General features: G+C 67.5%; 45 protein-coding genes and 8 tRNA genes. 31 read left to right on the top strand and 22 right to left on the bottom strand.

Features of this window, described 5'->3' with window-relative positions; all coding sequences use genetic code 11:
• Window positions 1-69: 69 nt before the first annotated feature.
• The 3 genes from BDI24065_RS28425 to BDI24065_RS28415 are packed head-to-tail and all read right to left on the bottom strand — an operon-like array spanning window position 70 to window position 5,861.
• Window positions 70-1,485: an efflux transporter outer membrane subunit gene (locus BDI24065_RS28425; protein WP_175034053.1), complete on the bottom strand. Its 1,416-nt coding sequence runs from the start codon at window positions 1,483-1,485 to the stop codon at window positions 70-72.
• Window positions 1,478-2,653: an efflux RND transporter periplasmic adaptor subunit gene (locus BDI24065_RS28420; protein ID WP_175034052.1), complete on the bottom strand. Its 1,176-nt coding sequence runs from the start codon at window positions 2,651-2,653 to the stop codon at window positions 1,478-1,480. The genes BDI24065_RS28425 and BDI24065_RS28420 overlap by 8 nt, the downstream gene beginning before the upstream one ends.
• Window positions 2,643-5,861: an efflux RND transporter permease subunit gene (locus BDI24065_RS28415; RefSeq protein WP_175034051.1), complete on the bottom strand. Its 3,219-nt coding sequence runs from the start codon at window positions 5,859-5,861 to the stop codon at window positions 2,643-2,645. The genes BDI24065_RS28420 and BDI24065_RS28415 overlap by 11 nt, the downstream gene beginning before the upstream one ends.
• A 297-nt stretch (window positions 5,862-6,158) precedes the next feature.
• Here BDI24065_RS28415 and BDI24065_RS28410 point away from each other — a divergent pair, with 297 nt between their 5' ends.
• Window positions 6,159-6,527 (top strand): hypothetical protein, encoded by a 369-nt coding sequence (locus BDI24065_RS28410; protein WP_175034088.1) that lies wholly within the window; start codon window positions 6,159-6,161, stop codon window positions 6,525-6,527.
• A gap of 334 nt (window positions 6,528-6,861) precedes the next feature.
• Here the strand turns inward: BDI24065_RS28410 and BDI24065_RS28405 are convergent, their stop codons facing one another.
• Both BDI24065_RS28405 and BDI24065_RS28400 read right to left on the bottom strand, forming a co-directional pair.
• Window positions 6,862-7,350, bottom strand: coding sequence for a hypothetical protein (locus tag BDI24065_RS28405; protein ID WP_175034050.1), 489 nt, complete (start codon window positions 7,348-7,350; stop codon window positions 6,862-6,864).
• Window positions 7,351-7,668: 318 nt separating this feature from the next.
• Window positions 7,669-7,795 (bottom strand) — tRNA-Arg (locus tag BDI24065_RS28400).
• A 9-nt stretch (window positions 7,796-7,804) separates the two neighbouring features.
• On the opposite strand from BDI24065_RS28400, the gene BDI24065_RS28395 reads away from it, so the two are divergent.
• The 5 genes from BDI24065_RS28395 (at window position 7,805) to BDI24065_RS28375 (ending at window position 13,221) form a co-directional block, all read left to right on the top strand.
• A complete protein-coding gene (locus tag BDI24065_RS28395) occupies window positions 7,805-8,554 on the top strand; it encodes an ABC transporter substrate-binding protein (protein WP_175034049.1) in 750 nt (249 codons plus the stop codon).
• 52 nt (window positions 8,555-8,606) lie between these two features.
• Window positions 8,607-9,650: a microcin C ABC transporter permease YejB gene (locus BDI24065_RS28390; protein ID WP_175034048.1), complete on the top strand. Its 1,044-nt coding sequence runs from the start codon at window positions 8,607-8,609 to the stop codon at window positions 9,648-9,650.
• Window positions 9,651-9,698: 48 nt separating this feature from the next.
• Complete coding sequence (locus BDI24065_RS28385; protein ID WP_175034047.1) at window positions 9,699-10,796, top strand: ABC transporter permease; 1,098 nt, start codon at window positions 9,699-9,701, stop codon at window positions 10,794-10,796.
• Complete coding sequence (locus BDI24065_RS28380; RefSeq protein ID WP_175034046.1) at window positions 10,793-12,415, top strand: ABC transporter ATP-binding protein; 1,623 nt, start codon at window positions 10,793-10,795, stop codon at window positions 12,413-12,415. The genes BDI24065_RS28385 and BDI24065_RS28380 overlap by 4 nt, the downstream gene beginning before the upstream one ends.
• A gap of 128 nt (window positions 12,416-12,543) precedes the next feature.
• A complete protein-coding gene (locus BDI24065_RS28375; protein ID WP_175015991.1) occupies window positions 12,544-13,221 on the top strand; it encodes a C40 family peptidase in 678 nt (225 codons plus the stop codon).
• A gap of 154 nt (window positions 13,222-13,375) precedes the next feature.
• Here the strand turns inward: BDI24065_RS28375 and BDI24065_RS28370 are convergent, their stop codons facing one another.
• A complete protein-coding gene (locus BDI24065_RS28370; protein ID WP_174954682.1) occupies window positions 13,376-14,302 on the bottom strand; it encodes a patatin-like phospholipase family protein in 927 nt (308 codons plus the stop codon).
• A 280-nt stretch (window positions 14,303-14,582) separates the two neighbouring features.
• Here BDI24065_RS28370 and gltX point away from each other — a divergent pair, with 280 nt between their 5' ends.
• The 9 genes from gltX (at window position 14,583) to BDI24065_RS28325 (ending at window position 17,972) form a co-directional block, all read left to right on the top strand.
• Window positions 14,583-15,992, top strand: coding sequence for a glutamate--tRNA ligase (gene gltX / locus BDI24065_RS28365; protein WP_175034045.1), 1,410 nt, complete (start codon window positions 14,583-14,585; stop codon window positions 15,990-15,992).
• A gap of 128 nt (window positions 15,993-16,120) precedes the next feature.
• Window positions 16,121-16,196 (top strand) — tRNA-Ala (locus tag BDI24065_RS28360).
• Window positions 16,197-16,334: 138 nt separating this feature from the next.
• Window positions 16,335-16,410: transfer RNA gene (locus tag BDI24065_RS28355), tRNA-Glu, on the top strand.
• Between the two features lie 79 nt (window positions 16,411-16,489).
• Window positions 16,490-16,566: transfer RNA gene (locus BDI24065_RS28350), tRNA-Asp, on the top strand.
• 63 nt (window positions 16,567-16,629) lie between these two features.
• Window positions 16,630-16,705: transfer RNA gene (locus BDI24065_RS28345), tRNA-Glu, on the top strand.
• A 78-nt stretch (window positions 16,706-16,783) separates the two neighbouring features.
• Window positions 16,784-16,860, top strand: a tRNA-Asp gene (locus BDI24065_RS28340).
• A 66-nt stretch (window positions 16,861-16,926) separates the two neighbouring features.
• Window positions 16,927-17,002, top strand: a tRNA-Glu gene (locus tag BDI24065_RS28335).
• A gap of 73 nt (window positions 17,003-17,075) precedes the next feature.
• Window positions 17,076-17,152: transfer RNA gene (locus BDI24065_RS28330), tRNA-Asp, on the top strand.
• 355 nt (window positions 17,153-17,507) lie between these two features.
• Window positions 17,508-17,972 carry a GNAT family N-acetyltransferase gene (locus BDI24065_RS28325; RefSeq protein ID WP_021159069.1) on the top strand — a complete coding sequence of 155 codons (465 nt, stop codon included), beginning with the start codon at window positions 17,508-17,510 and terminating at the stop codon, window positions 17,970-17,972.
• Window positions 17,973-17,998: 26 nt separating this feature from the next.
• Here BDI24065_RS28325 and BDI24065_RS28320 read toward each other — a convergent pair whose 3' ends face one another.
• Window positions 17,999-18,874, bottom strand: a complete 876-nt coding sequence (locus BDI24065_RS28320; protein ID WP_175034044.1) for an AraC family transcriptional regulator — start codon at window positions 18,872-18,874, stop codon at window positions 17,999-18,001.
• 257 nt (window positions 18,875-19,131) lie between these two features.
• On the opposite strand from BDI24065_RS28320, the gene BDI24065_RS28315 reads away from it, so the two are divergent.
• On the top strand, window positions 19,132-19,545 hold the full coding sequence (locus BDI24065_RS28315) for a gamma-glutamylcyclotransferase family protein (RefSeq protein ID WP_175034043.1): 414 nt from the start codon (window positions 19,132-19,134) through the stop codon (window positions 19,543-19,545).
• Between the two features lie 135 nt (window positions 19,546-19,680).
• Here BDI24065_RS28315 and aceB read toward each other — a convergent pair whose 3' ends face one another.
• Both aceB and BDI24065_RS28305 read right to left on the bottom strand, forming a co-directional pair.
• On the bottom strand, window positions 19,681-21,273 hold the full coding sequence (gene aceB, locus BDI24065_RS28310; protein WP_175034042.1) for a malate synthase A: 1,593 nt from the start codon (window positions 21,271-21,273) through the stop codon (window positions 19,681-19,683).
• Between the two features lie 67 nt (window positions 21,274-21,340).
• Window positions 21,341-22,102, bottom strand: coding sequence for a haloacid dehalogenase type II (locus tag BDI24065_RS28305; protein ID WP_039342629.1), 762 nt, complete (start codon window positions 22,100-22,102; stop codon window positions 21,341-21,343).
• A gap of 154 nt (window positions 22,103-22,256) precedes the next feature.
• On the opposite strand from BDI24065_RS28305, the gene BDI24065_RS28300 reads away from it, so the two are divergent.
• Both BDI24065_RS28300 and BDI24065_RS28295 read left to right on the top strand, forming a co-directional pair.
• Entirely contained in the window at window positions 22,257-23,162 is a 906-nt protein-coding gene (locus BDI24065_RS28300) for a LysR family transcriptional regulator (protein WP_175014308.1), read from the top strand.
• A 159-nt stretch (window positions 23,163-23,321) separates the two neighbouring features.
• Window positions 23,322-23,756: a universal stress protein gene (locus BDI24065_RS28295; RefSeq protein WP_031399397.1), complete on the top strand. Its 435-nt coding sequence runs from the start codon at window positions 23,322-23,324 to the stop codon at window positions 23,754-23,756.
• A gap of 196 nt (window positions 23,757-23,952) precedes the next feature.
• Here the strand turns inward: BDI24065_RS28295 and aceA are convergent, their stop codons facing one another.
• The 3 genes from aceA to BDI24065_RS28280 form a co-directional block, all read right to left on the bottom strand.
• Window positions 23,953-25,260, bottom strand: a complete 1,308-nt coding sequence (gene aceA / locus BDI24065_RS28290) for an isocitrate lyase (protein WP_175034041.1) — start codon at window positions 25,258-25,260, stop codon at window positions 23,953-23,955.
• Window positions 25,261-25,671: 411 nt separating this feature from the next.
• Window positions 25,672-27,222: a DEAD/DEAH box helicase gene (locus BDI24065_RS28285; RefSeq protein ID WP_175034040.1), complete on the bottom strand. Its 1,551-nt coding sequence runs from the start codon at window positions 27,220-27,222 to the stop codon at window positions 25,672-25,674.
• A 363-nt stretch (window positions 27,223-27,585) separates the two neighbouring features.
• Window positions 27,586-27,855, bottom strand: coding sequence for an acyl-CoA-binding protein (locus BDI24065_RS28280; RefSeq protein ID WP_011352486.1), 270 nt, complete (start codon window positions 27,853-27,855; stop codon window positions 27,586-27,588).
• A 148-nt stretch (window positions 27,856-28,003) separates the two neighbouring features.
• Here BDI24065_RS28280 and tsaB point away from each other — a divergent pair, with 148 nt between their 5' ends.
• From tsaB to BDI24065_RS28260, 4 genes are read left to right on the top strand one after another with little or no spacing between them, the layout of a single operon-like run.
• Entirely contained in the window at window positions 28,004-28,771 is a 768-nt protein-coding gene (tsaB, locus tag BDI24065_RS28275; protein ID WP_175034039.1) for a tRNA (adenosine(37)-N6)-threonylcarbamoyltransferase complex dimerization subunit type 1 TsaB, read from the top strand.
• Window positions 28,768-29,268: a ribosomal protein S18-alanine N-acetyltransferase gene (rimI, locus tag BDI24065_RS28270; RefSeq protein ID WP_175034038.1), complete on the top strand. Its 501-nt coding sequence runs from the start codon at window positions 28,768-28,770 to the stop codon at window positions 29,266-29,268. Before tsaB ends, rimI begins: the two co-directional genes overlap by 4 nt.
• Window positions 29,255-30,268, top strand: a complete 1,014-nt coding sequence (locus BDI24065_RS28265; protein WP_175034037.1) for a uracil-DNA glycosylase — start codon at window positions 29,255-29,257, stop codon at window positions 30,266-30,268. Before rimI ends, BDI24065_RS28265 begins: the two co-directional genes overlap by 14 nt.
• Window positions 30,265-31,230, top strand: a complete 966-nt coding sequence (locus BDI24065_RS28260; protein ID WP_175034036.1) for a DUF1853 family protein — start codon at window positions 30,265-30,267, stop codon at window positions 31,228-31,230. The genes BDI24065_RS28265 and BDI24065_RS28260 overlap by 4 nt, the downstream gene beginning before the upstream one ends.
• An 18-nt stretch (window positions 31,231-31,248) precedes the next feature.
• Here BDI24065_RS28260 and thiD read toward each other — a convergent pair whose 3' ends face one another.
• Both thiD and lplT read right to left on the bottom strand, forming a co-directional pair.
• Complete coding sequence (thiD, locus tag BDI24065_RS28255) at window positions 31,249-32,058, bottom strand: bifunctional hydroxymethylpyrimidine kinase/phosphomethylpyrimidine kinase (RefSeq protein ID WP_175034035.1); 810 nt, start codon at window positions 32,056-32,058, stop codon at window positions 31,249-31,251.
• Between the two features lie 58 nt (window positions 32,059-32,116).
• Window positions 32,117-33,424, bottom strand: a complete 1,308-nt coding sequence (lplT, locus tag BDI24065_RS28250) for a lysophospholipid transporter LplT (protein ID WP_089425701.1) — start codon at window positions 33,422-33,424, stop codon at window positions 32,117-32,119.
• Between the two features lie 218 nt (window positions 33,425-33,642).
• On the opposite strand from lplT, the gene alr reads away from it, so the two are divergent.
• From alr to BDI24065_RS28235, 3 genes are all read left to right on the top strand, one after another.
• A complete protein-coding gene (gene alr, locus BDI24065_RS28245; protein WP_175034034.1) occupies window positions 33,643-34,713 on the top strand; it encodes an alanine racemase in 1,071 nt (356 codons plus the stop codon).
• An 11-nt stretch (window positions 34,714-34,724) separates the two neighbouring features.
• A complete protein-coding gene (gene radA, locus BDI24065_RS28240) occupies window positions 34,725-36,101 on the top strand; it encodes a DNA repair protein RadA (protein ID WP_059233837.1) in 1,377 nt (458 codons plus the stop codon).
• Window positions 36,102-36,247: 146 nt separating this feature from the next.
• Window positions 36,248-36,514 (top strand): DUF2866 domain-containing protein, encoded by a 267-nt coding sequence (locus BDI24065_RS28235; protein WP_039342663.1) that lies wholly within the window; start codon window positions 36,248-36,250, stop codon window positions 36,512-36,514.
• 194 nt (window positions 36,515-36,708) lie between these two features.
• Here the strand turns inward: BDI24065_RS28235 and BDI24065_RS28230 are convergent, their stop codons facing one another.
• A complete protein-coding gene (locus BDI24065_RS28230; protein WP_175034033.1) occupies window positions 36,709-38,640 on the bottom strand; it encodes an ATP-binding cassette domain-containing protein in 1,932 nt (643 codons plus the stop codon).
• Between the two features lie 136 nt (window positions 38,641-38,776).
• Between BDI24065_RS28230 and BDI24065_RS28225 the strand changes: the two genes are divergently transcribed.
• A complete protein-coding gene (locus BDI24065_RS28225; RefSeq protein WP_089425699.1) occupies window positions 38,777-39,256 on the top strand; it encodes a glutathione peroxidase in 480 nt (159 codons plus the stop codon).
• A 60-nt stretch (window positions 39,257-39,316) separates the two neighbouring features.
• Here the strand turns inward: BDI24065_RS28225 and cls are convergent, their stop codons facing one another.
• The 6 genes from cls to dapC all read right to left on the bottom strand — a co-directional run bounded on the left by cls (window position 39,317) and on the right by dapC (window position 45,486).
• Window positions 39,317-40,756 (bottom strand): cardiolipin synthase, encoded by a 1,440-nt coding sequence (gene cls / locus BDI24065_RS28220; RefSeq protein WP_175014297.1) that lies wholly within the window; start codon window positions 40,754-40,756, stop codon window positions 39,317-39,319.
• Between the two features lie 108 nt (window positions 40,757-40,864).
• Window positions 40,865-41,773 (bottom strand): 50S ribosomal protein L3 N(5)-glutamine methyltransferase, encoded by a 909-nt coding sequence (prmB, locus tag BDI24065_RS28215; RefSeq protein WP_175034032.1) that lies wholly within the window; start codon window positions 41,771-41,773, stop codon window positions 40,865-40,867.
• A gap of 11 nt (window positions 41,774-41,784) precedes the next feature.
• Window positions 41,785-42,924: a succinyl-diaminopimelate desuccinylase gene (gene dapE, locus BDI24065_RS28210; protein ID WP_175034031.1), complete on the bottom strand. Its 1,140-nt coding sequence runs from the start codon at window positions 42,922-42,924 to the stop codon at window positions 41,785-41,787.
• A 90-nt stretch (window positions 42,925-43,014) separates the two neighbouring features.
• Window positions 43,015-43,383, bottom strand: a complete 369-nt coding sequence (locus tag BDI24065_RS28205; RefSeq protein WP_011352471.1) for an ArsC family reductase — start codon at window positions 43,381-43,383, stop codon at window positions 43,015-43,017.
• Complete coding sequence (gene dapD, locus BDI24065_RS28200; RefSeq protein WP_006478479.1) at window positions 43,383-44,210, bottom strand: 2,3,4,5-tetrahydropyridine-2,6-dicarboxylate N-succinyltransferase; 828 nt, start codon at window positions 44,208-44,210, stop codon at window positions 43,383-43,385. Before dapD ends, BDI24065_RS28205 begins: the two co-directional genes overlap by 1 nt.
• Before the next feature lie 43 nt (window positions 44,211-44,253).
• Entirely contained in the window at window positions 44,254-45,486 is a 1,233-nt protein-coding gene (gene dapC, locus BDI24065_RS28195; protein WP_175034030.1) for a succinyldiaminopimelate transaminase, read from the bottom strand.
• Between the two features lie 159 nt (window positions 45,487-45,645).
• On the opposite strand from dapC, the gene BDI24065_RS28190 reads away from it, so the two are divergent.
• From BDI24065_RS28190 to def, 5 genes are all read left to right on the top strand, one after another.
• Window positions 45,646-46,587: a DMT family transporter gene (locus BDI24065_RS28190; RefSeq protein ID WP_175034087.1), complete on the top strand. Its 942-nt coding sequence runs from the start codon at window positions 45,646-45,648 to the stop codon at window positions 46,585-46,587.
• Between the two features lie 139 nt (window positions 46,588-46,726).
• Window positions 46,727-50,239 carry a chromosome segregation protein SMC gene (smc, locus tag BDI24065_RS28185; RefSeq protein ID WP_175034029.1) on the top strand — a complete coding sequence of 1,171 codons (3,513 nt, stop codon included), beginning with the start codon at window positions 46,727-46,729 and terminating at the stop codon, window positions 50,237-50,239.
• A gap of 85 nt (window positions 50,240-50,324) precedes the next feature.
• Complete coding sequence (locus BDI24065_RS28180) at window positions 50,325-51,608, top strand: cell division protein ZipA C-terminal FtsZ-binding domain-containing protein (RefSeq protein WP_175034028.1); 1,284 nt, start codon at window positions 50,325-50,327, stop codon at window positions 51,606-51,608.
• A gap of 166 nt (window positions 51,609-51,774) precedes the next feature.
• On the top strand, window positions 51,775-53,850 hold the full coding sequence (gene ligA / locus BDI24065_RS28175; RefSeq protein WP_175034027.1) for an NAD-dependent DNA ligase LigA: 2,076 nt from the start codon (window positions 51,775-51,777) through the stop codon (window positions 53,848-53,850).
• Entirely contained in the window at window positions 53,847-54,380 is a 534-nt protein-coding gene (def, locus tag BDI24065_RS28170) for a peptide deformylase (RefSeq protein ID WP_175034026.1), read from the top strand. Before ligA ends, def begins: the two co-directional genes overlap by 4 nt.
• Before the next feature lie 89 nt (window positions 54,381-54,469).
• Here def and BDI24065_RS28165 read toward each other — a convergent pair.
• A partial coding sequence (locus BDI24065_RS28165; RefSeq protein ID WP_175034025.1) for a pseudouridine synthase occupies window positions 54,470-56,249 on the bottom strand: 1,780 nt, incomplete at its 5' end.

Genomic DNA, 56,249 nt, shown 5'->3' with positions numbered 1-56,249 from the left:
GCGATACCGGCCTGAAACACGTTATCGGGTGCGCCCGTGCGGGCGCCCGGCATGCCGATGAAGAAACGTTCATGAACGCGCGCCGTGCCAACCGCCGCCGAGCGCGCGCACGAGCCCGACGGATGCCTGCAGGCGGCGGGCGTCGACGTCGAGCGATGCGATCTGCGTATCGAGCTCGGTCGTCTGCGCGGTGACCACGTCGAGATAGCTGACCGCGCCGTCGCGATAGCGCGACATCGCCAGCGCAAGCGAATGCCGTGCCGCGACGAGCGCCGCGTCGTCCTCGCCCGATTCGTCGCCGAGGCGGTGCAACTGCGCAAGATCGTCCTCGACTTCGCGGAACGCCTGCAGCACGACGGCGCGATAGTGCGCGCCCTGTTCGTCGAACTGTGCACGCGCGTGGCGGATGCCGGCGGCGCGCCGGCCCCCGTCGAACAGCGTCATTGCGAGACGCGGCCCGATCGACCAGATCTCGTTCGGCGCGGCGAGCCACGGCGAAAACGTATCGCTCTGGAACCCGGCGTCGAGGCCGAGCGACAGGTCGGGAAAATACGCGGCGCGTGCGACGCCGATCCGCGCGTTCGCGGCCGCGACACGGCGTTCGGCGGCGGCGACGTCCGGCCGGCGTTCGAGCAGCGTCGACGCGAGCCCGGTCGGAATCGACGGCACGCCCGGTAGCGCGGCAATGGGCGGCAGCGAGAACGTCGACGCGGATGCGCCGACGAGTGCCGCGATCGCATGCTCGTCGAGCGCGCGACGAGCGGCGATGTCGGACGCGCGCGCTTGGGCGAGCGCAAGCTGCGTTTGCGCACGCGCTACGTCGAGCCCCGACGCGAGACCGCCGCGATGGCGGCTGACCGTGAGTTGCCACGCGCGGCGGTACGTGTCGATCGTTTGCGCGAGCGTGTCCGCTTCACGGTCGAGTCCCGCGAGGTCGAAGTAGGTGCTGGCGACGCCGGCCTGCAGGCTGAGCCGGACCGACGCGAGGTCGTCGTCGGCCGCCTGCGCGTTGTCGCGGCCGGCCGCGACCGCGTTGCGGACCTTGCCCCACAGATCGACGTCGTAGCCGAATCCCGCTTCGAGCGTGTTCGATTCATAGATGTCGGGCTGGCCGCTGCCGCGCAGCGGGCGGCGCGCGGACTGACGGTCGCGGTCGGTCTCGGCATCGATACCCACGGTCGGCAGTAATGCCGCATGCGCGTCGTCGAACAGCGCGGCCGCTTCGTCGTGCCGCGCGACGGCGGCGGCGAGATCGGGATTCGCGCGCGCGACGAGCGGTTCGAGCCGGTCGAGCGTCGCGTCGCCGTACACCCGCCACCAGCCGTCGCGTGGCAGGCGATCGGCCGGTGCGGCGTCGATCCATGCGCCCGTCTCGCGAAACGCGGCCGGCACGGGAACGGCCGGCGCGCGATAGGTCGGCGCGAACGAGCAGCCGGCGAGCAGCGCGACGCTGCCCAGCCACACAGCGAGCAGACGGTCAGCCATGCGCACGCTCCGTCGTCGCGGTGCCGGCGATACGCACGGGGTCGCCGTCCGCGAGCGAATCGGGCGGATTGTCGATCACGCGGTCGCCAGCCGCGAGCCCCGACGCGATCGCGACGCGCGTGCCGAGATCGGTCGCGATCGATACGTTGCGCAGCCGCGCATGCCCGGTTGCATCGAGCACGGCGACTTGCAGCCCGTCGTGGCGGAAGATCAGCGTGCTTGCCGGAATCGTCAGCGCATGCGCGGCGCCGGGCATCCTGATCCGCACCTGCGCGTATTCACCGGGGAACAGCGTGCGTGCCGGGTTGGCGATCGAGAACTGCGCGAGCAACGTGCCGGAAGCCGGGTCGATCGATTGCGCGGAATCCGCGAGCGTGGCGTCGAACGTCATGCCGGGCCGCTCGGGGACGGTCAGCGCGACACGCATGCCTGCGCGGATCGCGGCCGCGTCGTCTTGCGGGACATGGACGTACAGCCGCAGTCGCCGCGCGTCCGAAACGGTGAAGAGTTCGGCGCCGTTGCCGCTGCCCGCGTCGATCAGCGCGCCGATATCGGTCTTGCGGGCCGTGACGATGCCGTCGAACGGCGCGGTGAGCCGCTTGAACGATTCGAGCGCTTCGAGCCGCCGTACGTTGGCGGTGCTTGCCGCGACGGCCGCGCGTTTCGCGTCGAGGTCGCTGCGTTTTTCGTCGGCCTCCTGTTGCGAGACCGAATCCTGCGCGAGCATCTCGGCCCAGCGAGCGGCCGTGACGGCCGCAAGCCGTTCGTTCGCGCTCGCGCTCTGAAGGTCGGCGCGTGCCTGCTGCAACTGCTGGTCGAGATCGGGCGTGTCGATCGACGCGAGCAACTGGCTGGCCTTCACGTGCGTGCCGATGTCGGCGTACCACGCGTGCAGGTAGCCGGGTACACGTGCATAGATCGGTGCGTCGACGTACGCGTCGAGCCGACCGGGCAGCACCAGCGCATCGGCCGCGGCCGGTTGCGGCGCAACCGTCGCGACGGTCGGGATCGCCTGTTGCGCGGTCCAGGCGGCGACCGCGCGCGCATCGTGCATGCGGGCGACGAGGCCGGCTGCCGCGACGGCGAGCGCGGCGACGGCACCCGCGATCGCGAGCGGTTTCAGGTAGCGCGGCGTGCCAGGAGGGCGGACTTCGAATTCAGTGGACATGCTGTTCTCCCGGAGTGAGGGGCAGGGATTCGGAACGGGGCGCGCGATCGCGCCGGTGGACGAGACTGAACACGACGGGCACGAACACGAGCGTCGCGACGGTCGCGCACAGCAGGCCGCCGATGACCGCGCGGCCGAGCGGTGCGTTCTGCTCGCCGCCGTCGCCAAGGCCGAGGGCCATCGGCGCCATGCCGATGATCATCGCGAGCGCGGTCATCATCACGGGCCGAAAGCGCGTGAAGCCGGCCTCGAGCGCGGCGACGGCCGCGTCGGCGGTATGCGCGAGCCGCTCGCGTGCGAAGGTCACGACGAGGATGCTGTTCGCGGTCGCGACCCCCATGCACAGGATCGCGCCCGTCAAGGCGGGCACCGACAGCGGCGTGCGCGTGACGAACAGCATCCAGACGATGCCCGCGAGCGCCGCGGGCAGCCCGCTTACGATCACGAATGCGTCGCGCCACGAATGGAAGTTGACGACGATCAGCAGGTAGATCAGCAGGATCGCGCCGGCGAGGCCCGCGAGCAGCCCGCCGAATGCGCTGTTCATCGTCTGTACCTGGCCTCGCACTGTCACGCGCGATCCCTTGGGCAAGCCGGGCGCGCTTGCGCGCAGCACGCGTTCGATGTCGGCGCTGACCGCGCCGAGATCGCGCTCCTGCGTCGTCGCGAAGATGTCGTACAGCGGTGCGATGTCATAGTGCGACACGACCGCGTCGGTCTGTCCGCGCACGATCGTCGCGAGTCCGCCGAGCAGTTGCGGCGCGCCCGAGTGGCCCGTGACGGGCAGCGCGCGCAGGTCCGACAGCGACGTCATCCGGTACTGGGGCGTCTGTGCGACGATCGGATACGACACGCCGTTGTGCGGATCGAGCCAGTAGGTGGGCGATACCTGGCTCGTGCCGGACAGGCTCGCGACCACGGCATTGGTGACATCCTGCTCGGTGATGCCGAGTTGCGCGGCACGCGTGCGGTCGACCGATACCGTGAACTGCGGATAGGTCGACGCCTGCTGCACGCGTGCGTCGGCAACGCCCGGCACGCCGCGGATGCGCCGCAGCAGATCGGTGGCATAGGCGCGGTTGGCGGCACGGTCGGGGCCTGTCACCTGCACGTCGATCGGGGCGGGCGCGCCGAAGTTGAGGATCTGGCTCACGATGTCGGCGGGCAGGAACGAGAACGTCACGCCCGGAAACGCTCGCGGCAGCAGCGAACGCAGTTGCTTGACGTAGTCGGCCGTCGGCGCGTGGTCGCCCGTGAGCGACACGAGGATGTCGCCGTCCTGCGGACCGATCGTGCCGCTGTTGCTGTATGTGAGGTTGATCCCGCTGTTCGGCAGCCCCATGTTGTCGACGATGCTCGCGACCGCGCGTGGCGGCACGACGCCGCGCACCGTCTGCTCGACGTGGTCGAACAGCGCGGCCGTTTCCTCGATGCGCGTGCCGATCGGTGCGCGCACGTGGATCGCGATTTCGCCTGCGTCGACCGACGGGAAGAAGTTGCGGCCGAGCCACGGCACCAGCACGAACGACACCGCGACCGCGGCGAGGAACAGCGCGACGAAGCGCGCGCGGTGGACGAGTGCGAGACCGAGCACGACGCGGTAGCCGGCGCGCAATGCCGCGAAGCGGCGCTCGAATCCCTGCTGGAACGCGACGAGCGGATTGCGTGCGCGTGGCGGCGGGAACGGCGCACCGTGCGGCGCGAGCGCGGCCGCCGGGTGCGCGGCATGCGGTTTCAACAGGTAGCGGGCCATCATCGGCACGAACGTGCGCGACAGCACGAACGACGCGATCATCGCGAAGATCACGGCTTCGGCCATCGGCACGAACAGGAAGCGGGCCACGCCGTCGAGCAGCAGCATCGGCACGAACACGATGCAGATGCACAGCAGCGACACGAAGGCCGGCGCGACGATCTGCGACGCGCCGTCGAGGATCGCCTCGCGCACGTTCTTGCCCTGCTCGAGGTGCCAGTTGACGTTCTCGATCGTGACGGTGGCATCGTCGACGAGAATGCCGACCGCGAGCGCGAGCCCGCCGAGCGTCATCACGTTGAGCGTCTCGCCCGCGGCCGCGAGCGCCGCGATCGCGGCCAGCACCGCGAGCGGAATGGATGCGGCGATGATCAGCGTCGAGCGCCAGCTGCCGAGGAACAGCAGGATCATCGCGGACGTGAGCGCGGCGGCGATCAGGCCTTCGCGGGCTACGCCGCTCACGGCGCCCTTGACGAACACGGACTGGTCGCCCATCACGACGAGCCTGAGCGACGGCGGCAGGGTCGCCTCGATGCGCGGCAACTGCGCCTTGACGCCCGAGATGATGTCGAGCGTCGACGCCGAGCCGCTTTTCAACACGCTCATCAGCACCGCGCGACGGCCGTCGACGCGCACGATGTTGCCCTGCGGCGGATAACCGTCGCGCACGTGCGCGACGTCGCGCATGAAGATCACCGCACCGTTCACGGAGCGGATCGGCAACGCGTTGAGCTGGTCGATGGTCAGCGGGCTGTCGTTGAGCCGGATGTTGTATTCGAAGCCGCCGATCTTCTGCGTGCCGGCCGGGATGATCTGGTTCTGCTGCGCCAGCGCGGTCGCGACGTCCTGCGCGGACAGCCCCTTGGCCTGCAGCGCTTGCGGATCGAGGTCGATCTGCACCTGGCGCACCTTGCCGCCGTACGGCGACGGAATCGCGACCCCCGCGACGGACAGCAGCTGAGGCCGGATCACGTTGGTCGCGTAGTCGCCGAGCTGCTGTTCGTTCAGTGTGTCGCTCGTCAGCGCCAGCTGCAGCACGGGCACGGTCGACGCGTTGTAGTTGAGGATCTGAGGCGGCGTGGTGCCCGGCGGCATCTGCTTGAGCACGGTTTGCGAGATCGACGTGACCTGTGCGGTCGCGGTGCGGATGTCGACGCTCGGCTGGAAGAAGATCTTGACGATCCCGAAGCTGCGGAACGATTGCGACTCGATGTGCGCAACGTCGTTGACCGTCGTGCCGAGCGTGCGCTCGTAGTAGGTTACGATGCGTCCGGCCATGTCGGCCGGCTGCAGGCCAGCGTAGTTCCACACCACGCTGATGACCGGAATCCGGATGTCGGGGAAGATGTCGGTCGGCGTGCGCAGTGCCGCGAGCGGCCCCGCGATCAGGATCAGCAGCGCGAGGACGATGAACGTGTAGGGGCGCGCGAGCGCGAGTCGGACGAGTTTCAGCATCGGCGAGGTCTCCGCCGGCGCGGAGCGCCGGCCTGTCAGCGAAGTGCCGAAGCGCGGCGGGAGCCCGGTTCGGCTCGCGCAGTGTGCGTGGCGCCGCTTAACGCGGGGCGCGGGGCAGGATGAAAGATGTTTTAGGAACGGGGCGCGAGAGGGCGGGGCGGGCGTCGATTGTTACAAGACGTTAGCGCAGGCTTCCCGTTGCGATGCGGCGCATCAGTTCTTACAAAGTGGAAATATGCGGAGACGGCGCTTGCCGTTATAGTCGAATCACACATGAAACAACCAGAAGAGGAATCCATGAAGACCTTGCGTGTTGCCTCGCTCTTGACCGGTATGACGGCCTTGCTCGTGTCGGGCGCAGCAATGGCGGGAGTCAATGTCGGGATCAATCTCGGCGTTCCGGCGCCGGTCTACGTCGCGCCCGCACCCGTGTATGCGCCGCCGCCTCCGCCGCCGGTCGTCTATCAGCCTGCGCCGGTCTACGCGCCGGCACCTGTTTATGTTCCGGGGCCGACCATCGTGATCGGTTGGCACGGCGACCGCTACTGGGACGGCCGTCGCTACTGGGGCCGCGACGAGTGGTACCGCCATCACGGCCGCGGCTGGGGCGGCGATCGTGGCGATCGCGGCCACTGGGATAACGGCCGCCACAACGGCTGGCACTGATCGGCAGGGCGCGCACGCTCGATGCGTGCGCCCGCGATCCGCTCGTGAAGAAACCGCCCGCGGGGCGGTTTTCTTTTGGCTCGCCGGCTCGAATGGGTAGAATCGTCCCTCGTTACTACCCTCATTCGACCGACAGGGCCTCTATGACGAAGGGTTCGCCCCGGGCCGGCGGTGCGCGCGTCCGTTTCGGCGCGATGCGTGCCGTACGGGCCGCCGGCCGCACGGCAGCGATGTTCGCGCTGCAGGCGGTGCTGGCCGCGACCGCTGCGCACGCGGCCTATGCCATTGCGCAGTACGGCGAGCCGAAGTATCCGCCGGGCTTCAAGCATTTCGACTACGTCAACCCCGACGCGCCGAAGGGCGGCACGCTCGTGCTCGCGAACCCGAACCGGCTGACGTCGTTCGACAAGTTCAACCCGTTCACGATGCGTGGCAACCCCGCGCCGGGCATCGACATGCTGTTCGAGAGCCTCGCGACCGGCAGCTCGGACGAGCCGGCGTCCGCGTACGGGTTGCTCGCCGACGACATCGACATCGCGCCGGATCGCCGTTCGGTCACGTTCCACCTGAATCCCCGTGCGCGCTTCTCGAATGGCGATCGCGTCACCGCCGACGACGTCAAGTTCTCGTTCGACACGCTGAAGAGCAAGCTGGCAGCGCCGCAGTTCGGCGCGTATTTCGCGGAGATCGCGAAGGCCGTGGTCGTCGATCCGGCCACCGTGCGCTTCGAATTCCGCAGCGCGAACCGCGAGCTGCCGCTGATCGCCGGCGGCGTGCCGGTGTTCTCGCGCAAGTGGGGGTTGCGCGCGGACGGCTCGCGCATCCCGTTCGACCAGCTCGCGTTCGAGCAGCCGATCGGCAGCGGCCCGTACCTGATCGAGCATTACGACAACGGCCGGACGATCACTTACCGGCGCAACCCGGCGTACTGGGGCGCCGACCTGCCGGTGCGAGTGGGCACCAACAACTTCGCGCGGATCGTCTACAAGCTGTACGGCGACGGGGTGGCGCGGCTCGAGGCGTTCAAGGCGGGCGAATACGACGTGCTCGTCGAGTACATCGCGCGCAACTGGACGCGCCGCGACGTCGGCAAGCGTTTCGACAGCGGCGAGCTCGTCAAGCGCGAATTTCGCCAGCACAACGGCGCCGGCATGCAGGGCTTCTTCATGAACCTGCGCCGGCCGCTGTTTCGCGACGTGCGCGTGCGCCAGGCGCTCGACCTTGCGTTCGACTTCGAATGGCTGAACCGCCAGCTGTTCTACAGCGCCTACACGCGTATGGACAGCTACTTCGCCGACACCGACCTGCAGGCGACCGGCACGCCCGGCCCCGGCGAGCTGAAGCTGCTGGAGCCGCTGCGCGCGCAGCTCGATCCGGCCGTGTTCGGCCCGATGGTCACGCAGCCGAACACGAACCCGCCGGGCTCGCTGCGCGCGAACCTGCTGAAGGCGCGCGCGCTGCTCGCGCAGGCCGGCTGGACCTATCGCGACGGCGCGCTGCGCAACGCGAAGGGCGAGCCGTTCACGTTCGAGATCCTCGACGATTCGGGCGCGTCGATGGAAGGGATCGTGGCGGCATACCAGCGCAACCTGGCGAAGCTCGGCATCGACGCACGTTTTCGCACGGCCGATTTCGCGCTGCTGCAAAAGCGTCTCGACGCGTTCGACTACGACATGACGACGATCCGCTTGCCGGGCGTGCAGGTGCCGGGCGCCGAGCAATACTCGCGTTACGCGAGCAAGTTCGCCGACGAGCCGGGCTCCGACAACTTCATCGGGCTGAAGTCGCCGGCCGTCGACACGCTGCTGCATGCGCTCGGCACTGCGCAGACGCGCGACGATCTGCTCGACGCAACGCATGCGCTCGACCGCGTGCTGATGCATGGCTACTACGCAGTCCCGCAGTGGTACAGCACGACGCACCGGGTCGCGTACAAGCGCACGCTTGCCTATCCGCAGACACTGCCGCTGTACTATTCGGCCGAGGGCTGGGTCGTGTCGACCTGGTGGGCGAAGCCCGATCACTGAACCACGCCGCCCTAACGTCCAACCCCGCCTACCGATCGCGAGTCGACGCCCTATGTGGAGCTACATCCTCAAACGCCTGCTGCTGATGATCCCGACGCTCATCGGCGTGCTGACCCTCACGTTCGCGGTGATCCAGTTCGTGCCGGGCGGCCCCGTCGAGCAGGCCGTGCAGGAATTGCGCAAGGGTGCGACGGAGCAGGGCGCGGTGCCGTTCGGGATGCGTGCGCACACCGGCGTCGACGCACAGCAGCTCGCGCAGCTCAAGGCGCTGTACGGTTTCGACAAGCCGCCGCTCGAACGCTACTGGCTGATGCTGAAGCGCTTCGCGCGCTTCGATCTCGGCGAAAGCTACTTCCGCCACCAGAGCGTGTGGTCACTGGTCGTGCAGAAGCTGCCCGTGTCGATCAGCATCGGGTTGTGGACGTTTTTCCTCACGTACCTGATCTCGGTGCCGCTCGGCATCGCGAAGGCGGTGCGCAACGGTTCGCCGTTCGACGTCGCGACGAGCCTCGTCGTGCTCATCGGCTATGCGATTCCGGGCTTCGTGCTCGGCGTGCTGCTGCTCGTGCTGTTCGGCGGCGGCTCGTTCTGGCAGCTGTTCCCGCTGCGCGGGCTCACGTCGGACAACTTCGCGCAGCTGTCGCTCGTCGGCAAGGTGCTCGACTACCTGTGGCACATCGCGCTGCCGATCACGGCGTCGGTCGTCGGCAGCTTCGCGGTCATCACGATGCTCACGAAGAATGCGTTCCTCGACCAGATCCGCCGGCAATACGTGCTGACTGCGCGTGCGAAGGGGCTCTCCGAGCGCAGCGTGCTGTGGAAGCACGTGTTCCGCAACGCGATGCTGCCGCTGATCGTCGGCTTCCCGGCCGCGTTCATCGGCGCGTTCTTCACGGGCAGCCTGCTGATCGAGACGCTGTTCTCGCTCGACGGCCTCGGGCTGCTGTCGTACGAATCGGTCGTGCGGCGCGACTATCCGGTCGTGCTCGGCACGCTGTACCTGTTCACGCTGATCGGGCTCGCGACCAAGCTGATCTCCGATCTCTGCTATGTGTGGGTCGATCCGCGCATTCAATTCGACACCCTGGAGCGCTGACATGAAACCGTCCGTCTGCATGCCCGGCGTCACCGGGCGAGGTGCGCGATGAACCGGGCCGTCGTGTCTTCCCGCATCGACGCGGCGCGCGCCCGCGTGTCGCCGTCTCCCGCGCGCCGCGTATGGCAGCGCTTCAGGCAGCAGCGCCTCGGCTACTGGAGCTTCGTGATCTTTTTCGTGGCCTTCGCCGCGAGCCTGGCCGCACCGCTGTGGTCGAACGACAAGCCGCTCGTCGTGCGTTACGACGGCCAGTACTATTTCCCGCTGTTCCACGCGTATCCCGAGACGACCTTCGGCGGCGATTTCCCGACGCCGGCCGATTATCTCGATCCGTATGTGCGCAAGCGGCTCGAGGCGCCCGGCAACTTCGTCGTCTACCCGCCGAACCGTTATTACTACGACACGCTGAACTACTTCTCGAACGTGCCGAACCCCGCGCCGCCGTCGCGCGCGAACTGGCTCGGTACCGACGCGCAGGGGCGCGACCTGCTCGCGCGGCTCGTGTACGGGTTCCGCGTGTCGGTCGAGTTCGGGCTGATCCTGACCGTGATCGGCACGCTGCTCGGGATCGCCGCGGGCGCCGTGCAAGGCTTCTTCGGCGGGCGCATCGACATCGTCGGGCAGCGGCTGATCGAGATCTGGAGCTCGCTGCCCGAGCTGTACCTGCTGATCATCTTCGCGTCGATCTTCGAGCCGAGTTTCCTGCTGCTGATCGTGCTGCTGTCGCTGTTCGGCTGGATCGGGCTCGCCGATTACGTGCGCGCGGAATTCCTGCGCAACCGCACGCAGGACTACGTGCGCGCGGCGCGCGCGATGGGGCTCACGAACTGGCAGATCATCTGGCGCCATGTGCTGCCGAACAGTCTCACGCCGGTGATCACGTTCCTGCCGTTCCGGATGAGCGGCTCGATTCTCGCACTCACGAGCCTCGACTTCCTCGGGCTCGGCGTGCCGCCGCCAACCCCGAGCCTCGGCGAGCTGCTTGCGCAGGGCAAGGGCAATCTCGACGCGTGGTGGATTTCGCTGTCGACGTTCGGCGTGCTGGTCGCGACGCTGCTGCTGCTGACCTTCATGGGCGACGCACTGCGCAACGCGCTCGACACGCGGATCGCCGATTCGGCGCGTGCGGCGGGAGGCCAGCGATGAGCGAACCGGTCGTATCGACGCAGCATGAGCCGCTGCTGGCGCTCGAGCATCTGCATGTGCGCTTCGGCGACACGGTCGCGGTGGACGACGTGACGCTCGCGATCGGCCGCGGCGAGCGTGTCGCGCTGGTCGGCGAGTCGGGTTCGGGCAAGAGCGTGACCGCACTGTCGATCCTGCGGCTGCTGCGCGACGCCGACGTGAGCGGCACGATCCGCTTCGCGGGGCAGGACCTGATGGCGAAGAGCGAGCGCGAGATGCGCGGGCTGCGCGGCTCGGACATCGCGATGATTTTCCAGGAGCCGATGACCGCGCTCAACCCGCTGTATACGATCGGCGTGCAGATCGGCGAGACGATCGTGCTGCACGACGGCGTATCGGCGGTCGAGGCGCGCAAGCGTGCGATTGCGTTGCTCGCGCGCACGGGCATCGCGGAGCCGGAGAAGCGCGTCGACAGCTATCCGCACCAGTTGTCGGGCGGCCAGCGGCAGCGCGCGATGATCGCGATGGCGCTGGCCTGCCGGCCGCGCCTGCTGCTGGCCGACGAGCCGACCACCGCGCTCGACGTGACGATCCGCGCGCAGATCGTCGATCTGCTGCTGGAATTGCAGCGCGAGGAGGCGGAAAAGCGCGGGATGGCGATCCTGCTGATCACGCACGACCTGAATCTCGTGCGGCACTTCGCGGATCGCATCGCGGTGATGGAGCGCGGCCGGCTCGTCGAGAGCGGGCCCGTCGAGCGGATCTTCGCGGAACCCGAGCATCCGTACACGCAGCGGCTGCTGAACAGCCGGCCGCAACGCGCGGTCGCACCGGTGATGCCGATCGCGCCCGTCGTGCTCGACGCGCATCACGTGAGCGTGCAGTTCGCGCGCAAGCGGCCGGGCATCGCGGGCTGGTTCGGCTCGGTGCCCGTGACGGCCGTCGCGGACGTGTCGGTGTCGGTGCGGCAGGGCGAGACGCTCGGCATCGTCGGCGAATCGGGGTCGGGGAAGTCGACGCTCGCGATGGCGCTGCTCGGCCTGCAGAAGACGGCGGGCGGCACGATCGAATTCCAGGGGCGCGCGCTGTCGACCTATCGCGGCCGCGAGCAGACCGCGCTGCGCTCGAACATGCAGGTCGTCTTTCAGGATCCGTTCAGTTCGCTTTCACCGCGTCACACGGTCGAGCGGATCGTCGGCGAGGGGCTCGAACTGCATCGTCCGGACATGACACCCGATGCGCGCCGCGCGAAGTCGCTCGCGGTGCTGCGCGAAGTCGGTCTCGACCGCACGGTGCTGCACCGTTATCCGCACGAATTCTCGGGTGGGCAGCGCCAGCGGATCGCGATCGCGCGGGCGCTGGTGCTGGAGCCGCGCATCCTGATCCTCGACGAGCCGACGTCCGCGCTCGACGTGTCGATCCAGCAGCAGGTGCTGAAACTGCTCGCGAATTTGCAACAGAAATACAACCTCGGCTACGTATTCATCAGCCATGACCTGGAGGTGATCGGGGCGATGGCGCACCGCGTCGCGGTGATGCAGGACGGGGCCGTCGTCGAGTCGGGAGAGGTGGCCGACATCTTCACGAGACCGTCACATCCTTACACACAAAAGCTGTTGAAAGCGGTCTGGAAAGCGTGATAAGCCGCCAATGGTCTGACCATCTCGATTGTATTTATTAATTTGTTTTGACAAACGATTACGCGCTGGCTAGTATCGACCGAAATTTTCCGCCAATCAGCTGATTTTTAAGCAAATTCCATCGACCAATGCAGCATCGATCCCTGACCCTGGCATGCGCGCGCACCATCGCCGGGCTGTTCATCGGCGCCCTGTTCGCAGCAGCACCCGGCGCGTTCGCCGACGAAGTCAGCAGTTTTAACCAGAATGTCACGAATTCGACGCAGAACGCGTCGAATTCCTCCCTCCAGCAGACCAGCGCACAGCCGTCGTCGAGCGGCGGTGCGAAGTCGTTCCTCGCGGGCATGGCCGGCAAGGCGGGCGACGTGGTGGTCGGCGCGCTGAACATGATCGGCGTGCGCTATCGCTGGGGCGGCAACTCGCCGGATTCGGGCCTCGATTGCAGCGGCTTCGTGCGCTACGTGTTCCAGGACACCCTCGGCATGTCGCTGCCGCGCCGTGCGGAAGAGATGAGCCGCGTCGGCGAGAAGGTGAGCATGAGCAACCTCAAGCCGGGCGACCTCGTGTTCTTCAACACGATGCGCCGCACGTTCTCGCACGTCGGCATCTACATCGGCGACAACAAGTTCGTGCACTCGCCGTCGACGGGCAGCACCATCCGCGTCGACGATCTCGACAGCGGCTACTGGGAAAAGCGTTTCACCGGCGCGCGCCGGATCGAATCGGAATTCCCGATGAAGCCGGACGATCTGCGCCAGCGCGTGCGCGCGACGATCGGCGACGATTCGGCGAACGGCAACAACTGACGTTCGACGGCCAGTCCGGCCGGATTGAAAAAAACCCTGTCACCGAAAGGCGGCAGGGTTTTTTGTTTTGGGGCGGTGCAAACGGTGGTGACTCGACTGGCGTTCCACCGTTTGTGGGCCGACGGCGGTGTGCGCCGGCCCGCGTATCGCGCCCTTACGCAGCAGCCACGCCGCGCGCTGCCGCGAGCTTGCGCTGCAGTTCCGGCATGATGCGCGCGACGGCTTCCTCGCCCGCGAGAATCGCCGCGTTGCGCTGGTTGAAGTCGCTGCCGCCCATCGCGTTGAGGTTCGGGCGGATCACGACGTCCGCATACTTGTCGAGTTCGTAGGTCTTGATCGTCTGGCCCATGATCGTGAAGGTCTGCAGCAGCATCTCGATCGGGTTGTTGGTTGCTGCGCCGTCCGGCCGGGCCGAGATGTCGACCGCGATCACGAAGCTCGCGCCCATCTTGCGCGCGTACGATGCGGGCACCGGGCTCACGAGGCCGCCGTCCACATACTCGCGGTTGCCGATCTTCACCGGTTCGAACACCGACGGCACGCTGCACGATGCGCGCACCGCGAGCCCCGTGTTGCCCTGCTGGAACAGGATCGGCTGGCCGTTCTGCAGATCGGTCGCGACGATGCCGAGCGGCTTCGCCATCTTCTCGATCGGCCGGTTGTTGAGCGTCTTGTTCAGGAAGTTCTGCAGCGCCACGCCTTGCAGCAGCCCGCGCGAGCGGAACGGCAGCGCCCAGTCGCTGATCGCCGCCTGGTCCATGTCGAGCGCGATCTTGTTGATCTGCAGCGCGCTCATCCCCGACGCATAGAGTGCGCCGACCACCGAGCCTGCGCTCGTGCCCGCGACGATTTCGACCGGGATGCCGCGCGCCTCGAGCGCCTTCAGCACGCCGATGTGCGAGAAGCCGCGCGCGGCGCCGCCGCCGAGCGCGATGCCGATCTTCACGGGCTTTTCATGCGGCTGCGTGGCGCCGGACGCATTGTCCGGGCGGGATTTGTCGCCGAACGACGTGCAGGCGGCGAGGCTGGCGGACGCGGCGGCGATCGTGAAGTGGCGGCGCGACAGGCGAGGGGACGACATCGAATGGTTCTCCGGCGGCTTGGCGGCGGGTTACACGGCCCGCGGCGGCGATAGGTTCCGAGCGGCCGCGCGGCAGGTTCCGTGCGGCCGGTGCCGCGCCGGCTGGCGGCCGCGGCGCGCACATCATAAAGCAAGCGGCGCGCTTGGCGCGAAGTCCGGCGCGAGTATAATTCCGGCTTCTTTCCCGTTCCGGGTGTCGCCGGCCCCGTTGCTGTCCGGGCTGCCGCCGTCGATCCCGCGTCGAATCATTCATGCGCCCCAGGCGTTCGAGTTACCGTTTATGACCCGTCCTGTCCGTACCCGCTTCGCGCCGAGTCCCACCGGCTTCATCCACCTCGGCAACATCCGCTCCGCGCTCTATCCGTGGGCGTTCGCCCGCAAGATGAAGGGCACGTTCGTGCTGCGCATCGAGGATACCGACGTCGAGCGCTCGTCGCAGGAAGCGGTCGACGCGATCCTCGAAGGGATGCAGTGGCTCGGCCTGGATTTCGACGAAGGCCCGATCTACCAGATGCAGCGGATGGACCGCTATCGCGAGGTGCTCGCGCAGATGCTGGAGAAGGGCCTCGCGTACCCGTGCTACATGTCGGCCGAGGAGCTCGACGCGCTGCGCGAACGCCAGCGCGAGGCGGGCCTGAAGCCGCGCTACGACGGCACGTGGCGTCCGGAGCCCGGCAAGGTGCTGCCGGAGCCGCCGGCTGGCGTGAAGCCGGTGCTGCGCTTCCGCAATCCGCTGACGGGCACGGTCGTGTGGGACGACGCCGTGAAGGGGCGTGTCGAGATCTCGAACGAGGAACTCGACGACCTCGTGATCGCGCGCCCGGACGGCACGCCGATCTACAACTTCTGCGTGGTGGTGGACGACATGGACATGGGCATCACGCACGTGATCCGTGGCGACGACCACGTGAACAACACGCCGCGCCAGATCAACATCCTGAATGCGCTCGGCGGCGAGTCGCCCGTCTACGCGCACCTGCCGACCGTGCTGAACGAGCAGGGCGAGAAGATGAGCAAGCGGCATGGCGCGATGAGCGTGATGGCGTACCGCGACGCGGGCTTCCTGCCTGAAGCCGTCGTCAACTATCTCGCGCGCCTCGGCTGGTCGCACGGCGACGCCGAGATCTTCTCGCGCGAGCAGTTCGTCGAATGGTTCGATCTCGAGCATCTCGGCAAGTCGCCCGCGCAGTACGACCACAGCAAGCTGAGCTGGCTGAACGCGCACTACATCAAGGAAGCGGACAACGCGCGTCTCGCCGCGCTGGCCAAGCCGTTCCTCGCGGCACTTGGCGTCGACGACGCGGCGATCGCAACGGGTCCTGCGCTCGAAGCGGTGGTCGGGCTGATGAAGGATCGCGCGACGACGGTCAAGGAGATCGCGGAAGGCGCCACGATGTTCTACCGTGTACCGGCACCGGAAGCCGATGCGCTTGCGCAGCACGTGACCGACGCGGTGCGTCCGGCGCTGGCCGATCTCGCCGCTGCGCTGAAGGCCGCCGACTGGACGAAGGAAGCCGTGTCAGCCGCGCTGAAGGCGACGCTCGGCACGCACAAGCTGAAGATGCCGCAACTCGCGATGCCGGTGCGTCTGCTGGTGGCCGGTACGACGCACACGCCGTCGATCGACGCGGTGCTCGTGCTGTTCGGTCGCGATGTCGTGGTGTCGCGCATCGAGGCCGCGCTGGCCTGAGGTTCGGGGGCGAGCGAAGCTGTCCGTGCGTGACATCGCGGCAGCTTCGCAAAAAATTTCGCTCGAATCGCAAAAAGGGTATTTACAAGTTCAAAGTAGCTCCATATAATCTCATTTCTGTTCTGCAAGGGGGTATAGCTCAGCTGGGAGAGCGCTTGCATGGCATGCAAGAGGTCAGCGGTTCGATCCCGCTTACCTCCACCATCAGAACAAGCTGGGTTGATTTGAGAAGCAGCGGTAGTAATAAATGCTTCACAAAATGATTCAAAGCAGTTAGAATTTCGGCCTTCGCTGTTGATTGAAAAGTGAATAGCGAAAGTCAGACAGATCTGAAAAGATTTTGTCCCCTTCGTCTAGAGGCCTAGGACATCACCCTTTCACGGTGAGTACAGGGGTTCGAATCCCCTAGGGGACGCCAGATTCAGCGGCGTTTCGTAGAAGTGTCGCAACGCTTGCAGGAACGTAACCGACGTCCTGCAGGTGAGGGTAAGAAAGCTGGAGCGGTAGTTCAGTCGGTTAGAATACCGGCCTGTCACGCCGGGGGTCGCGGGTTCGAGTCCCGTCCGCTCCGCCAGAACGAAGCCCGTTCAAGACGTTTTTGAGCGGGCTTTTGTATTAAAGATGTAAGCAGTACGTTGTCCCCTTCGTCTAGAGGCCTAGGACATCACCCTTTCACGGTGAGTACAGGGGTTCGAATCCCCTAGGGGACGCCAGATTCAGCGGCGTTTCGTAGAAGTGTCGCAACACCTGCAGGATCGTGACGATGTCCTGCAGGTGGGAGTAAGAAAGCTGGAGCGGTAGTTCAGTTGGTTAGAATACCGGCCTGTCACGCCGGGGGTCGCGGGTTCGAGCCCCGTCCGCTCCGCCAGAACGAAGCCCGTTCAAAGAACGTTTTTTGAACGGGCTTTTGCATTAAAGATGTAAGCAGTACGTTGTCCCCTTCGTCTAGAGGCCTAGGACATCACCCTTTCACGGTGAGTACAGGGGTTCGAATCCCCTAGGGGACGCCAGATTTCGGCGTCGTTCGAACAAACGATGCGCCGGCAGGAAGTAACCGACGCCTGCCAGGCAAGTAGCAAGACTGGAGCGGTAGTTCAGTCGGTTAGAATACCGGCCTGTCACGCCGGGGGTCGCGGGTTCGAGTCCCGTCCGCTCCGCCAAAAAAATGAAGAAGCCCGCCTCGTGCGGGCTTTTTCATTTGCATTTCCGGTTGCGCCCGTTAGCGGGCGCGTGACTGCGGAGTGGAGGAAGCTGCCTGCGCAGCTTCCGGCGGGACTCGAAGGGTTGCGCGTGCACGCGCAACCGCGGCCTGCGGGATGTAGGAGAGTCCCGTCCGCTCCGCCAGAAAATGAAGAAGCCCGCCTTGTGCGGGCATTTTCATTTGCGTTTCCGGTTGCGCCTGCCGGCGGGCGCGTAACTTCCGGTCATCCGGTGTCGAGCCGCTACGAGAAATCCGCGATTGCATCCACACGCGACTGCGCTATCGTGGCGGGATGCGTTCTTGACCCCTGCGCGATGCTCGATCCGACCGACCTGCGACTCCTGTATCAGCTCCGGCCCGCGGAGGCTGGCGATTTTCCGTTTGCCGAAGCGCTGACGCACGGCAACATGGGCGGCTACTACAAGCGCCATGGGCTCGTGTGGCGCAGCGACCTGTTCTACGCGAGCTGGCGCGAATCCGAGAACTTCATTCTCGAGGCCGACGGCGAGCGCATCGGCGTGCTGCGCGTGACCGAGGAGGGCGACTCGCTGCACATCCGCGACGTACAGATCGCGGCCGGCCATCGCGGGCAGGGCGCCGGCACCTACATGCTCGACATGTCGCACCGCTGGGCGCGTGCACGCGGGCTGCACGAACTGCAACTGCGCGTGTTCGTCGACAATCCTGCCGCGCGTCTCTACCTGCGCATGGGCTATCGGGTCGCCGGGTCGCGGCTCGCGCAACTTGGCTCGATCCGCCACATGGTGCGGCCGGTCTGAAGTCCTGACGACCTGAAGCGAGGCGTTCAGCGGACGGCGTCGATCGCGTCGTCGTCCGGCGTTTCGTCGTCTGCGAGGCTGCCTTCCGGGCCGCGGTGCTCGTAGCCGCGCAGCATGAATGCGCGCGGGCTTTCGCCGAATGCGCGCCGGAACATCGCCGAAAAGGCGCTCTGGCTCTGGTAGCCGAGTTCGCGCGCGATATGCGACAGCGGGCGCCCCTGGTTCAGCAGCGGAATCGCCCGTGCCAGCAGCGCCTGCTGACGCCACTGCGAAAAGCTCACGCCCAGTTCCTGCTTGAAGAGCCGCGAAATGGTGCGCGTGCTCGCGCCGACCTCGCTGGCCCAATGTTCGAGCGACTCCGCGTGTGCCGGGTGCGCGAGGACTGCTTCGCACAGCATGCGCAGCCGTTTTTCGTCGGGCATCGGTACCGCGAGCGGCAGCGGTTCGGCGTGGCTCAGCTCGTCGAGCACCAGCCCGCACAGCAGGCGCTCGCGCGGGGTACTCAGGTCGCGCGCGTCGAGTGCGACGATCAGCTCGCGCAGGAGCCCCGTCACTTCGACGACGCGGCACGCGTCGAGCCCGTCCGGCACGATCGACTCGTCGATATACAGCGTGCGCAGATACGCCTCTTCGACGATCACGACCTCGTGCGTCACGCGCGGCGGCACCCAGATCGCGCGGGACGGCGGCACCATCCATGTCGTGCCGGTCGTCGCGACGCGCAGCACGCCGCGCGATGCGTACGCGAGCTGCGCCCACGCATGCGTATGCAGCGGGATGCGATACCCGGTATTGACCTGCCGTGCGCGCACGCGCATCGGATGGACGGCGGTCGGTGCGAATTCGGGCGGGATGTCGATGACGTACGGATTCGTCACGTCGGCTTGGAACGGCGGATTCATGGAGGATTCGGGCAGCGCGGCGGCGATGCCGTTATTGTAGAAGGCGCCGCGAAAGCGCATGCGGCGGTTTGTCGGGCGATCATGCCGCGTTCAAATGAACTTTGTGTGGGGCCCGGCGATTTCGGGACTGCCCCGGGGCCGGGCGCGCTCGCGGGTTCGAACCATCGGGCCGGTATCGTGGTCTATCGATGCGCGGGCGATTTCGCCACGAATCGCGCGCGAACACGGCAACATACGAATCAAAGAGGAGAACCACGATGCGTTACGTATTCGTCTACGGCACCTTGAGAAACGGGGAGGCCAACGACATCGGCCATGCGGCGGCCAGGCACGGGATTGCCGCCCCGACGCTGCTCGGCGCCGCCGCGCTGCCGGGCGAACTGTACGATTTCGGTACGTACCCGGGGATGATCGCCGGGGCGGCCGGCAAGTCGCTGGTCTGGGGCGACGTCTACGAGGTCGACGACCTGCTCGTTCCGGTGCTCGACGAGATCGAGCGTGTCTATCCGGGCGTCGACTCGCTGTTCAAGCCGGAAGACGTGACCGTCGAGCTCGGTGGCCGGCAGTACGCGTGCCTGTACTATCCGGTGGCTTCCCACGCGATAGCCGGCCGTCCGCGCATTGCGTCGGGCGACTGGGTTCAGCACCGGCGCGAGCGGGAAGCCGTCTGACCGGTCGCGCGGCAGCCGCGATAGCGGATCCTGCCGCAAAAGAAAAAGCGCCCCGAGGGGCGCTTTTTTTGATGCCGTCATCGCCCGCGACCGGCGCCGACGCACGGCCGGCCCCGGTCGAGGCGGGCAGCTTCGTCAGATTTCCTCGTACAGCGGCAGCGTCAGGAACTCGGTGAAGCCTTCCGACGTCGACATCTGCTCGAAGATCGCCGCGGCACGCTCGTACGGCTGCGTGTTGCCGCCGACCGACCGCTTCACGTTGTCCAGCTCGGCCTTCGTGAATTCGCGCACGAGTTCGGCCGTGACCTTGCGGCCGTCGTCGAGCACGCCCTTCGGCGAGCGGATCCATTGCCACACCTGCGAACGGGAGATCTCGGCCGTGGCCGCATCTTCCATCAGGTTGTGGATCGGCACGCAGCCGTTGCCGTCGAGCCATGCGCCGAGGTAGTGGATACCGACGTTGATGTTGTTGCGCAGGCCGGCTTCGGTGATCGGCGCTTCGGGCTGGAAGTCGAGCAGGTTCTTGCCTTCGACCTGCACGTCGTCGCGCTGCTTCGCGATCTGGTTCGGCTGGTCGCCGAGCACCTTGACGAACTCTTCCATCGCGATCGGCACGAGGCCCGGGTGCGCCACCCAGCCGCCGTCGTAGCCGTCGGTCGCGTCGCGCTGCTTGTCCGAGCGCACGCCGCCCATCGCCTTGTCGTTCGCTTCCGGATCGTTCTTGATCGGAATCAGCGCGCTCATCCCGCCGATCGCCGGCGCGTTGCGCTTGTGGCAGGTCTTCAGCAGCAGCAGCGCATACGCGCGCATGAACGGCACCGTCATCGTGATCTTCGAACGCTCGGCGAGGCAGAAATCGCGGTCGTTCTTGAACTTCTTGATGGCCGAGAAGATGTAGTCCCAGCGGCCGGCGTTCAGGCCCGAGCTGTGTTCGCGCAGCTCGTACAGGATCTCGTCCATCTCGAATGCGGCGAGGATCGTCTCGATCAGCACCGTCGCGCGGATCGTGCCGCGCGGCACGCCGACGCCTTCCTGCGCGGCGACGAAGATGTCGTTCCACAGGCGCGCTTCGAGATGGCTTTCCATCTTCGGCAGGTAGAAGTACGGGCCCGAGCCGCGCGCGAGCAGTTCCTTCGCGTTATGGAACAGGAACAGCGCGAAATCGAAGATGCCGCCGGACACGCGCTGGCCGTCGACCGTCACGTGCTTCTCGTCGAGGTGCCAGCCGCGCGGACGCACGATCAGCGTCGCGACCTTGTCGTTCAACTGGTACGACTTGCCGTTCTGCTCGAGCGAGATCGTGCGGCGCACCGCGTCCTTCAGGTTGATCTGGCCGTCGATCTGATTCGTCCAGCTCGGCGCGTTCGAATCCTCGAAGTCCGTCATGTACGAATCGGCGCCCGAGTTCAGCGCGTTGATGATCATCTTGCGCTCGACGGGGCCCGTGATTTCGACGCGGCGGCATTGCAGGTCGGCCGGCAGCGGCGCGACCTTCCAGTCGCCTTCGCGGATCGCCTTCGTCTCGGCCAGGAAGTCGGGGCGCTCGCCCGCGTCGAGGCGTTTCGTGCGCTCGACGCGCGCCTGCAGCAGCGCCTGGCGGCGCGGTTCGAACGTGCGGTGCAGCGCCGCGACGAGTGCGAGCGCTTCGGGCGTCAGGATTGCTTCGTAACCCGGCTTGATTTCGCCGGTGATCGCCATGCCTTGCGGCAGCGTGATCGGGGTGCTCATGAGTCTCATCTCCTTGGTCGGTCAGTTGCGGTTTCGGTGAAGGGGGAAGGCGGCAGCGCTGCGAACGTCATGCACCCGGGCCGGGGCGCGTGCGGTTCGCGGGTCTGCCGGACGGAGCCGGGGTGGCGAGGAATGCGAGCAGGTCGGCCATGCCGGTCCCTGTGCCGTCGGGCGGCGCGCCGAGTTCCTCGGCGGGCGCGCCCGTGCGGTTGAGCCAGAACGTCGTGTAGCCGAACCAGACGGCGCCGGCGACGTCCCATGCGTTCGACGATACGAACACGATGCCGCGCCGGTTCGGTCCGAACGCGTCGGTGCCGAGTGCGTAGGCGGCCGGGCTCGGCTTGTACGCGCGCACGGTGTCGGCCGACAGCACGCGATCGAACAGCCCGGACATGCCGGCGCTCTTGATCGCGATGTCGAGCATCTGCGGCGTGCCGTTCGACAGGATCCCGAGCGGCGGGCGCGGGTCGAGCGCGCGCAGCTTGCGCAGTGCGGGCACCGTATCGGGATAGGTGGACAGGCACGCGTATTCGTCCATCAGCCGCTTCTCGGCCGCGCTGTTCAGCGCGAGCCCGAGCCGGCGCGCGGCGAACCGCAGCGCATCGAGCGTGATGTCCCGGAACGGGCGATAGCGCGCGCCGGCCGGATCGGCGAGCGTGCGCAGTTGCGAGTATTCGATTTGCTTGCGTCGCCACAGCTGCGACAACCGTTCCCCGTGACCGGGGAACATCTGCTCCGCCGCGGCCAGGACCGCGCGCACGTCGAACAACGTGCCGAATGCGTCGAAGAGAATTGCGTCGGGAGAGGAGAGTGTCGTTGTGGCCGACATAGCCTTGCGCTCCAGTTTCAGAGGTCAGGTGAATTCTATTCGTGATCGTATGTGCTAAAAAAGACGCTAAACATCACTTGATCTTTTACTTTCATCTACCTAATCTTGAGCGGTTTAAGCTATTTGAAGGGCGGCAGCGCCGCCCGTGCGAGTCATGGACCGGTTCAAGCAGATCGAAACGTTCGCCGCGGTCGCGGCGAAGGGCAGCCTGTCGGCGGCCGCGCATGCGGAAGGCGTCGCGCCGGCGATCATCGGCCGCCGCCTCGACGCGCTCGAGGAGCGGCTCGGCGTCAAGCTGCTGGTGCGCACGACGCGCAAGCTCACGCTGACGTTCGAGGGCTCGGCGTTCCTCGAGGACTGCCAGCGCGTCATCAACGACATGCAGAACGCGGAGGCGAGCGTGTCCGCCGGCGGCGTCAAGGCGAGCGGCCACCTGCGCATTTCCGCGCCGGCCGGCTTCGGCCGGCGGCACGTCGCGCCGCTCGTGCCCGAATTCAGCGTCGGGCATCCGGATGTCTCGGTCACGCTCGACCTGTCCGACCGGATGGTCGACCTCGTCAACGAGGGGTTCGATTGCGCGGTGCGGCTCGGCGAGCTGCCTGATTCGTCGCTCGTGTCGCTGAAGCTCGGCGAGAATCGCCGCGTGTGTGTCGCGTCGCCCGCGTATCTCGCCCGGCGCGGCACGCCGGCCACGCTCGCGGAGCTGGCGCGGCACAACTGCCTCGCGCTCGCGGCAAACGCGAACCAGCAACGTGGCTGGGCGTTCCAGGAGGACGACAAGGTCGTATCGATCCGCGTGAACGGCACGATGGAATGCTCGGACGGCGCGGTGCTGCACGAGTGGTGCCTCGAAGGCCACGGCCTGGCGTGGCGCTCGTGGTGGGAGGTCGGCGAGGACATCGCAGCCGGCCGGCTCGTCAGCGTGCTCGACGCGTTCGCCGCCCCGCCGATCGGCATCCACGCGGTGTTTCCGCAACGGCGGCATCTGCCGCTGCGCGTGCGGCTGTTTCTCGATTACCTGAAGCACACGTACGAGCGGCCCGGTTACTGGGGCGAGTAGGCGGCAGCCGGCCGCGCGTTTCCGATATGAGGGCGAACCCGCTGCGCCGCCCGGCCGCGTGCTTTCACGTCCTACAATCGAAACAGGCATGCCCCACGCGACGCGGCCGGATCGCCCGGAAGCGCGGCGCGCGGAGTGCGATTGACGCAGGAGGGCGCGATGTTCCGGCACATCCTCGTTCCAACCGACGGTTCCGAACTGTCGCAGAAGGCGATCGACGGCGCGATCGACCTGGCTCGCGCGGTCGGCGCGCGCGTCACGGCGTACGCGTGCCTGCCGCAGTATCCGTACTCGCCGTTTTCCGAAGTGATCATCGAGCCTCCCGCCGATTTCCGGGCGCGCAGCGAGCGCGAGGCGCGAGCCCACCTCGACGAGGTCGAATCGGCCGCGAAGGCAGCCGGCGTCGACTGCGACACCTGGACGAGCGTGCACCCGTCGCCGTATCTCGGCATCATCGAGGCGGCCGAACGCGGCGGCTGCGACGTGATCTTCATGGCGTCCCACGGACGCCGCGGGCTCGGCAGCTTGCTGATCGGCAGCGAGACGCAGCGCGTGCTGACCCATACGAAAATTCCGGTGATCGTCTATCGGTAGGGCGGCGCCCTGGAAAAAGGGCGCGCCGGACGGAGCCGGCGCGCGTCGTTGCTGGCGGCCCGCAGGCCGCGCGGCCGGTCGCGCGATCTGTATCGCGCGCCTGCCGTCTCCTCCCTGATTTTTGTTTGGTGGCCGATGCCGCACCGTCGCGAGACGGGGCGGGCATCGGCATGACGCGTCGCGCGTCGTGCTCTGCTTACGCGACCTTCTTGCCGTCGAAGAACTGTTCGTCTTCGGTCGAGCCGTGCAGTGCGGTGGTCGACGCTTCGCGCTCGACCGTCTGCGTCACGGCGTCGAAGTAGCCGGTGCCGACTTCGCGCTGGTGCTTGACGGCCGTGAAGCCCTTGTCCGCTGCCGCGAACTCGGCCTGCTGCAGTTCGACGAATGCGCTCATCTGCGTGCGGGCATAGCCGTGCGCGAGGTTGAACATCGAGTAGTTCAGCGCGTGGAAGCCGGCCAGCGTGATGAACTGGAACTTGTAGCCCATCGCGCCGAGTTCCTTCTGGAATTTCGCGATCGTCGCGTCGTCGAGGTTCTTCTTCCAGTTGAACGACGGCGAGCAGTTGTACGACAGCATCTTGCCCGGGAACTGCTTGTGGATCGCTTCCGCGAATTTCTTCGCGTACTCGAGATCCGGCTTGCCCGTTTCGCACCAGACGAGGTCGGCGTACGGCGCGTACGCGAGACCGCGCGAGATCGCCTGCTCGATGCCCGGCTTCGTGCGGAAGAAGCCTTCCACCGTGCGCTCGCCCGTCAGGAACGGCTTGTCGTTGTCGTCGACGTCGGACGTGATCAGGTCGGCCGCTTCCGCGTCGGTGCGGGCGACCAGCACGGTCGACGTGCCCATCACGTCCGCGGCGAGACGCGCTGCCGACAGCTTCGCGACCGCTTCACGCGTCGGCACCAGCACCTTGCCGCCCATGTGGCCGCACTTCTTCACGGATGCGAGCTGGTCCTCGAAGTGGACGCCCGATGCGCCGGCTTCGATCATCGCCTTCATCAGTTCGAACGCGTTCAGCACGCCGCCGAAACCGGCTTCCGCGTCAGCGACGATCGGTGCGAAGAAATCGACGTAGCCTTCGTCGCCCGGGTTCTTGCCTTCCGACCACTGGATCTGGTCGGCGCGCGTCAGCGTGTTGTTGATGCGCTTCACGACGAGCGGCACCGAGTTTGCCGGGTACAGCGACTGGTCCGGGTACATTTCGCCCGCGACGTTCGCGTCGCCGGCCACTTGCCAGCCGGACAGGTAGATCGCCTTCAGGCCGGCCTTCACCTGCTGCATTGCCTGGTTGCCGGTCAGTGCGCCGAGGGCATTGACGAACGGCTCGTCGTTGATGAGGCGCCACAGCTTTTCCGCGCCGCGCTTGGCGAGCGTGTGCTCGATCGGGATCGAACCACGCAGGCGGACCACGTCCTCAGCCGAGTAGCTGCGCTTGATGCCCTTCCAGCGCGGATCGGATTCCCATTGCTGTTGCAGTTCCTGTGCCTGTTGCTGACGCGACATGATGAGCTCCTTGATGCGGTGCGATGCCTGATGGGTTGAATCTGACGGTGGTGACGCTGTTCTCGAAGCCGGGAGCGGTGTGTTCCGGTTCGTGAGGTCTTGTATAAGAGTCTAGGCAAATCGTCCGGAGCGGGACAGGGGGCTTCGTGAGGAGTGGGGTAAATTTTTAGTTGTTTTAAATCAATATCTTGAAATTGTAATTTCGGGATGAGAAATGATTTTTCCCATCCTGCAATCGCCCGGCTTGTGCCACGCAGCATGATTTTTTACGACACAAAAAAATTTTCCGCATCGTGAAATGTGGGGCGGAGCGAAAAAAAACCGGCGCAGATGCGCCGGTTGGCTGGATGGGCAGGGCGGTTATCCGCGGGTCTGCCCTCCGTGGGGCGGCCGGTGGCCGCCCGTGCGTGCTTACGACGCGGAGTTGCTGCGACGCGGGCCGCCGCTGCGCTGACCGTCGCGGCGCGGGCCGCCGTCACGGCTGCCGCCCGGCTTGCCGCTCCAGCCGCCGCCATTGCCGCCGCCGTAGCTACGGCCGTTGCCGTTACCGTTGCCGCCATAACCACCGCCCGGCTTGCCGCCGAAACGGCGACCGCCGTTACCGCCGCCCGGACGGCCGCGGCCGCCGTTGCCGCCGTTACGCGGGGGAGCCTTGCGCGGCTCGAAACCTTCGATCACGTTGACCGGCAGCGGCGAGCGCACGAAGCGCTCGATGCGCTTGAGCGCGCCTTGCTCGGCGTGGTGCACGAGGCTCACTGCCGTGCCCGAACGGCCTGCACGGCCGGTACGGCCGATACGGTGCACGTAGTCTTCCGCGAACTTCGGCAGGTCGTAGTTGAACACGTGCGTGATGCCCGGGATGTCGATGCCGCGTGCCGCGACGTCGGTTGCCACCAGCACGCGCACGCGGCGCTCGCGCAGCGCACGGATCGTGCGGTTACGCGCGCCCTGCGGCAGGTCGCCGTGCAGCGCGGCCGATTCGAAGCCTGCGTCGGCGAGACGGCCGGCGAGCTGGTCGGCGTCGATCTTGGTCGCCGTGAAGATGATCGCCTGGTCGAGCGCGTCGTCGCGCAGCAGGTGATCGAGCAGGCGATCCTTGTGGTCGCGGTCGTCGACGTAGTGCACGGTCTGCGCGATGTTCGTGCGCGATTCGAGGCGTTGCTGGATCTCGATGCGCTCCGGATCCTTCAGCAGGCGGCTCGTCAGCGAACCGATCTTGCCGTCGAGCGTGGCCGAGAACAGCATCGTCTGGCGCGACTCGGGGGTGGCGGCGACGATCGTTTCGATGTCGTCGATGAAGCCCATGTCGAGCATGCGGTCGGCTTCGTCCAGCACGAGCATCTTCAACTCGGACAGGTCGATGCGGCCACGCTCGAGGTGGTCGAGCAGACGGCCCGGCGTGGCAACCAGGATTTCCGGGTTCTTCGCGAGCAGCATCAGCTGCTGGCCGTAGGCGACGCCGCCGAGGATGCTGACCGTGCGCAGGCGCTTCAGGTGCTTGCCGTAGGTCGTTGCGGCCGTGGTGACCTGCATCGCGAGTTCGCGGGTCGGCGTCAGCACGAGCAGGCCCGGGCGCGCGACGGGTTGCGGGCGGCGCGCGCGGCGGTCGCCCTGGTTCGGTTCGCGCGGCGCGCGCGGTTGCTGCGCCTGCGCCTTCTGGAGCTGCGCGAAACGTTCGATCGCGGGCAGCATGAATGCAGCGGTCTTGCCCGAACCGGTCGGGCTCGAGACCAGCAGGTCACGGCCGGCGATGCCGGCCGGAATCGCGCGCTGCTGGACCGGCGTCGGCTTCACATAGCCGGCGGCCTGCAGCGCGGAGACGATCTCCGGCGACAACCCGAGCGACGCGAAGTTCGGCTCGTCCGACGCCGGTTCGACCGCGGCCGGTACGGCGGCGTCGTCGAGACCGAGCGCCTGGTCGGCGATCGCGTTGAGCGGGCTGGAGTTGATGCTCGAAGTCATAACAATCCTTGAAACACAGTGGGTGAAACGTCGGCGCCAATCGCGCATACCCAAGTCGTCGGATTCAGCGAGCAAATCGGGAAACGGGGGTGCAATCCGCCGAACCGTCGGCGGATGAGGCATTAGAAGCTGTTTTGGGTGCGGCGCGCTTCAGGAGCGGGGCCGCCAGCCTGATAAGTGACGACCGCGAAGGTCGAAGCAGGAGGGGACAGGTTCTAAACCGGATTGGAGCTTAACGCTACGAGGCGTCAGGCCGGAACGGCTTGCGAGCCGAGCGCGGGGGGTGACGCAGCCCGCATTATAAAGAGATTTGCTGCGCTGCGCCACTGATTTGATTGCCTATTGCGACAGGAGGCGATTCGGTCAGGAAGCCGTGCCGTTTTTCAGCGATTCGACGAGCTCGATGTACTGCTGCTTTGCCGCATCCTGCGACGTGCCCTTCAGCGCATCCCAGGCGTCGTACTTGTATTTGCCGACGATGTCGGTGAAGCCCGGCTTGTCGCCGTGGGCGTCGCCGTCGGTCGCCTGCTTGAAGAGTGCGTACAGGCGCAGCAGGGTCAGGTTGCCCGGCCGTTCCGTCAGTTGCTTGACGTCGATCTGGGCCTGGTCGAATTGGGCGGTGAGTTCGCTCATCGGGTGTCTCCGTAAGGGTTTCAGGTCGGGCGATCTTAACAAGCGGACCGCCGCGCGGGGTCGAGCGATCCTTCCAAACCGCCGCCGGGCGCAGCGTGCATGCACGGATCGGGCCCGATCGCCCGTGGGAGCGGGGCGCCGCATTACAATGTCGCCCATGACGCAAACAGTGCTCCTCGCCATCGATACGTCGACCGAATACTGCTCGGTCGCGCTGCTGCGCTCGGCCCACGCCGATGACGCCGTTTCCACCCCGCAAACCTGGGTCCGCCACGAGCTGACGGGCGCCGTGTCGAGCACGCGCGTGCTGCCGGCGATCCAGGAGCTTTTCGCCGAATCGGGACTGACGCTCGCCGATTGCGACGCGATCGCATTCGGTGCGGGCCCCGGCTCGTTCACGGGCCTGCGCACCGCGACGGGCATTACCCAGGGTCTCGCGTTCGGGGGCGGGCTGCCGGTCGTGCCGATCGGTACGCTGCTCGCGTGCGCCGAGCATGCGCGGCTGCGCGCGCCCGGCACGACCCGCGTGCTGGCCGCGCTGGACGCGCGGATGGACGAAGCCTACTGGGCGGATTTCGCGTGGGACGACAGCACCGGCGACTGGCGCACGCTGCATCCGGCTTCGCTCGATGCGCCGGGCGCCGTCGGCGTGCCCGATGTGCCGTTCACGCTCGCGGGCAATGCGGCGGCCGCGTTCGGCGCGCAGTTGCCGGCTGCGGCGCGCGCGGCCGTGATCGACCACGACGCGATGCCGCACGCGCTGGCGGTCGCCCATGCCGCCCTGCGCGCATTCCGTGCCGGGCGTGCGGTGCCGGCCGATCAGGCTGCGCCGGAGTACGTGCGCGACAAGGTCGCGCAGACGACCGCCGAGCGCGTCGCGGCACGGGCCGCGCAGACGGGCGGAGCGAAGGGATGACGGGTGTACTGCTGAGCGACCGTTATCTGGCGCCGATGACGGATGCCGATCTCGACGAAGTCGTCGCGATCGAGCACGTCGCGTACGAATTCCCGTGGAGCCGCGGCAACTTCGAGGATTCGTTGCGCAACGGCTATCTGGGCGTGTGCCTGCGGCACGTGACGGGTTCGCTGATCGGCTATTGCGTGCTGATGCCCGTGGTCGACGAGATGCACCTGCTGAACCTGTGCGTCGCGCCGGCCGCGCAGCGCGCGGGCGCGGGCCTGGCGCTGCTGCGCGAGGCCGTGCGCATTTCGCGCGCGGAAGGGCTCGACGGCGTGCTGCTCGAGGTGCGGCCGTCCAATCCGCGCGCGGTTCATCTGTACGAGCGTTTCGGCTTCTCGACGATCGGCCGGCGCAAGAATTATTACCCGGCGAAGCATCGCAGCCGGGAGGACGCGATCGTGATGCGTCTGACGCTGAACAAGGACGAAGGGGACGCGCATGGCATGGGCTGAAGCGGCGCTCGAGGAAATGGGCCTCGCGCAGATCTGGGTGCGGCGCGGGCAAAGCGCGGACGATGGCGCGGCAGCCGAAGCGCCTGCCGTGGCGCAAGCCGGTGCAGCGGACATCGCGCCGGCCGTCGCGATCGAGCGACCTGCGCGCACCGCGCGACCGCCGGTGCAAGACGACGCGCCGCCGGCAGTGGCGATACGCGTCGATGCTTCGCCGGCTCGCGCGCCGGCCGCCTCCGTGCGCCGCGTCGACGATGGCGATCGTGCGCCTGTACCGGTCATGCCTGCCGACACGATGCCGCCGATGGACGACGCTCCGCCCGCCACGGCAGACGATTTCGCGTGGTTCGATGCGGCGCCGCCGGGCGACCCCGCGCCGGTTGCAGAATCGCGTCCCGTCGGTACGCCGGTTGCCGCGCTCGACTGGGACGCGCTGGCTGCGCGCGTGTCGGACTGTACGCTTTGCCGGCTGTGCGAGAAGCGGACCAACACCGTGTTCGGGGTCGGCGACCGCGAAGCGGACTGGATGCTGATCGGCGAAGCACCGGGCGAGAACGAGGACAAGCAGGGCGAGCCGTTCGTCGGCCAGGCGGGCAAGCTGCTCGACAACATGCTGCAGTCGCTGTCGCTCAAGCGCGGCGACAACGTGTACATCGCGAACGTGATCAAGTGCCGGCCGCCCGGCAACCGCAATCCGGAGCCGGACGAGGTCGCGCGTTGCGAGCCTTATCTGCAGCGCCAGGTCGCGCTCGTGAAGCCGAAGCTGATCGTCGCGCTCGGCCGCTTCGCCGCGCAGACCTTGCTGAAGTCGGACGCGAGCATTGCGTCGCTGCGCGGCCGCGTGCATGAATACGAAGGCGTGCCGGTGATCGTGACCTATCACCCGGCGTACCTGCTGCGCAGCCTGCAGGACAAGTCGAAGGCATGGGCCGACCTGTGCCTCGCGCGCGATACGTTCCAGCGCGCCGAGGGCACCGACGCGAACGGGCCGGCCGGACAATGACGACCGGCGCGGCGTTCGCATTCGTCGATACGCTGCACGACGTCGCGGTTCGCGATCTGGGCTGGCTGCTGGCCAGCCCGAGCCTGCTCACGGCGGTACCGGACGCGCCGCTTGCGCGCCCGTGGCTGGATGCCGCCGGTCAGTCGGCCGTCGAAGCATGGCTCGCCGCGCTCGATGCGCAGCCCGAGCCGCTGCATCGCGCGCTCGACGGGTTCCGGCCCACCCGGCTCGGCCGCTACGCCGAATGCCTGCTTGAGTATTTCCTGACGCACGGGCCGTCGCTGCGGCTCGTCGCGGCCAATCTGCCGCTGCGCAGCAATGGCAAGACGCTCGGCGAAGTCGATTTTCTCGTCGACGCGCCGGACGGGCGGCGCCTGCACTGGGAACTCGCGGTGAAGTGCTATCTGTGCGCGCCGGTGCAAGCCGGTGCCTCGCTCGCCGATTTCGTCGGCCCCAACCTCGTCGACCGGTTCGACCGCAAGCGCAGCCGGCTACTCGAGCACCAACTGCGGCTCGGCGATCGCGACGGGTTTGCGCGACTCGGCTACGGCGCGCCGTCCGACGCGCAGATGTTCATCAAGGGCTGGTTGTTCTATCCGCACGGTGCGCCGTTGCCGCCGGTGTCCGCGGAAATCGCGCCGGATCACCCGCACGGCTTCTGGCTGACGCACGCGCAGTGGCCGGCGTGGGCGGCCCGGCAGCGTGCCGGCGTCGCATGGGGCGTGTTGCCGCGGCTGGCGTGGCTCGCGCCGCGACGTGCGGCTGCCGATAGCGGATTCGAACCCGAGCCGCTCGCGGCGGCGCTGGAACTGCCGTCCGTGCTGACGGCACGCGAGGCCCCCGCGCTGATCGGCATTCATGAAAAGGGCAGTGACGGCACGTGGCGCGAAAGGGCGCGCGGCTTCGTCGTGCCGGACGACTGGCCGGTACGCGCGCAGGCGTTCGCGGCGCAGGATCACTGACGCCGCGTCAGCCGGCGCTCACCACCAGCGATGGAAGTGATGGACAGGGCCGACGCCGTGGCCGACGTCGAGGTGGCCGCTCGCGGCGATCGCGCCGGTCAGGTAGGTCTTGGCTTCGCGCACCGCGCTTTCGAGGTCGGGCTGCTGCGGCAGCAGCGCGGCGATCGCCGACGACAGCGTGCAGCCGGTGCCGTGCGTGTTGCTGACCGGTACGCGTGCGCCATCGAGCCGCACGGTGCGTGTCGCTTCGACGAGCCAGTCGGGGCTCGCGGACGCGTCCGGCAGGTGGCCGCCTTTCATCAGCACGGCGCGCGCGCCCGTCTGTAACAATGCCTGACCTTGCCGGACCATGTCGTCTTCCGTGGTTGCGGGCACATCGTTCAGCAGCGCGGCGGCTTCGGGCAGGTTCGGCGTCACGACCGTCGCGAGCGGCAGCAGCGTATCGCGCAGCGCGTCGACGGCATCGGGCGCAAGCAGCGCGTGCGCGCTCTTCGAGATCATCACCGTGTCGAGCACGACGAAGCGCGGCGTGTAACGGCGCAGCGCGTCGGCCACCGCGTGCACGATCGCCGCATTCGCGAGCATCCCGATCTTGACCGCATCGATGCGGATATCGCCGAACACCGCGTCGAGTTGCGCGGTCACGAACGCCGCATCCGGCGCATGCACGCCGGTCACCCCGCGCGTGTTCTGGGCGGTCAGCGCGGTGATCACGCTCGCGCCGTATGCGCCGAGCGCGGAAAAGGTCTTCAGGTCGGCCTGGATGCCTGCGCCGCCGCCCGAATCGGAGCCGGCGATCGTCAGGATGTTGGGTATCGGGTGCGTCATGAGGGCAACGCGCCGGTTCGAAGACCGGCGCCGGCGGACGGAAACGGGAAGTGTAGCGTCAGTGCCGCGATTCGCCGATCAGCGCGACCGAGTCGAACTGACGCTGGTTCGCCTGGTGGCGGCGCATCACGAGCCACATCGTCAGGCAGACGAACGTGCCGAACAGCACGATCACGACGCCGACCGGCACGTCGAGCCACACGAGCACCGCATACAGGCACAGCATCACGAGCACCGACAGGTTCTCGTTGAAGTTCTGCACCGCGATCGAGTGGCCGGCCGACAGCAGCACGTGGCCGCGATGCTGCAGCAGCGCGTTCATCGGAACGACGAAGTAGCCGGACAGCGCACCGACACACATCAGGAAGATGTACGCGATGATCAGGTACACGGGCATGCGCAGGTGGCCGATGTGCACGGCCCAGTGCGACGGGAACAGGTCGCGCGTGTAGAACGCCATCAGCATCACCGCGATGCCCATGATGATGCCGACGGGCAGCACGGTCAGCGACTTCTTCAACGGAATCCGGGCGGCGGCGGCGATTGCGCCGGCCGCGACGCCGACCGCGACCACGGCCTGCAGGATCGCGCCTTCCGACAGCGACATGCCGAGCGACACTTCAGCCCACTTCAGCACGATGAACTGCAGCGTCGCGCCCGCGCCCCAGAACAGCGTCGTGACGGCCAGCGAGATCTGGCCGAGCTTGTCGCGCCACAGCACCATGAAGCAGTCGGCGAAATCGGTGAGAAGCTTGACCGGGCCGCGTTCCTGCTTCGGGTAGCGGGCGCCGGTATCGGGGATGCGCAGGTTGAACAGCGCGGCGATCACGTAGATCGCCATGATGATCGCCATCGCCGCTTCGGCAGGTGTGCCGATCCAGGCGGGCGTATGCGCGATCACGTGCGACGCGATGTGCGGGCTGATCAGCGCGCCGCCGAGCACGGTGCCGAGGATGATCGAGCTGACGGTCGTGCCTTCGATCCAGCCGTTCGCGGCGACCAGCCGGTCGGCCGGCAGCAGCTCGGTGAGGATGCCGTATTTCGCGGGCGAGTAGGCCGCCGCGCCGAACCCGACGATCCCGTACGCGATCAACGGGTGGGCGCCGAACAGCATGATCATGCAGCCGACGACCTTGATCGAGTTGGTGATGAACATCACGCGGCCCTTCGGGCGCGAATCCGCGAAAGCGCCGACATAGGCCGCCAGCACCACGTAGGACAACACGAAGAACAGCTTCAACAGCGGTGTCATCCAGTTGGGGGCGTGGAGGTCTTTCAGCAGGGCGATGGCGGCGATGAGGAGCGCATTGTCGGCCAGCGACGAGAAAAACTGCGCGGCCATGATGGTGTAAAAACCTTTTTTCATCTGATGCGATGCTTTCGTCGCTGCGGCAGGGCCGCGTAGGCCGCCTGGTATGCGATCGGCTTATTCCGTTCGAAATGGGTTGTGCGCACGGCTTTATAACATGAAAATACGCCAATTCGGACTAGCAAGATTCCCCGATCGTTCCGCAAATTGTCGGCTTCAGTGCTCAAAAGGCGCGGTAAGCTGATGATTCGCAAGCGTCTTTACGTAAATTTCCCATGCCGCGCCCGATCTCCGCCACCATCCATACCGCCGCTCTCGCGAACAATCTCTCCGTCGTCCGCCGCTTTGCCGGCCCGTCCAAGGTCTGGGCGGTCGTCAAGGCCAACGCGTACGGTCACGGTCTCGCCCGCGCGTTTCCGGGCCTGCGCGGTACCGACGGCTTCGGCCTGCTCGACCTCGACGAGGCCGTCAAGCTGCGCGAGCTCGGCTGGGCCGGCCCGATCCTGCTGCTCGAAGGGTTCTTCCGCTCGACCGACATCGACGTGATCGACCGCTACAGCCTGACGACCACCGTCCACAACGACGAGCAGATGCGGATGCTGGAAACGGCGCGGCTGTCGAAGCCGGTCAACGTGCAGCTCAAGATGAACAGCGGGATGAACCGGCTCGGCTACCTGCCGGAAAAATACCGCGCCGCCTGGGAGCGTGCCCGCGCGTGCCCCGGCATCGGCCAGATCACGTTGATGACCCATTTTTCGGATGCGGACAACGAGCGCGGCGTTGCCGAGCAGCTCGCGACGTTCGAGCGCGGCGCGGCAAGCATCGCCGGCGCGCGCAGCCTCGCGAACTCGGCGGCCGTGCTGTGGCATCCGGATACCCACTTCGACTGGGTGCGCCCTGGGATCGTGCTGTACGGCGCGTCGCCGTCCGGGCTGTCGTCCGACATCGCCGACACGGGGCTGAAGCCTGCGATGACGCTCGCGTCCGAGCTGATCGCGGTGCAGACGATCGCGAAAGGGCAGGCGATCGGCTATGGTTCGACCTTCTCGGCACAGGCGCCGATGCGGATCGGCGTGGTCGCGTGCGGTTACGCGGACGGCTATCCGCGGGTCGCGCCCGAAGGCACGCCCGTGATCGTCGACGGCATCCGCACGCGGATCGTCGGTCGCGTATCGATGGACATGATCACCGTCGACCTGACCCCGTGCCCGCAGGCCGGTGTCGGCGCGCGCGTCGAGCTGTGGGGCAACGCGCTGCCGATCGACGACGTCGCCCGCCATTGCGGCACGATCGGCTACGAGCTGATGTGCGCGGTCGCCGGCCGCGTGCCCGTGCGCGCGGAATAAGGGCGTCGCGCGTGGCCAAACAGAAAACCGTATACGTCTGCAGCGAGTGCGGCGGACAGACCCCGAAGTGGCAGGGCCAATGCCCGTCGTGCCAGGCCTGGAACACGCTGGTCGAATCGGTCGCCGAGGCGCCGGCTGCCCATCGTTTCCAGTCGCTCGCGAAGCGGGCGCCCGTCCAGCGTCTCGTCGACATCGAAGCGGCCGACGTGCCGCGCTTCTCGACCGGCATCGGTGAATTCGACCGCGTGCTCGGCGGCGGGCTCGTGCCGGGCGGCGTCGTGCTGATCGGCGGCGACCCGGGCATCGGCAAGTCGACGCTGTTGCTGCAGTCGCTCGCCGACATCGCGAGCGAGCGGCGCGCGCTCTATATCAGCGGCGAGGAATCGGCCGCGCAGATCGCGTTGCGCGCGCAACGGCTTGCGCTGCTCGACGGCGGTGCGCCGGCGGATGAACTGAAGCTGCTCGCCGAGATCCAGCTCGAGAAGATCCAGGCCGCGATCGACGCGGAGCGGCCGGACGTGGCCGTCATCGACTCGATCCAGACCGTCTATTCGGAAGCGCTCACGTCGGCGCCGGGCTCGGTCGCGCAGGTGCGCGAGTGCGCGGCGCAGCTCACGCGCATCGCGAAGCAGTCGGGCACCGCGATCATCATGGTCGGGCACGTGACGAAGGAGGGCAACCTGGCCGGCCCGCGCGTGCTCGAGCACATCGTCGACACCGTGCTGTACTTCGAAGGCGACACGCATTCGTCGTTCCGGCTCGTGCGCGCGTTCAAGAACCGCTTCGGTGCGGTCAACGAACTCGGCGTGTTCGCGATGACCGAGCGCGGGCTGCGCGGCGTCGCGAATCCGTCCGCGCTGTTCCTGTCGCAGCACGAGCAGGTCGTGCCCGGCTCGTGCGTGCTCGTCACGCAGGAAGGCACGCGCCCGCTGCTCGTCGAAGTCCAGGCACTCGTCGATACGGCGCACGTGCCGAACCCGCGCCGGCTCGCGGTCGGTCTCGAACAGAACCGGCTCGCGATGCTGCTCGCGGTGCTGCACCGGCATGCGGGCATCGCGTGCTTCGACCAGGACGTGTTCCTCAATGCCGTGGGCGGCGTGAAGATCACCGAGCCGGCCGCGGACCTCGCGGTGCTGCTCGCGATCCATTCGTCGATGCGCAACAAGGCGCTGCCGAAAGGGCTGATCGTGTTCGGCGAAGTGGGGCTGGCGGGCGAGATCCGGCCGTCGCCGCGCGGGCAGGAGCGGTTGCGCGAAGCCGCGAAGCTCGGTTTCACGTCCGCGCTGATTCCGAAGGCGAATGCGCCGAAGCAGCCGATCGAAGGGCTGAACGTGATGGCCGTCGATCGGCTCGAACAGGCGATCGACCGCGTGCGCGATCTCGAGTGACCGGCCCGGCCGGCGCCCGGGCCATGCGGGCGGGCGATCTGTCGCGTAATCCGTTGTAAAGAAGATGTAGGGTTCTGTAACCCGCCGGACATCGCTTTTCCCTATCCTTTGCCGGATTGTCGAACCGCGCAATGCGAAGGGATCCTATGTTGAAATCGTACGGGGAAGCGCCGAGCGGACGCCTTTACAACCTGCGTGGCTGCCGCGTGTCGGAGCCGATTCGCCAACCCTGGGGCGGCGGGTGCCGGATCGTTGAATGGATCGACGACGAAGGGCGCCTGGCGCGCAAGGTCGTGTCCGAGGACGTGACGGAAGCGGAAGTCGCCGCGGCGATCAGGCGACCGACCGAAGGGCGCCGGCACCTGATGGGCGACGACGAGCAGATGCCGCGCGACACGTTGCCGCGACGCTGAGCCGGCAGCTTCGCGAATTGTGCGACTGCGGTAATGAATGAACAGGCCGGGCTCTTGCGCCCGGCTTTGTCGTATCTGGGCCCGCAAAGGGCCCGATGGTCTGTCGAGGTGCAGTGATACCAAGGTACCGCTGCCCGGAGGCAGCCGGCACGCCGGGCTGACTGGCGTATTGGCCGGCCGCCCCGCGACGGCGGTCAGCCGATCTGCTCGAGCTCTTCCTGCGCGGCGAGCCAGTCGGCCTCGACCGTTTCGAGACGCGTGTTGACGTCCCCGAGCTTGCGGATCGCATCGGTCAGTTCCGTCTTGCGCTCGGCTTCGTAGCTCGCCGGATCGGCGACGAATGTGTCGAGGCGCGCCTTCTCCGCGTGCAGGGTTTCCATTTCCTTTTCGAGCTTCGTGATGCGCGTCTGCAGCGGCTTCTTCAGCACCGACAGGCGCTGCCGCTCCTCGGCGGCCTGGCGCTTCTGGTCCTTGCGGTTGGCTGCGGCACCCGCGCCCGGTGATGCCGCGCTGTCGGCCTTCGCGGCGGCGCGCTGCTCGGCCGCGTGCTGCAGCAGCCAGTCGCGGTAGTCGTCGAGGTCGCCGTCGAACGGCTGCAGCCGGTGCTTCGCGACCAGCATGAACTGGTCGGTCGTCGCGCGCAGCAGGTGGCGGTCGTGCGAGACGAGGATCAGCGTGCCTTCGAACTGCGCGAGCGCCATCGTCAGCGCATGGCGCGTTTCGAGGTCGAGGTGGTTCGTCGGTTCGTCGAGCAGCAGCAGGTTCGGCTTCTGCCAGATGATCAGCGCGAGCGCGAGACGTGCTTTTTCACCGCCCGAAAACGGCCCGACCGCGGTGGTCGCCATGTCGCCCGAGAAGTTGAAGCCGCCGAGGAAGTCGCGCAGCTCCTGCTCGCGCGTGTCGGGCGCGAGCCGTGCCAGATGCGCGAGCGGCGAATCGTCTTCGCGCAGCGTTTCGAGCTGGTGCTGTGCGAAATAGCCGATCGTCAGCCCCTTGCCGTCGCGGACGTGCCCCGACAGCGGCGCAAGCGTGCCGGCCAGCGTCTTGATCAGCGTCGACTTGCCCTGGCCGTTCGCACCGAGCAGGCCGATGCGCTGGCCGTTCTGGATCGACAGCGCGACGCGCTCGACGATCGGGATTTCCGCTCCGCCGTCGGCGTGGTAGCCGCAGCGGACGTCTTCCATCACCATCATCGGGTTCGGCGCGGCATCGGGCGTGCGGAATTCGAACGTGAACGGCGACGCGATGTGCGCCGGCGCGATCAGCTCCATCTTCTCCAGCGCCTTCATCCGGCTCTGGGCCTGCTTGGCCTTGGTCGCCTTGGCCTTGAAGCGGTCGACGAAGCTCTGCAGGTGCTCGATCGTCTTCTGCTGCTTTTCGTAGGCGCTTTGCTGCAGCGCCAGTTGCTGCGCGCGCAGCACTTCGAACTGCGAGTAGTTGCCGCCATAGCGCTTCACCTGGCGGTTTTCCAGATGCAGCGTGACGTTGCAGATCGAATCGAGGAATTCGCGGTCGTGCGAAATCACGACGAGCGTACCGGGGTAGCGGTGCAGCCAGTCTTCGAGCCAGACGATTGCGTCGAGGTCGAGGTGGTTGGTCGGTTCGTCGAGCAGCAGCAGGTCGGAGCGGCACATCAGCGCCTGCGCGAGGTTCAGGCGCATGCGCCAGCCGCCGGAGAAGCTGGCGACGGATTCGCGCGTCTGCGCGAGCGTGAAGCCGAGGCCGAGCAGCAGCGCTTCGGCGCGGGCGGGCGCGGTATAGCCGTCGGCGTCGGCGAACGCGGCGTGCGCGTCGGCTTCGGCGGCGCCGTCATGCGCGGCGGAGGCGGCGGCGATGCGGGCCTCGATCTCGCGCAGCGCGGCGTCGCCGTCGAGCGTGTAGTCGAGCGCCGAGCGGTCGACCGCGGGCGTTTCCTGCGACACGTGGGCGATCCGCCACGACGGCGGCATCGAGAAATCGCCGCCGTCCGAGTGCAGCTCGCCGCGCAGGACCGAGAACAGGGTCGACTTGCCGGCGCCGTTCGCGCCGATCAGGCCGGCTTTCTCGCCGGGATTGAGTACGAAGGAGGTCGACTCGAACAGCGGCTTGGTGCCGCGCGCAAGGCTGAACTGATTGAAACGGATCACGGCGGAAATGACTGGCCAAAACCGCTATTCTAGACTGCGCGCCGCTTGCGCCGGGCATTGGCCGTTCGGCGGATGCCGCAACGGGGCAATTTCGCCTAGACTCCACGTCGATCCGGTTTCGTAAAAGGAGTGCCCGATGTCCACCCTGTATTCGTTCAGCGCAGAGACGCTTGCCGGCGCGCCGGCCTCGCTCGATGCATATCGCGGCAAGGTGCTGCTGATCGTCAACACCGCGAGCGAGTGTGGTTTCACGCCGCAGTACGCGGGCCTGCAGAAGCTGTACGACCAGTACGCGGCGCGCGGCTTCTATGTGCTCGGCTTCCCGTGCAACCAGTTCGGCAAGCAGGAGCCCGGCGACGCCACGCAGATCGGCGCGTTCTGCGAGCGCAATTACGGCGTCACGTTCCCGATGTTCGCGAAGATCGACGTGAAGGGCGACCATGCGCATCCGCTGTACCGCTACCTGACCGACGAAGCGCCCGGCATCCTCGGGCTCAAGGCGATCAAGTGGAATTTCACGAAATTCCTGGTCGATCGCGAAGGGCGCATCGTCAAGCGCTACGCGCCGTCGACCAAGCCGGACGAAATCGCCGCGGATATCGACAAGCTGCTGTGACGGCTGCCGGCGGTGTTCGCGGCGCCGGTGCGCATCGCACGGACGCCGCCGTCCCGGCCGTTAGAGGATCGGTGCGAACAGCCGCGCGACGTGCATCGCGATGCGCCGCCAGGCGGGCGACTGGCGGTATTCGCTCGCATCGACCTCGTACGCCTGCGCGAAATCGGCATCGAGCATCGTCTCGACCTCGTCGGCGAATGTGCGGTCGACGGTCAGCACCATGATCTCGAAATTGAGGCGGAACGAGCGGTTGTCGAGATTCGCGCTGCCGATCGCCGCCGCGATGCGGTCGATCAGCACGACCTTCTGGTGCAGGAAGCCGGGCCGGTAGCGGAACACCTTGACGCCCGCATCGACCAGATCGCGCGCGTACAGCTTCGACGCCTCGAATACCACGTAGTGATCGCGCCGGCTCGGGATCAGGATGCGCACGTCGACGCCGCGCATCACGGCGAGCTTCAGCGCGGAGATCACGGCTTCGTCGGGGACGAGGTACGGCGTGGTGATCCAGACCCGCTCGCGCGCGGCGTTGATCGCCTCGACGAAGAACAGCGAGCCCGTCTCCTGCTTGTCGGCCGGCCCCATCGGCACCGCGAGGCAATGCATGTTGTCGCCGGGCTGCGCAGGCGGCGGCAGGGCGAGCGGCGGCAGCTTCTGCGTCGCCCAGTGCCAGTCTTCGGCGAACACGTACTGGATGCTCGCGACCACCGGGCCGCGTATCTCGATGTGCGTGTCGCGCCACGGCGACAGGCGCGGTTTCGCGCCGAGATACTCGACGCCGACGTTATGGCCGCCGACGAACGCGCGATTGCCGTCGACGACGACAATCTTGCGGTGGTTGCGGAAGTTGAGCTGGAAGCGGTTGACGAACTTCCGGTTGGTCGCGAACGGATGAACCTCGACGCCGCCCCGGCGCAACGTGTCGACGTAGCTGTGCGGCAGGTCGAAGCTGCCGATGCTGTCGTACAGCAGACAGCAGCGCACGCCGGCTGCGGCGCGCGCGAGCAGCGAGTCGCGCAGCATCCGGCCGAGCGCATCGTCGCGCACGATGAAGAACTGCACCACCACGTAGTCGCGCGCGGCGTCGATGGCCGCCAGGATTGCCGAGAACGTCGCGTCGCCGTTGACGAGCGTGCGCACCGAATTGCCGCCGAGGAACGGCATGCCGCCGAGCCGCGTGAGCGCGAGTACGGCGGCCTGGCCGATTGCGTCGGCGGCCGGCCCGTCGGTCGCGTCGGTGCTGAGCCAGGGCGAGCGCGGCGTGTGCATGCGCAACATTTCCAGCTCGTGGCGCCGGGCGTCGACGTAGCCGGAGAACTTGCTGCGGCCGAGGAACAGGTACGGAATGAGTGTCAGGTACGGCATGGCCGCGAGCGAGACGGCCCACGCGATCGCGCCTTGCGACGTGCGCGTGTTCATGATCGCGTGGCACGCCGCGACGATCCCGAGCACGTGGATGGTCAGGATCAGGGTGCCGAGATGTAGCCAGTCGAGGGTCATGGGCGCGTGACGGACTCCTGAGGTCGCGCGGCCGGGCGGCCGCCTACGCGCATCTTACCCAACCGTGCGGCGCAACGGTGCACCGCACGGTGGGCGAGCCGGGAAGGCTCAGGCTTTGCGGGGCAGGTCCGACGCCTGGATCAGGAACACGGCGTCGTCGCCCGCGCTGGTGGGCAGCCAGGTGAGCTCGAGGCCGCCGAACGCGGCTTCGACGTTTTCGCGCTCGTTGCCGATCTCGACGACGAGCACGCCGTCGTCGTGCAGCCAGCGATGGGCTTCGGCGACGATGCGTCGCACGATGTCCATCCCGTCGTCGCCGCCGGCGAGCGCCATCTCCGGCTCATGCCGGTACTCGGGCGGCAGTGCGGCCATCGACGATGCGTTCACGTACGGCGGGTTCGTCAGGATCACGTCATAGCGGGAGCCCGGGTCGGTGCGGAACGCGGGCAGCGGCGCGTAGAGGTCGCCGCGGTGCAGCCCGATACGGTCTTCGAGGCCGTAGTCGCGCACGTTGATCTCGGCGACTTCGAGTGCCTTGTCGGACAGGTCGACCGCGTCGATCTCGGCGTTCGGGAACGCGCTCGCCGCGAGGATCGCGAGGCAGCCGGAGCCCGTGCACAGCTCGAGCACCGCGCCGACCTGCTCGGGGTCGGCGACGTATGGCTGCAGCCCGTCGTCGAGCAGCTCGCCGATGAACGAGCGCGGCACGATCACGCGTTCGTCGACGTAGAAGCGGTGGCCGTGCATCCACGCTTCATGCGTGAGGTACGCGGCCGGCACGCGGTCGGTCGCACGCCGTTCGATCACCGCGAGCACGGCCGCGATTTCGTCGGGCAGCAGCCGCGCGTCGAGGAACGGCTCGAGCGTGTCGAGCGGCAGGTCGAGCGTGCGCAGCACGAGGTAGGCCGCTTCGTCGTAAGCGTTGTCGGAGCCGTGGCCGAATGCGAGCTTCGCTTGCGAGAAGCGCGTGACCGCATAGCGCAGCAGGTCGCGAACAGTTGCAAAAGGTGTCGTCATGCGAGGTTCCATCAGGCGATCAGTTGTTCGAGCACGCGGCGGTACACGTTCTTCAGCGGGTCGACGAAGCGCACTTCGATGTGCTCGTCGATCTTGTGGATGCTGCCGTTCGGCGGACCGAACTCGATCACCTGCGGGCAGATGCGCGCGATGAAACGGCCGTCCGACGTGCCGCCCGTGGTCGACAGCTCGGTCGTGATACCGGTCTCGGTGCGGATCGCGTTTTCCAGCGCGCCCGACAGCTCGCCGCGCGGCGTGAGGAACGGCAGGCCGCTCACCGACCACTTCAGCGTGTATTCGAGGCCGTGCTTGTCGAGGATCGCATGCACGCGCGCCTGCAGGCCCTCGACCGTGCTGGCGGTCGAGAAGCGGAAGTTGAACAGCAGGTCGGCGTGGCCGGGAATCACGTTGGTCGCGCCGGTGCCGGCGTGCAGGTTCGACACCTGCCAGGTGGTCGGCGGGAAGTATTCGTTGCCTTCGTCCCATTGCTCGGCGGCGAGCTCGGCGAGCGCCGGCGCGAGCAGGTGGATCGGGTTCTTCGCGAGGTGCGGATACGCGATGTGGCCCTGCACGCCCTTGACGACGAGTTCGCCCGACATCGATCCGCGGCGGCCGTTCTTCACGACGTCGCCGAGCTCGGTGGTCGACGTCGGCTCGCCGACGATGCAGTAGTCCATGCGTTCGCCGCGTGCTTCGAGCAGCTCGACGACCTTCACGGTGCCGTCGGTGGCGGGGCCTTCCTCGTCGCTCGTGATCAGGAACGCGATCGTGCCGCGGTGGCCGGGATGGGCCGCGACGAATTCCTCGGACGCGACGACGAACGCCGCGAGCGACGTCTTCATGTCGGCCGCACCGCGGCCGTACAGCTTGCCGTCACGATGGGCGGGGATGAACGGCGGCGAGCTCCACTGCTCGAGCGGGCCGGTCGGCACGACATCGGTGTGGCCCGCGAACGCGAGCAGCTTGCCGTCGCGGCCGTCGGTGCCGCGCTTGACGGCCCACAGGTTGGTCACGCCGTGCGACGCGATGGTCTCGCATTCGAAGCCGAGCGCAGCGAGGCGCTCGGTCATGATCTGCTGGCAATGCTGGTCGTCGGGCGTCACGGACGCGCGGGCGATCAGCTGTTCGGTAAGGGCTAGGGTGGTGGACATGGTTCGGACCACTTTCGATAAAAAATGCCGGCGCGGTGGCCGGCAGCGACAAGACGTCGGGCTGCGCCGACAGGCGCAGCGCGGGCAGCCCTATGCGGCAAACAGCGCCGCGTATTGATCGGCCGCGAAGCCGAGCGATTTCACGCGGCCGTTGACCACCAGCACGGGGCGCTTGATGACCGACGGCTTGTGGATCATCAGCGCGACCGCGCCGGCCTTCGTTTCGGCGGCCGCCTTCATCGCATCGTCCAGGCCGCGCCACGTCGTGCCGCGCTTGTTGACGAGCGCGTCGAGCGACACGTCCTTCAGCCAGTCCTCGACGAGCGGTGCGCTGACACCGAGCTTCTTGAAGTCGTGGAACTCGAATTCGACGCCGTGATCGTCGAGCCACACGCGGGCCTTCTTCACGGTGTCGCAGTTCGGAATGCCGTAGACGACCACGGTGTGCGGCTTTGCCATCAGTCGCCTCGCAGCAGCTCGTTCAGGCCGACCTTCGCGCGCGTCTTCGCGTCGACCTTCTTGACGATCACTGCGCAGTACAGGCTGTGCGAGCCATCCTTCGACGGCAGGTTGCCGGCGACGACGACCGAGCCCGCCGGGATGCGGCCGTAGCTGACTTCGCCCGTCTCGCGGTCGTAGATCTTCGTGCTCTGGCCGAGGTACACGCCCATCGAGATCACCGAGTTTTCCTCGACGATCACGCCTTCGACGACTTCCGAGCGCGCGCCGATGAAGCAGTTGTCTTCGATGATGACCGGGTTCGCCTGCAGCGGCTCGAGCACGCCGCCGATGCCGACGCCGCCCGACAGGTGCACGTTCTTGCCGATCTGTGCGCACGAACCGACCGTGGCCCACGTGTCGACCATCGTGCCTTCGTCGACGTACGCGCCGATGTTGGTGTACGACGGCATCAGCACGACGTTCTTCGCGATGAACGAGCCGCGGCGCGCGATGGCCGGCGGGACGACGCGGAAGCCGCCCGCGGCGAAATCTTCAGCGGTGTAGTTCGCGAACTTCGACGGTACCTTGTCGTAGAACTGCGAGTAGCCGCCGGCGGGCATCGGCGCGTTGTCCTCCAGACGGAACGACAGCAGCACGGCCTTCTTCAGCCACTGGTGCACGGTCCAGTTGCCGTCGATCTTCTCGGCAACGCGCAGCGCGCCTTTGTCGAGCTGCTCGATCGCGTGCGCGACGGCTTCGCGGACGTCGGCCGGTGCGGCCTTCGGCGACAGCTCGGCGCGGTTTTCCCAGGCGGTATCGATGATTTGCTGAAGTTGTTGCGACATGTTCGTTTTCGCAGGAGATGGATGGAATTGATCGGATGGACGATTACCGCGCGAGAGACCGGCAGAAATCGACGATGCGTTGCGCGCCCTCGACGCATTCGGGGGTGCCCGCGACGAGCGCGATCCGGATGAAATCGCGGCCCGGATTCGTGCCGTGCGCGTCGCGCGCCAGGTACGAGCCGGGCAGAACCGTCACATTATAGTCGGCGTACAGGCGGCGGGCGAACTCGGTGTCCGACAGCCCGGTGCGCGACACGTTGGCCCACAGGTAGAACGCGGCGTCGGGCAGTTTCACGTCGATCACGTCGGCCAGCATCGGCGTGACCGTATTGAACTTCTGCAGGTACAGCGCGCGGTTCTCGCGCACGTGGGCCTCGTCGTTCCACGCGGCGATGCTCGCGTGCTGCCAGACCGGCGACAGCGCCGCGCCGTGGTACGTGCGGTACAGCAGGAATTTCTTCAGCAGCACCGCATCGCCGGCGACGAAGCCCGAGCGCATGCCCGGCACGTTCGAGCGCTTCGACAGGCTCGACAGCATCACGAGCCGCTCGAAGCCGCGGCCGAGGCGGTGCGCGGCCTCGAGGCCGCCGAGCGGCGGCGCCGCTTCGTCGAAATAGATTTCCGAATAGCACTCGTCGGACGCGATCACGAAGCCGTGGCGGTCGGACAGCGCAAACAGCTCGCGCCAGTCGTCGAGCGTCAGCACGGCGCCCGTCGGGTTGCCCGGCGAGCAGACGTACAGCAGTTGCGTGCGCGCCCAGACCTCGTCGGGTACGGACGCGTAGTCGCACGCGAAATTGCGGGCCGGGTCGCTGTTCGCGAAATAGGGTTCGGCACCGGCCAGCAGCGCCGCGCCTTCGTAAATTTGATAGAAAGGATTCGGACAGAGTACGATCGCCTTCTTGCCGTCCGCGGTCGGGCGCGCGTCGATCACCGTTTGCGCGAGCGAGAACAGCGCCTCGCGCGACCCCGACACGGGCAGCACCTGCGTGGCCGGATCGATCGCCGGCAGCCCGTAGCGGCGCTCGAGCCAGTGCGCGATCGACGTGCGCAGTGCGTCCGAGCCGGCGGTGGCCGGGTACGACGCGAGACCGTCGAGCGCGGCCACCACGGCGTCGCGGATCAGTGCCGGGGTCGGGTGCTTGGGCTCGCCGATGCCGAAGCTGATCGGTTTGAGGGCGCCGGAGGGCGTCACGTCCTTGAACAGGGCGCGCAGCTTTTCGAAGGGATAGGGCTGGAGCGAGTCGAGTCGAGGGTTCACGGGCGAAGCGGCCATCGCGGCCGGTTGGAGCGAAAGAAGCGGCGGGCGCGCCGCGCGGCTGCGAACGGGCGCCGATGGCGCGCGGGTCGCAACGCACGATTATAGCGTGACGGAATGCGGTCACGGCCCGCCGGAACGGCGGCCGGGCCAGTCGAATAAAGGGTATTGAACCAAATGAATAACGCGGTACGCGGCAGCCTGCCGACGCTGGCCATCCTGATCGGCGCATCGGTATGGGGCCTGATCTGGTATCCGCTGCGGATCCTGGCGTCGCTCGGCGTGACGGGCACGCTGGCGAGCGCGCTGACGAGCCTCGTCGCCTTCCTGTTCGTGATCGTCGCGCGGCATCGCACGATTGCGACGCTGCGCTGGCACTGGGTGCTGCCCGGCATCGCGGTGACGGCCGGCGTGACGAACCTCGGGTTCGTGTGGGGCACGATCCACGGCGAGGTGCTGCGCGTGATGCTGCTGTTCTACCTGACCCCCGCATGGACCGCGATCTACGCGCACTTCCTGCTGCGCGAGCGGCTGACCTGGGCCGGCGCGGGGCTCGCGGCGCTGTCGATCGGCGGCGCGATGCTGATGCTGTGGTCGCCGCAGCTCGGCCTGCCGCTGCCGGCCAGCCCGGCCGAATGGGCCGGGCTCGCGGCCGGGTTGAGCTTCGCGATGAGCAACGTGCTCGTGATCAAGGCGAGCCGCGAGCTGCCGGAGATGCGCGCGGAGATGCGTACCGCGACCCTCTTCGGCGGCGCGGCCGTGTTCGGCGCGATCGCGTCGCTGTTCGAGGGGATACCGGCCGCGCCGGCGGGCGGCCAGCTCGGCACGGCCGCGCTGATCATCGTCGCGATCGGCGTGACGATGGCGTCGAACAACCTGCTCGTGCAGTACGGGCTGGCGCGCGTGCCGGCGAACCGTGCGTCGATCATCATGCTGTTCGAGATCGTGATCACCGCGTTGTCGGCGTGGGTGTTCGCGAACGAGCTGCCGACCGCGCGCGAGTGGGCGGGCGGCGCGTGCATCGTACTGGCGACGCTGCTGTCGAGCCGGGTCCATCGTGCCGCGCCGGCACCGGACAAACCCGGCGACGGTCGGGACGGTGCACGCGCGATGGTATGATGGAAGCCGTTTGCGGGGCCCAACGCTGTATGCGCGCGGCCCCGCTTTTGAATTCCGGGGCGTATCGCGCGCATGGGCCGTCCGCCCTCGCGCAGTGCGGCTCCGTCCGTTTCACACCTTCTTCACATCCGATACCGCCGTGCGTCTGAGCTCGATCAAACTCGCTGGCTTCAAATCCTTTGTCGATCCCACGCATTTCCAGGTTCCGGGCCAGCTTGTCGGCGTGGTGGGCCCGAACGGGTGCGGCAAGTCCAACATCATCGACGCCGTGCGCTGGGTGCTCGGCGAGTCGCGCGCGTCCGAGCTGCGCGGCGAGTCGATGCAGGACGTGATCTTCAACGGCTCGACCGCCCGCAAGCCCGGCAGCCGGGCCAGCGTCGAACTGATCTTCGACAACTCCGACGGCCGCGCGGCCGGCCAGTGGGGCCAGTACGGCGAGATCGCCGTGAAGCGCGTGCTCACGCGCGACGGCACGTCGAGTTACTACATCAACAACCTGCCGGCGCGCCGCCGCGACATCCAGGACATCTTCCTCGGCACCGGCCTCGGGCCGCGTGCGTACGCGATCATCGGGCAGGGCATGATCGCGCGGATCATCGAGGCGAAGCCGGAAGAGCTGCGCGTGTTCCTCGAGGAAGCCGCGGGCGTGTCGAAGTACAAGGAACGCCGCCGCGAGACCGAGAACCGCCTGCACGACACGCGCGAGAACCTGACGCGCGTCGAAGATATCGTCCGCGAACTCGGTGCGAACCTCGAGAAGCTCGAGGCGCAGGCCGTCGTCGCGACCAAGTACAAGGAACTCGTCGCCGACGGCGAGGAGAAGCAGCGCCTGCTGTGGCTGCTGCGCAAGAACGAGGCCGCCGGCGAGCAGCAGAAGCAGCAGCGCGCAATCGAACAGGCGCAGATCGACCTCGAGGCGCAGACGGCGAAGCTGCGTGAAGTCGAGGCGCAGCTCGAGACGTTGCGCGTCGCGCATTACTCGGCGAGCGACGCGATGCAGGGCGCGCAGGGTTCGCTCTACGAAGCGAACGCCGAGGTGAGCCGCCTCGAAGCCGAGATCAAGTTCATCGTCGAGTCGCGCAATCGCGTGCAGGCGCAGATCGCCGCGCTGAATGCGCAGCGCGAGCAATGGCGCGCGCAGGCCGAGAAGGCGCAGGACGAGCTGGAAGAAGCCGAAGAAGCGCGTGCGATGGCCGACGAGAAGGCCGCGCTCGCCGAAGACAACGCCGCTGCGAAGCACGACGCGCTGCCGGCGCTCGAAGCGAAATTCCGCGACGCGCAGGCGCAGCTCAACGACGAGCGCGCGCGGATCGCGCAGACCGAACAGTCGCTGAAACTCGAAGCCGCACACCAGCGCAACGCCGACCAGCAGCTCCAGCAGCTTCAGCAGCGCCATGAGCGCCTGAAGAGCGAAGCGGGCGGGCTCGACGCGCCGGACGAGGCACAGCTCGAAGAGTTGCGCATGCAGCTCGCCGAACAGGAAGAGATCCTGGCCGAAGCGCAGGCGCGCCTCGCCGACGCGCAGGAAACGGTGCCGCGCCTCGATGGCGAGCGCCGTGCCGCGCAGGAGCGCGTGCAGGCCGAAGCCGCGCAGATCCACCAGCTCGAGGCTCGCCTCGCCGCGCTGAAGCAACTGCAGGAAAACGTTCAGACCGAAGGCAAGGTACAGCCGTGGCTCGACAAGCACGAGCTCGGCGCGCTGCCGCGTCTGTGGAAGAAGCTGCACGTCGAGGCGGGCTGGGAAGCCGCGCTCGAGGCCGTGCTGCGCGAGCGCCTCGCCGCGCTCGAAGTGTCGAATCTCGACTGGGTGAAGGCTTTTGCCACCGACGCACCGCCTGCGAAGCTCGCGTTCTACGCGCCGCCCGCGGCCGGCGAACCGCCTGCGGCCGTGGCCGGGCTGCGTCCGGTCCTGTCGCTCGTGCGCATCGACGATGCTGGCATCCGCGCGGTGCTGAACGACTGGCTCGGCAACGTGTATGTCGCCGACGACGTCGCGCAGGCGCTTGCTACGCGCACGCAGCTGCCGGCAGGCGGCGCGTTCGTCGTCAAGGCCGGCCATATCGTCACGCGGGTCGGCGTGCAGCTGTATGCCGCCGATTCGGAGCAGGCCGGGATGCTGGCCCGCCAGCAGGAAATCGAAAACCTGACGCGCCAGGTGCGTGCGCAGGCGCTGCTCGCCGACGAGGCGCGCACGGCCGCCGTGCGCGCGGAAGCCGCGCACACGCAGGCCACGCAGGCGCTCGGCGACGTGCGAGCACAGGCCGAGCGTGCGACGCAGCGCGTGCACGCGCTGCAGATGGACGTGCTGAAGCTCGCACAGGCGCACGAACGTTACACGCAGCGCAGCACGCAGATTCGCGAGGAACTCGAGGAAATCGGCGCGCAGATCGAAGAGCAGCGCGCGATGCGCGCGGAGTCGGAAGCGAATTTCGAGCGCTTCGACGGTGAACTTGCAGAACTGCAGGCGCGCTTCGAGGACAACCAGCTCGCATTCGAAGCGCTCGACGAATCGCTGACGCAAGCGCGTCAGGAAGCGCGTGACCTGGAGCGCGGCGCGAACGACGCACGCTTCGCCGCACGCAACGCGGTGACGCGGATCGACGAACTCAAGCGCAGCATCCAGGTGGCGCACGAGCAGAGCGAGCGCGTCGCCGCGTCGCTCGAAGACGCACGCGCCGAACTCGAGACGATCAACGAGCAGACCGCGCACACGGGCCTGCAGGACGCGCTCGAGATTCGGGCGGTGAAGGAAGAAGCGCTGCAGGCCGCGCGGATCGAACTCGACGACTTGACCGCAAAACTGCGTGCGTCGGACGAGCAGCGCCTCGTCGCCGAGCGCTCGCTGCAGCCGTTGCGTGACCGCATCACCGAATTGCAGTTGAAGGAGCAGGCCGCGCGCCTGTCGGTCGAGCAGTTCGCCGAGCAACTGACGACGGCCGAGGTCGACGAGGCCGCGCTGTCCGCGAAGCTGACGCCGGATCTGAAGCCGTCGTACCTGCAGGGCGAAGTCACGCGCCTGAACAACGCGATCAACGCGCTCGGCCCGGTGAACATGGCCGCGCTCGACGAGCTGAAGGCCGCGAGCGAGCGCAAGGTGTTCCTCGACGCGCAGTCGGCCGACCTGATCGACGCGATCACGACGCTCGAGGACGCGATCCACAAGATCGACCAGGAAACCCGCACGCTGTTGCAGGGCACCTTCGACGAGGTCAACCGCCACTTCAGCGACCTGTTCCCGCGCCTGTTCGGCGGCGGCCAGGCGAAGCTGATCATGACGGGCGACGAAATCCTCGATGCCGGCGTGCAGGTGATGGCGCAGCCGCCGGGCAAGAAGAACGCGACGATTCACCTGCTGTCGGGCGGCGAGAAGGCGCTGACGGCCACCGCACTGGTGTTCGCGATGTTCCAGCTGAACCCGGCGCCGTTCTGTCTGCTCGACGAGGTCGACGCGCCGCTCGACGACGCGAACACCGAGCGTTTCGCGAATCTCGTGCGTGCGATGTCCAACAAGACGCAGTTCCTGTTCATCTCGCACAACAAGATCGCGATGGAAATGGCGCAGCAACTGATCGGCGTGACGATGCAGGAGCAGGGCGTGTCGCGGATCGTTGCGGTGGACATGGAAACTGCCGCGGGTTTTGCCCAGAATTGACGTTTGACGAAACCGGACCGCGTTCGCGCGGCGCATGGGCGCCCGTTCGCGGTTCCGACGAACAAGAATTGCTGATGGAGCGTGCATGGACGAGTTGACACTCGGTTTGATCGGCGCTGGCGCCGTCGTGGTGGGCGGCGTCGTGGTTTACAACGCATGGCAGGGCGCGAAGGTGCGGCGCAGGATGCCGCGCCCGATGCCGGAGGAAGCGGCCGAGGCGATGAACCGCCCCGAGCGCGACGAAGAACTGCCGTTCATCGAGCCGGTGCGTCAGCCGGTGCGGCGCGAGCCCGCGGCACCGGCTCCGGCGGCCGCCACGGCCGGCACGCCGGCCGAAGTCGCACGCGTCGAGCCGACGTTCGGCGGCGCGGCACCTGCCGACATGCCGGCCGATCTGCAGGCCGAGGCGACCGGCGTCGACCTGCCGGCCGAGTCGGTCGAGCCGGTTGCCGGCGAAGAAGCCGTGCCCGCCGCCGCGCACGAAGCGCACGCTGAACCGGCCGAGCCGGCCGAACCCGTGCTGCCGGCTGCAACGACAATCTCGTCGGCGCCGCCGGCGATCGTCGACCGCCGGATCGACTGCATCGTGCCGATCCGCCTCGGCGGGTCGCTGCCGGGCGACAAGATCCTGCCGGCTGCACAACGGCTGCGCCGCGCGGGCAGCAAGCCCGTGCATATCGAAGGCAAGCCGGAAGGCGGCCAGTGGGAGTTGCTGCAGAACGGCGTGCGCTACGAGGAGCTGCGCGCGGCCGCGCAGCTCGCGAACCGCAGCGGTGCGCTGAACGAGCTCGAGTTCTCGGAATTCGTGACGGGCGTCCAGCAGTTCGCCGACGCGATCGACGGCGCGCCGGAATTCCCGGACATGATGGAAACGGTCGCGATGGCGCGCGAGCTCGACGCGTTTGCCGCGCAGTGCGACGCGCAGCTGTCGATCAACGTGATGTCGGACGGCGCGCCGTGGTCGGCGAACTACGTGCAGGCGGTCGCGTCGCAGGACGGGCTGCTGCTGTCGCGCGACGGCACGCGTTTCGTGAAGCTCGACGCGAAGCAGAACCCGGTGTTCATGCTGCAGTTCGGCGACACGAACTTCCTGCGTGACGACCTCACGTACAAGGGCGGCAACATGATCACGCTGGTGCTCGACGTGCCGGTCGCCGAAGAGGACATCCTGCCGTTCCGGCTGATGTGCGATTACGCGAAGTCGCTGTCCGAGCGGATCGGCGCACGGGTCGTCGACGATTCGCGCCGGCCGTTGCCGGAGTCGACGCTGGTCGCGATCGACCAGCAACTGATGAAGCTGTACGCGAAGCTCGAGGAAGCCGGCATCCCGGCCGGTTCGCCGGTCACGCGCCGCCTCTTCAGCCAGTAACGCGAACGCGCGGACGGCGGGCTTCGGTGCCGTCGTCCGCCGCCATGGTGCACACCTCGCTCGTGTGCGCCGCAGCACGCGCGCCGGGCGCGCATTGCACCCCCGCCACGGCGGCAAACTGAGATAATCGGGCATCCGATTTTCTCAGAACGACTCTGCCGCCAGCATGGCCCGAACCCAAGCCGAACCGCCAGCCAGCCAGCCCGACGCGCGCGCCGCGTGGCTGCGCGACCAACTCGAGCGAGCGAACTACGCCTATTACGTGCTCGACCAGCCGGATCTGCCCGATGCGGAATACGACCGGCTGTTCCGCGAACTGCAGCAGCTCGAAACCGACCATCCCGAACTCGTGACGCCCGATTCGCCGACGCAGCGCGTCGGCGGCGAGGCAGCCGGCGGCTTCACGCCGGTCGTTCATGACGCGCCGATGCTGTCGCTGAACAACGGCTTCGCCGACGAGGACATCGCCGCGTTCGACAAGCGCGTCGCCGATGCGCTCGACAAGACGACGGATCTCGCCGGCTCGGTGACGGAGCCGGTCGAATACGCGTGCGAACTGAAGTTCGACGGCCTCGCGATCTCGCTGCGCTACGAGCAGGGCGTATTCGTGCAGGCGTCGACGCGCGGCGACGGGACGACGGGCGAAGACGTGACCGAGAACGTGCGCACGATCCGCTCGATTCCGCTGAAGCTGAAGGGTACGAATGTACCGGCCGTGCTCGACGTGCGTGGCGAGGTGCTGATGTTCAAGCGCGATTTCGCACGCCTGAACGAGCGCCAGCGCGCGGCCGAGCAGCGCGAATTCGCGAACCCGCGCAACGCGGCGGCCGGGAGCCTGCGCCAGCTCGACTCGAAGATCACCGCGCAGCGTCCGCTGTCGTTCTTCGCGTACGGGATCGGCGTGCTCGACGGGATGCCGATGCCCGATACGCACAGTGCGCTGCTCGACTGGTACGAATCGCTCGGCCTGCCCGTGAACCGTGAGCGCGCGGTCGTGCAGGGCGCCGAAGGCTTGCTCGATTTCTTCCGCAGGATCGGCGAGAAGCGCGAGTCGCTGCCGTACGACATCGACGGCGTCGTCTACAAGGTCAACCGGCGCGACGAGCAGGAGCGCCTCGGCTTCGTGTCGCGCGCGCCGCGCTTCGCACTCGCGCACAAATTCCCTGCACAGGAAGCGCTGACCAAGCTCGTCGCGATTGACGTGCAGGTCGGCCGCACCGGCGCGATCACGCCGGTCGCGCGTCTCGAGCCCGTGTTCGTCGGCGGCGCGACCGTGACCAACGCGACGCTGCACAACGAGGACGAGGTGCGCCGCAAGGACATCCGGATCGGCGATACCGTGATCGTGCGCCGTGCGGGCGACGTGATCCCCGAGGTGGTCGGTGCGCTGCTCGACCGGCGCCCGGCCGATGCGGCCGAATTCGTGATGCCGACCGAATGCCCGGTGTGCGGCTCGAAGATCGAGCGCCTGCCGGACGAGGCGATCGCACGCTGCACGGGCGGCCTGTTCTGCCCGGCGCAGCGCAAGCAGGCGCTGTGGCACTTCGCGCAGCGTCGCGCGCTCGACATCGACGGGCTCGGCGAGAAGATCATCGACCAGCTCGTCGAGCTGAATCTCGTGCGCACGCCGGCCGACCTGTTCAATCTCGGCTTTGCGACGCTCGCCGAGCTCGACCGGTTCGCCGAGAAGTCCGCACAGAATCTGCTCGACTCGCTCGAGAAGGCGAAGCACACGACGCTCGCGCGCTTCATCTACGGGCTCGGCATCCGTCATGTGGGTGAATCGACCGCGAAAGATCTTGCGAAGCACTTCGGCTCGCTGACGCCGATCATGGACGCATCGATCGAAGAACTGCTCGAAGTCAACGACGTCGGGCCGATCGTCGCCGAGTCGCTCCATCAGTTCTTCGCGGAAGAGCACAATCGGACCGTGATCGAGCAGTTGCGTGCGCCGGGCAGGGTGACGTGGCCGGAAGGGCCGCCCGCGCCAAAGGCGCCGCAGGGCGTGCTGGCCGGCAAGACGGTCGTGCTGACGGGCACGCTGCCGACGCTCACGCGCGATGCCGCGAAGGAAATGCTCGAAGCGGCGGGCGCGAAGGTGGCCGGTTCGGTATCGAAGAAGACGGATTACGTGGTCGCGGGCGCCGAAGCCGGCAGCAAGCTCGCGAAGGCCGAGGAACTCGGCATCCCCGTGCTGGACGAAGACGGCCTGCACCAACTCCTGGAGGGCAATACGCCATGATTCGCGAGATCCTGAAGATGGGCGATCCGCGCCTGCTCGAAATCGCCAAGCCGGTCGAGCGGTTCGACACGCCCGAACTGCACGAGATCGTCGCGGACATGTTCGAGACGATGCATCATGCGAACGGCGCCGGCCTGGCCGCGCCGCAGATCGGCATCGGGCTGCAGATCATCATCTTCGGCTTCGGCAACAACAACCGCTACCCGGATGCGCCGCCGGTGCCGGAGACCGTGCTGATCAACCCGAAGGTCGAGTACATGCCGCCGGACATGGAAGAGGGCTGGGAAGGCTGCCTGTCGGTGCCGGGCATGCGCGGCGTCGTCAGTCGCTATGCGAAGGTGCGCTACAGCGGCTTCGACCAGTACGGCGAGAAGATCGATCGCGTTGCCGACGGTTTTCACGCGCGCGTCGTCCAGCATGAATACGATCACCTGATCGGCAAGCTGTATCCGATGCGGATCACCGACTTCACGCGCTTCGGTTTCACGGAAGTGCTGTTCCCGGGGCTCGATCCGGCTTCCGACGACTGATTGGCCGGCTTTCCCGGCATCGCGCAGGAAACAAAAAAGCCCGCTTGCGCGGGCTTTTTCATTGCGTGGCGCACATGGCGTGCCCGCGGTCAGAACGTCTCGTCGGCCGACAGATAGCGCCATTGACCCTGCGGCAGTGCGCCGAGCATCACGCGGCCCATCCGTACGCGCTTCAGGCCGATCACGTCGAGGCCCACCAGTTCGCACATGCGGCGGATCTGGCGCTTCTTGCCTTCGCGCAGCACGAAGCGCAGCTGCTCGCCGTTCTGCCAGCTGACCATCGCGGGCTTCAGCGCGACGCCGTCGAGCTCGAGGCCGTGGCGCAGCTTCGCGAGCGATTCCGCGGGGAAGTGCTGGTCGATGTCGATGAGCCGTTCGCCGAAGCGCACGCGCACCAGGTACTCCTTGTCGATATCCGACTGCTCGCCGATCAGTTGCTTCGCGACCACGCCGTTCTGCGTCAGCACGAGCAGGCCGGTCGAATCGATGTCCAGGCGGCCGGCCGGGGCAAGTGCGTGCAGGTGCTGCGGCGAGAAGCGCACCGGCGAATGATCGCCGCTCCAGCGGTTCGCGCGCGTGATCAGCACGGCCGCGGGCTCGTAGCCGTCTTCCGCCTGGCCCGACACATAGCCGACAGGCTTGTGCAGCAGGATCGTCACTTGCGCGGCCTGCGCGGCGCTCGCCCGTTCGTCGATCTCGATCTTCTGGTCGGCGCGTACCTTGGTGCCGAGCGTGTCGATGCGTTCGCCGTCGACGAGGACCCAGCCTTTTTCGATCCATTCGTCGGCTTCGCGACGCGAGCACATGCCGAGCTCGGACATCCGCTTCGACAGGCGCATCAGGCCCGTTTCGTCGCCGTAGTCGACGTCGGCTGCGGCGCGCTTGACCGGTTGCGCGGTCTTGACCGCGCCGAACGAGCGGCGCTCGCCGTCGCGTGCGGGGCGGGCCGGGCGGTCGCCGAAGCTGCGCTTCGCGCCTTCGCCGGCTGGTTTGTCGCGATACGACGGGCGCTTGTTGTCGTCGGCGCCTGCTCGGCGCGGACGTGCATCGTCATCACGGCGCGGCGGGCGATCGGACGACGTGCGACGGTCACCGAAGCTGCGCTTCGCGCCTTCACCGCCTGCGTTGTCGCGATACGGCGCGCGTGCGCCGCCTTCGCCAGCTGCGCGACGCGGACGAGCATCGTCATCGCGGCGCGGCGGGCGATCGGACGACGTGCGACGGTCACCGAAGCTGCGCTTCGCGCCTTCACCGGATGCGTTGTCGCGATAAGGTGCGCGTGCGCCGCCTTCGTCACCCGCGCGGCGCGGGCGTGCATCGTCATCGCGGCGCGGCGGACGATCCGACGACGTGCGACGGTCGCCGAAGCTGCGCTTTGCGCCTTCGCCGCCTGCGTTGTCGCGATACGGTGCGCGTGCGCCGCCTTCGCCACCCGCGCGACGCGGGCGTGCATCGTCATCACGACGTGGCGGGCGATCCGACGACGTGCGACGGTCGCCGAAGCTGCGCTTTGCGCCTTCGCCGGATGCGTTGTCGCGATACGGCGCGCGTGCGCCGCCTTCGCCACCCGCGCGACGCGGACGAGCATCGTCATCGCGGCGCGGCGGACGATCGGACGACGTGCGACGGTCACCGAAGCTGCGCTTTGCGCCTTCGCCGCCTGCGTTGTCGCGATACGGCGCGCGTGCACCGCCTTCGCCACCCGCGCGACGCGGCCGTGCATCGTCATCACGGCGCGGCGGACGATCGGACGACGTGCGACGGTCGCCGAAGCTGCGCTTCGCGCCTTCGCCGGCCGCGTTGTCGCGATAAGGGGCACGCGTGCCGCGTTCGGCACCGCCGTCACGCGGCGCGCGCTTGGCCGGTGCG

It is taken from the genome of Burkholderia lata (assembly GCF_902499025.1).
In the GTDB taxonomy this organism is placed as follows: domain Bacteria; phylum Pseudomonadota; class Gammaproteobacteria; order Burkholderiales; family Burkholderiaceae; genus Burkholderia; species Burkholderia lata_C.
The sequence above is the reverse complement of the archived record's forward strand: the minus strand, read 5'-3'. Positions and strand labels throughout refer to the sequence as shown.

Excerpts from the sequence above, each read along its gene's own strand:
- BDI24065_RS28425 (WP_175034053.1), bottom strand. The coding sequence starts at position 1,485 with ATGGCTGACCGTCTGCTCGCTGTGTGGCTGGGCAGCGTCGCGCTGCTC.
- BDI24065_RS28420 (WP_175034052.1), bottom strand. The coding sequence starts at position 2,653 with ATGTCCACTGAATTCGAAGTCCGCCCTCCTGGCACGCCGCGCTACCTG.
- BDI24065_RS28415 (WP_175034051.1), bottom strand. The coding sequence starts at position 5,861 with ATGCTGAAACTCGTCCGACTCGCGCTCGCGCGCCCCTACACGTTCATC.
- BDI24065_RS28410 (WP_175034088.1), top strand. The coding sequence starts at position 6,159 with ATGAAGACCTTGCGTGTTGCCTCGCTCTTGACCGGTATGACGGCCTTG.
- BDI24065_RS28405 (WP_175034050.1), bottom strand. The coding sequence starts at position 7,350 with ATGCGCGAGCCGTCCGCGCGCAACCCCCACTTGCGCGAGAACACCGGC.
- BDI24065_RS28395 (WP_175034049.1), top strand. The coding sequence starts at position 7,805 with ATGGACAGCTACTTCGCCGACACCGACCTGCAGGCGACCGGCACGCCC.
- BDI24065_RS28390 (WP_175034048.1), top strand. The coding sequence starts at position 8,607 with ATGTGGAGCTACATCCTCAAACGCCTGCTGCTGATGATCCCGACGCTC.
- BDI24065_RS28385 (WP_175034047.1), top strand. The coding sequence starts at position 9,699 with ATGAACCGGGCCGTCGTGTCTTCCCGCATCGACGCGGCGCGCGCCCGC.
- BDI24065_RS28380 (WP_175034046.1), top strand. The coding sequence starts at position 10,793 with ATGAGCGAACCGGTCGTATCGACGCAGCATGAGCCGCTGCTGGCGCTC.
- BDI24065_RS28375 (WP_175015991.1), top strand. The coding sequence starts at position 12,544 with ATGCAGCATCGATCCCTGACCCTGGCATGCGCGCGCACCATCGCCGGG.
- BDI24065_RS28370 (WP_174954682.1), bottom strand. The coding sequence starts at position 14,302 with ATGTCGTCCCCTCGCCTGTCGCGCCGCCACTTCACGATCGCCGCCGCG.
- gltX (WP_175034045.1), top strand. The coding sequence starts at position 14,583 with ATGACCCGTCCTGTCCGTACCCGCTTCGCGCCGAGTCCCACCGGCTTC.
- BDI24065_RS28325 (WP_021159069.1), top strand. The coding sequence starts at position 17,508 with ATGCTCGATCCGACCGACCTGCGACTCCTGTATCAGCTCCGGCCCGCG.
- BDI24065_RS28320 (WP_175034044.1), bottom strand. The coding sequence starts at position 18,874 with ATGAATCCGCCGTTCCAAGCCGACGTGACGAATCCGTACGTCATCGAC.
- BDI24065_RS28315 (WP_175034043.1), top strand. The coding sequence starts at position 19,132 with ATGCGTTACGTATTCGTCTACGGCACCTTGAGAAACGGGGAGGCCAAC.
- aceB (WP_175034042.1), bottom strand. The coding sequence starts at position 21,273 with ATGAGCACCCCGATCACGCTGCCGCAAGGCATGGCGATCACCGGCGAA.
- BDI24065_RS28305 (WP_039342629.1), bottom strand. The coding sequence starts at position 22,102 with ATGTCGGCCACAACGACACTCTCCTCTCCCGACGCAATTCTCTTCGAC.
- BDI24065_RS28300 (WP_175014308.1), top strand. The coding sequence starts at position 22,257 with ATGGACCGGTTCAAGCAGATCGAAACGTTCGCCGCGGTCGCGGCGAAG.
- BDI24065_RS28295 (WP_031399397.1), top strand. The coding sequence starts at position 23,322 with ATGTTCCGGCACATCCTCGTTCCAACCGACGGTTCCGAACTGTCGCAG.
- aceA (WP_175034041.1), bottom strand. The coding sequence starts at position 25,260 with ATGTCGCGTCAGCAACAGGCACAGGAACTGCAACAGCAATGGGAATCC.
- BDI24065_RS28285 (WP_175034040.1), bottom strand. The coding sequence starts at position 27,222 with ATGACTTCGAGCATCAACTCCAGCCCGCTCAACGCGATCGCCGACCAG.
- BDI24065_RS28280 (WP_011352486.1), bottom strand. The coding sequence starts at position 27,855 with ATGAGCGAACTCACCGCCCAATTCGACCAGGCCCAGATCGACGTCAAG.
- tsaB (WP_175034039.1), top strand. The coding sequence starts at position 28,004 with ATGTCGCCCATGACGCAAACAGTGCTCCTCGCCATCGATACGTCGACC.
- rimI (WP_175034038.1), top strand. The coding sequence starts at position 28,768 with ATGACGGGTGTACTGCTGAGCGACCGTTATCTGGCGCCGATGACGGAT.
- BDI24065_RS28265 (WP_175034037.1), top strand. The coding sequence starts at position 29,255 with ATGGCATGGGCTGAAGCGGCGCTCGAGGAAATGGGCCTCGCGCAGATC.
- BDI24065_RS28260 (WP_175034036.1), top strand. The coding sequence starts at position 30,265 with ATGACGACCGGCGCGGCGTTCGCATTCGTCGATACGCTGCACGACGTC.
- thiD (WP_175034035.1), bottom strand. The coding sequence starts at position 32,058 with ATGACGCACCCGATACCCAACATCCTGACGATCGCCGGCTCCGATTCG.
- lplT (WP_089425701.1), bottom strand. The coding sequence starts at position 33,424 with ATGAAAAAAGGTTTTTACACCATCATGGCCGCGCAGTTTTTCTCGTCG.
- alr (WP_175034034.1), top strand. The coding sequence starts at position 33,643 with ATGCCGCGCCCGATCTCCGCCACCATCCATACCGCCGCTCTCGCGAAC.
- BDI24065_RS28235 (WP_039342663.1), top strand. The coding sequence starts at position 36,248 with ATGTTGAAATCGTACGGGGAAGCGCCGAGCGGACGCCTTTACAACCTG.
- BDI24065_RS28225 (WP_089425699.1), top strand. The coding sequence starts at position 38,777 with ATGTCCACCCTGTATTCGTTCAGCGCAGAGACGCTTGCCGGCGCGCCG.
- cls (WP_175014297.1), bottom strand. The coding sequence starts at position 40,756 with ATGACCCTCGACTGGCTACATCTCGGCACCCTGATCCTGACCATCCAC.
- prmB (WP_175034032.1), bottom strand. The coding sequence starts at position 41,773 with ATGACGACACCTTTTGCAACTGTTCGCGACCTGCTGCGCTATGCGGTC.
- dapE (WP_175034031.1), bottom strand. The coding sequence starts at position 42,924 with ATGTCCACCACCCTAGCCCTTACCGAACAGCTGATCGCCCGCGCGTCC.
- BDI24065_RS28205 (WP_011352471.1), bottom strand. The coding sequence starts at position 43,383 with ATGGCAAAGCCGCACACCGTGGTCGTCTACGGCATTCCGAACTGCGAC.
- dapD (WP_006478479.1), bottom strand. The coding sequence starts at position 44,210 with ATGTCGCAACAACTTCAGCAAATCATCGATACCGCCTGGGAAAACCGC.
- dapC (WP_175034030.1), bottom strand. The coding sequence starts at position 45,486 with ATGGCCGCTTCGCCCGTGAACCCTCGACTCGACTCGCTCCAGCCCTAT.
- BDI24065_RS28190 (WP_175034087.1), top strand. The coding sequence starts at position 45,646 with ATGAATAACGCGGTACGCGGCAGCCTGCCGACGCTGGCCATCCTGATC.
- BDI24065_RS28180 (WP_175034028.1), top strand. The coding sequence starts at position 50,325 with ATGGACGAGTTGACACTCGGTTTGATCGGCGCTGGCGCCGTCGTGGTG.
- ligA (WP_175034027.1), top strand. The coding sequence starts at position 51,775 with ATGGCCCGAACCCAAGCCGAACCGCCAGCCAGCCAGCCCGACGCGCGC.
- def (WP_175034026.1), top strand. The coding sequence starts at position 53,847 with ATGATTCGCGAGATCCTGAAGATGGGCGATCCGCGCCTGCTCGAAATC.